Source organism: Sphaerisporangium melleum (genome assembly GCF_014646695.1).
Taxonomy (GTDB): Bacteria; Actinomycetota; Actinomycetes; order Streptosporangiales; family Streptosporangiaceae; genus Sphaerisporangium; species Sphaerisporangium melleum.
In genome coordinates this window covers 71,658-113,960 of sequence record NZ_BMNT01000027.1, presented here as the reverse complement: position 1 = coordinate 113,960, position 42,303 = coordinate 71,658, and the positions used below count along the sequence as shown (strand labels likewise).

39 protein-coding genes and 3 tRNA genes are annotated in these 42,303 nt (G+C 72.3%); 30 read left to right on the top strand and 12 right to left on the bottom strand.

Annotated features, from left to right (window positions below):
• The 8 genes from IEY93_RS23635 to IEY93_RS23600 all read left to right on the top strand — a co-directional run.
• Nucleotides 1-2,088 (top strand): Rne/Rng family ribonuclease (locus IEY93_RS23635; RefSeq protein ID WP_189165293.1); only part of this gene is annotated, 2,088 nt, incomplete at its 5' end.
• A 188-nt stretch (nucleotides 2,089-2,276) separates the two neighbouring features.
• A complete protein-coding gene (gene rplU, locus IEY93_RS23630; protein WP_189165292.1) occupies nucleotides 2,277-2,591 on the top strand; it encodes a 50S ribosomal protein L21 in 315 nt (104 codons plus the stop codon).
• Between the two features lie 12 nt (nucleotides 2,592-2,603).
• Nucleotides 2,604-2,861 (top strand): 50S ribosomal protein L27, encoded by a 258-nt coding sequence (gene rpmA, locus IEY93_RS23625; protein ID WP_184979518.1) that lies wholly within the window; start codon nucleotides 2,604-2,606, stop codon nucleotides 2,859-2,861.
• Between the two features lie 182 nt (nucleotides 2,862-3,043).
• Entirely contained in the window at nucleotides 3,044-4,438 is a 1,395-nt protein-coding gene (gene obgE / locus IEY93_RS23620; RefSeq protein WP_189165291.1) for a GTPase ObgE, read from the top strand.
• A gap of 116 nt (nucleotides 4,439-4,554) precedes the next feature.
• Entirely contained in the window at nucleotides 4,555-5,709 is a 1,155-nt protein-coding gene (gene proB, locus IEY93_RS23615) for a glutamate 5-kinase (RefSeq protein ID WP_372444489.1), read from the top strand.
• Nucleotides 5,702-6,985 carry a glutamate-5-semialdehyde dehydrogenase gene (locus tag IEY93_RS23610; RefSeq protein ID WP_189165290.1) on the top strand — a complete coding sequence of 428 codons (1,284 nt, stop codon included), beginning with the start codon at nucleotides 5,702-5,704 and terminating at the stop codon, nucleotides 6,983-6,985. Before proB ends, IEY93_RS23610 begins: the two co-directional genes overlap by 8 nt.
• A gap of 176 nt (nucleotides 6,986-7,161) precedes the next feature.
• Nucleotides 7,162-7,341, top strand: a complete 180-nt coding sequence (locus IEY93_RS23605) for a hypothetical protein (RefSeq protein ID WP_189165289.1) — start codon at nucleotides 7,162-7,164, stop codon at nucleotides 7,339-7,341.
• A gap of 62 nt (nucleotides 7,342-7,403) precedes the next feature.
• Entirely contained in the window at nucleotides 7,404-9,323 is a 1,920-nt protein-coding gene (locus IEY93_RS23600) for a protein kinase domain-containing protein (protein ID WP_308425761.1), read from the top strand.
• Between the two features lie 89 nt (nucleotides 9,324-9,412).
• Here the strand turns inward: IEY93_RS23600 and IEY93_RS23595 are convergent, their stop codons facing one another.
• A complete protein-coding gene (locus IEY93_RS23595) occupies nucleotides 9,413-10,429 on the bottom strand; it encodes a M48 family metallopeptidase (RefSeq protein ID WP_189165288.1) in 1,017 nt (338 codons plus the stop codon).
• Nucleotides 10,430-10,579: 150 nt separating this feature from the next.
• Here IEY93_RS23595 and nadD point away from each other — a divergent pair, with 150 nt between their 5' ends.
• From nadD to IEY93_RS23575, 4 genes are all read left to right on the top strand, one after another.
• Complete coding sequence (nadD, locus tag IEY93_RS23590; protein WP_189165287.1) at nucleotides 10,580-11,185, top strand: nicotinate-nucleotide adenylyltransferase; 606 nt, start codon at nucleotides 10,580-10,582, stop codon at nucleotides 11,183-11,185.
• A gap of 50 nt (nucleotides 11,186-11,235) precedes the next feature.
• Nucleotides 11,236-11,643 (top strand): ribosome silencing factor, encoded by a 408-nt coding sequence (gene rsfS, locus IEY93_RS23585; RefSeq protein WP_189165286.1) that lies wholly within the window; start codon nucleotides 11,236-11,238, stop codon nucleotides 11,641-11,643.
• A complete protein-coding gene (locus IEY93_RS23580; RefSeq protein WP_189165285.1) occupies nucleotides 11,636-12,292 on the top strand; it encodes a histidine phosphatase family protein in 657 nt (218 codons plus the stop codon). The genes rsfS and IEY93_RS23580 overlap by 8 nt, the downstream gene beginning before the upstream one ends.
• Nucleotides 12,293-12,671: 379 nt before the next feature.
• Nucleotides 12,672-12,744, top strand: a tRNA-Ala gene (locus tag IEY93_RS23575).
• 367 nt (nucleotides 12,745-13,111) lie between these two features.
• Here the strand turns inward: IEY93_RS23575 and aspS are convergent.
• From aspS to IEY93_RS23555, 4 genes are all read right to left on the bottom strand, one after another.
• Nucleotides 13,112-14,446, bottom strand: coding sequence for an aspartate--tRNA(Asn) ligase (aspS, locus tag IEY93_RS23570; RefSeq protein ID WP_189165284.1), 1,335 nt, complete (start codon nucleotides 14,444-14,446; stop codon nucleotides 13,112-13,114).
• 514 nt (nucleotides 14,447-14,960) lie between these two features.
• Complete coding sequence (locus tag IEY93_RS23565; protein ID WP_189165283.1) at nucleotides 14,961-15,932, bottom strand: NAD(P)-dependent alcohol dehydrogenase; 972 nt, start codon at nucleotides 15,930-15,932, stop codon at nucleotides 14,961-14,963.
• Nucleotides 15,929-16,162 carry a helix-turn-helix transcriptional regulator gene (locus tag IEY93_RS23560; RefSeq protein ID WP_189165282.1) on the bottom strand — a complete coding sequence of 78 codons (234 nt, stop codon included), beginning with the start codon at nucleotides 16,160-16,162 and terminating at the stop codon, nucleotides 15,929-15,931. The genes IEY93_RS23565 and IEY93_RS23560 overlap by 4 nt, the downstream gene beginning before the upstream one ends.
• On the bottom strand, nucleotides 16,156-16,584 hold the full coding sequence (locus tag IEY93_RS23555) for a hypothetical protein (protein ID WP_189165281.1): 429 nt from the start codon (nucleotides 16,582-16,584) through the stop codon (nucleotides 16,156-16,158). Before IEY93_RS23555 ends, IEY93_RS23560 begins: the two co-directional genes overlap by 7 nt.
• Nucleotides 16,585-16,777: 193 nt before the next feature.
• Here IEY93_RS23555 and IEY93_RS23550 point away from each other — a divergent pair, with 193 nt between their 5' ends.
• The 9 genes from IEY93_RS23550 to IEY93_RS23510 all read left to right on the top strand — a co-directional run bounded on the left by IEY93_RS23550 (nucleotide 16,778) and on the right by IEY93_RS23510 (nucleotide 26,251).
• Nucleotides 16,778-18,040, top strand: coding sequence for an FAD-binding protein (locus tag IEY93_RS23550; RefSeq protein WP_229691397.1), 1,263 nt, complete (start codon nucleotides 16,778-16,780; stop codon nucleotides 18,038-18,040).
• Nucleotides 18,041-18,222: 182 nt separating this feature from the next.
• A complete protein-coding gene (locus tag IEY93_RS23545) occupies nucleotides 18,223-19,089 on the top strand; it encodes a COG1361 family protein (protein WP_189165279.1) in 867 nt (288 codons plus the stop codon).
• 204 nt (nucleotides 19,090-19,293) lie between these two features.
• On the top strand, nucleotides 19,294-20,049 hold the full coding sequence (locus IEY93_RS23540) for an SRPBCC family protein (RefSeq protein WP_189165278.1): 756 nt from the start codon (nucleotides 19,294-19,296) through the stop codon (nucleotides 20,047-20,049).
• 168 nt (nucleotides 20,050-20,217) lie between these two features.
• A complete protein-coding gene (locus IEY93_RS23535) occupies nucleotides 20,218-21,450 on the top strand; it encodes a CynX/NimT family MFS transporter (RefSeq protein ID WP_189165277.1) in 1,233 nt (410 codons plus the stop codon).
• A 75-nt stretch (nucleotides 21,451-21,525) separates the two neighbouring features.
• Nucleotides 21,526-21,598: transfer RNA gene (locus tag IEY93_RS23530), tRNA-Ala, on the top strand.
• A gap of 115 nt (nucleotides 21,599-21,713) precedes the next feature.
• Nucleotides 21,714-22,307 carry a GntR family transcriptional regulator gene (locus IEY93_RS23525; protein WP_229691396.1) on the top strand — a complete coding sequence of 198 codons (594 nt, stop codon included), beginning with the start codon at nucleotides 21,714-21,716 and terminating at the stop codon, nucleotides 22,305-22,307.
• A 133-nt stretch (nucleotides 22,308-22,440) separates the two neighbouring features.
• Nucleotides 22,441-23,262: a GNAT family N-acetyltransferase gene (locus IEY93_RS23520; RefSeq protein ID WP_189165276.1), complete on the top strand. Its 822-nt coding sequence runs from the start codon at nucleotides 22,441-22,443 to the stop codon at nucleotides 23,260-23,262.
• A 677-nt stretch (nucleotides 23,263-23,939) separates the two neighbouring features.
• Nucleotides 23,940-24,593, top strand: coding sequence for a class I SAM-dependent DNA methyltransferase (locus tag IEY93_RS23515; protein WP_189165275.1), 654 nt, complete (start codon nucleotides 23,940-23,942; stop codon nucleotides 24,591-24,593).
• A 128-nt stretch (nucleotides 24,594-24,721) separates the two neighbouring features.
• Nucleotides 24,722-26,251, top strand: a complete 1,530-nt coding sequence (locus IEY93_RS23510) for a vWA domain-containing protein (RefSeq protein ID WP_189165274.1) — start codon at nucleotides 24,722-24,724, stop codon at nucleotides 26,249-26,251.
• 47 nt (nucleotides 26,252-26,298) lie between these two features.
• Here the strand turns inward: IEY93_RS23510 and IEY93_RS23505 are convergent, their stop codons facing one another.
• Nucleotides 26,299-26,847: an EF-hand domain-containing protein gene (locus tag IEY93_RS23505; RefSeq protein WP_189165273.1), complete on the bottom strand. Its 549-nt coding sequence runs from the start codon at nucleotides 26,845-26,847 to the stop codon at nucleotides 26,299-26,301.
• A 227-nt stretch (nucleotides 26,848-27,074) separates the two neighbouring features.
• Here IEY93_RS23505 and IEY93_RS23500 point away from each other — a divergent pair.
• Nucleotides 27,075-27,147 (top strand) — tRNA-Ala (locus tag IEY93_RS23500).
• A 287-nt stretch (nucleotides 27,148-27,434) separates the two neighbouring features.
• Here IEY93_RS23500 and IEY93_RS23495 read toward each other — a convergent pair.
• Complete coding sequence (locus tag IEY93_RS23495) at nucleotides 27,435-28,418, bottom strand: GlxA family transcriptional regulator (RefSeq protein WP_189165272.1); 984 nt, start codon at nucleotides 28,416-28,418, stop codon at nucleotides 27,435-27,437.
• Nucleotides 28,419-28,489: 71 nt separating this feature from the next.
• On the opposite strand from IEY93_RS23495, the gene IEY93_RS23490 reads away from it, so the two are divergent.
• The 6 genes from IEY93_RS23490 (at nucleotide 28,490) to IEY93_RS23465 (ending at nucleotide 34,825) form a co-directional block, all read left to right on the top strand.
• Entirely contained in the window at nucleotides 28,490-29,821 is a 1,332-nt protein-coding gene (locus IEY93_RS23490; protein ID WP_203968483.1) for an MFS transporter, read from the top strand.
• A gap of 45 nt (nucleotides 29,822-29,866) precedes the next feature.
• Nucleotides 29,867-30,598 carry a peptidyl-tRNA hydrolase gene (locus IEY93_RS23485; RefSeq protein WP_203968484.1) on the top strand — a complete coding sequence of 244 codons (732 nt, stop codon included), beginning with the start codon at nucleotides 29,867-29,869 and terminating at the stop codon, nucleotides 30,596-30,598.
• A gap of 227 nt (nucleotides 30,599-30,825) precedes the next feature.
• Entirely contained in the window at nucleotides 30,826-31,821 is a 996-nt protein-coding gene (locus IEY93_RS23480) for a hypothetical protein (RefSeq protein WP_229691395.1), read from the top strand.
• A 114-nt stretch (nucleotides 31,822-31,935) separates the two neighbouring features.
• The gene (locus IEY93_RS23475; RefSeq protein ID WP_189165270.1) at nucleotides 31,936-32,532 is read left to right on the top strand and encodes a Maf family protein; all 597 of its coding nucleotides are present in this window, start codon (nucleotides 31,936-31,938) and stop codon (nucleotides 32,530-32,532) included.
• A gap of 40 nt (nucleotides 32,533-32,572) precedes the next feature.
• Nucleotides 32,573-33,370 (top strand): EI24 domain-containing protein, encoded by a 798-nt coding sequence (locus IEY93_RS23470; RefSeq protein WP_189165269.1) that lies wholly within the window; start codon nucleotides 32,573-32,575, stop codon nucleotides 33,368-33,370.
• A 372-nt stretch (nucleotides 33,371-33,742) separates the two neighbouring features.
• The gene (locus IEY93_RS23465; RefSeq protein WP_189165268.1) at nucleotides 33,743-34,825 is read left to right on the top strand and encodes a DUF4192 domain-containing protein; all 1,083 of its coding nucleotides are present in this window, start codon (nucleotides 33,743-33,745) and stop codon (nucleotides 34,823-34,825) included.
• 417 nt (nucleotides 34,826-35,242) lie between these two features.
• On the opposite strand, the gene IEY93_RS23460 is transcribed toward IEY93_RS23465, so the two are convergent.
• A complete protein-coding gene (locus IEY93_RS23460; RefSeq protein WP_189165267.1) occupies nucleotides 35,243-35,587 on the bottom strand; it encodes a hypothetical protein in 345 nt (114 codons plus the stop codon).
• Between the two features lie 145 nt (nucleotides 35,588-35,732).
• Between IEY93_RS23460 and IEY93_RS23455 the strand changes: the two genes are divergently transcribed.
• Complete coding sequence (locus tag IEY93_RS23455; RefSeq protein WP_189165266.1) at nucleotides 35,733-36,344, top strand: DUF1707 and DUF4870 domain-containing protein; 612 nt, start codon at nucleotides 35,733-35,735, stop codon at nucleotides 36,342-36,344.
• Between the two features lie 158 nt (nucleotides 36,345-36,502).
• On the opposite strand, the gene IEY93_RS39595 is transcribed toward IEY93_RS23455, so the two are convergent.
• The 3 genes from IEY93_RS39595 to IEY93_RS23440 form a co-directional block, all read right to left on the bottom strand.
• On the bottom strand, nucleotides 36,503-37,360 hold the full coding sequence (locus tag IEY93_RS39595) for a septal ring lytic transglycosylase RlpA family protein (protein ID WP_275411985.1): 858 nt from the start codon (nucleotides 37,358-37,360) through the stop codon (nucleotides 36,503-36,505).
• Between the two features lie 545 nt (nucleotides 37,361-37,905).
• Complete coding sequence (locus tag IEY93_RS23445) at nucleotides 37,906-39,441, bottom strand: ATP-dependent DNA ligase (RefSeq protein ID WP_229691394.1); 1,536 nt, start codon at nucleotides 39,439-39,441, stop codon at nucleotides 37,906-37,908.
• Nucleotides 39,442-39,766: 325 nt separating this feature from the next.
• Nucleotides 39,767-40,141, bottom strand: a complete 375-nt coding sequence (locus tag IEY93_RS23440) for an FKBP-type peptidyl-prolyl cis-trans isomerase (RefSeq protein ID WP_189165264.1) — start codon at nucleotides 40,139-40,141, stop codon at nucleotides 39,767-39,769.
• Nucleotides 40,142-40,202: 61 nt separating this feature from the next.
• Between IEY93_RS23440 and IEY93_RS23435 the strand changes: the two genes are divergently transcribed.
• The gene (locus IEY93_RS23435) at nucleotides 40,203-40,388 is read left to right on the top strand and encodes a hypothetical protein (RefSeq protein ID WP_189165263.1); all 186 of its coding nucleotides are present in this window, start codon (nucleotides 40,203-40,205) and stop codon (nucleotides 40,386-40,388) included.
• Nucleotides 40,389-40,834: 446 nt separating this feature from the next.
• Here IEY93_RS23435 and IEY93_RS23430 read toward each other — a convergent pair whose 3' ends face one another.
• Nucleotides 40,835-42,145, bottom strand: a complete 1,311-nt coding sequence (locus IEY93_RS23430) for a general stress protein (RefSeq protein ID WP_189165262.1) — start codon at nucleotides 42,143-42,145, stop codon at nucleotides 40,835-40,837.
• Nucleotides 42,146-42,303 lie beyond the last annotated feature (158 nt).

Sequence of the window (42,303 nt, the reverse complement as noted above, 5' to 3'; positions counted from 1 at the left end):
GAGCCGCGCGTCGTCGTCGTGCCTCCGGTCGCGCCCGAGCCCCGTGCGTACTCCGAGCCCGAGCCCGAGGAGGATCTCGGCGAGGCCGAGGAGGTCGCCGAGAGCGACGCCGGTGAGGATGACGAGCACGACGAGGCGGGCGGCCGTCGCCGCCGCCGTCGCCGTGGCGGCCGGGGCAGGGGCAAGGTCCGCGAGCACGACGAGGCCGACGAGGCGGAGGACGGCGACGACGAGGCACGGGCCGCGTCCGCCGACGATGCCGAGTCCGCCGAGGCCGCCGAGTCCAGCGCCGACGATGCCGAGGCCGGCCGCGAGGAGGACGAGGAGGAGACCGGCGGCTCCCGCCGTCGCCGCCGTCGCCGCCGCAGGAGCGGGGAGGAAGGCGAGGGCTCCACCGACGAGCCGCCGAACACCGTCGTGCGCATCCGCGCCCCTCGGGCCGGCCGTCCGGTCTCGGTGGACGAGGTGCAGGGCTTCCGCGGCTCCACCCGCCTTGAGGCCAAGAAGCAGCGCCGCCGCGAGGGCCGCGAACAGGGCCGCCGACGCCCGCCGGTGATCACCGAGTCGGAGTTCCTGGCCCGCCGCGAGAGCGTCGAGCGGGTCATGGTGGTCCGCCGTCAGCACGGCCGCACCCAGATCGCGGTGCTGGAGGACGGCGTGCTCGTCGAGCACTACGTGGACCGCGAGTCCAGCCAGTCCTACGTGGGCAACGTGTACCTGGGCAAGGTGCAGAACGTCCTGCCGTCGATGGAGGCCGCCTTCATCGACGTCGGCAAGGGCCGCAACGCCGTCCTGTACGCGGGCGAGGTCAACTTCGACACCGCCGGCCTGGAGGGCCAGCCCAAGCGCATCGAGTCGGCGCTGAAGTCCGGCCAGTCGGTGCTCGTGCAGGTCACCAAGGACCCGATCGGGCACAAGGGCGCCCGCCTGACCAGCCAGATCAGCCTTCCCGGCCGCTACCTGGTGTACGTGCCGGACGGCTCGATGACCGGCATCAGCCGCAAGCTCCCCGACAAGGAGCGCAGCAGGCTGAAGGCCATCCTGAAGAAGGTCATGCCGGAGAACGCCGGGGTGATCGTGCGCACGGCGGCCGAGGGAGCCTCCGAGGAGGAGCTCGCCCGCGACGTGGCGCGCCTTTCGGCCCAGTGGGAGAACATCCAGCGCAAGGCCAAGTCGGCCAGCCCGCCCGAGCTGCTGTCCTCCGAGCCCGACCTGACCGTCCGCGTGGTGCGCGACGTCTTCAACGAGGACTTCTCCTCGCTGGTCGTGGCCGGTGACGAGGCGTGGGGCACGGTGGACGAGTACGTCCGGTACGTCGCGCCGCACCTGAGCGACCGCCTGACCAAGTGGGAGGACGGCGACGTCTTCGCCGCCTACCGCATCGACGAGCAGATCGCCAAGGCGATGGAGCGCAAGGTGTGGCTGCCGAGCGGCGGCTCCCTGGTGATCGACCGCACCGAGGCGATGACCGTCGTCGACGTCAACACCGGCAAGTTCACCGGCCAGGGCGGCAACCTGGAGGAGACCGTCACCAGGAACAACCTGGAGGCGGCCGAAGAGATCGTCCGGCAGCTCCGGCTGCGCGACATCGGCGGCATCATCGTCATCGACTTCATCGACATGGTGCTCGAGAGCAACCGTGACCTGGTGCTGCGGCGCATGCTGGAGTGCCTGGCCCGCGACCGTACCAAGCACCAGGTCGCCGAGGTCACCTCGCTCGGCCTGGTGCAGATGACCCGTAAGCGGGTGGGTCAGGGCCTGCTGGAAGCGTTCTCGACGCCCTGTGACTGCTGCAACGGCCGTGGCCTGATCGTCTCGACCGAGCCGGTCGAGGGCAGGCCGGAGCCTCGCGGCACGCAGGGCAAGATGGCCATCGAGAAGGCCGTGGCCGAGAAGCTCGACAAGGCCACGGGCGAGAAGCCGGTCAAGGAGGGATCCGGAGTCGCGGTGGCGGCGACCGGCGACGGCGGTCGTGATAGTGTGACCGACGCGCTGGACACGTCCGCGAGCGAGGACGGCCAAGTCCAGTCCACGCGAGGGCGGCGACGCTCCCGGAAGGCGACCAGACCCGCAGGGCCGGCCGAATAGACCGGCAACCGGCGTACCGTCCGGTTCGACCAGGGCACCAGCCATCCGGTATCCTTGTCAATCGGTGCGTCCGGTGGCGCGCCTGGCTTCGCGCGCCTACCCGGTTCGCCGGTCGTTATCAATCGACCAGAGCTGGATGCGAGAGGCGCAGCGTTCAGCGAGCAATAGGCCAGAAGAAGGGTTCCGCGGTGTACGCGATCGTTCGTTGCGGCGGCAGGCAGCAGAAGGTCTCCGTCGGTGACGTCCTCGAGGTAGACAAGGTCGCCGGTGAGGTCGGCTCCACGGTGTCGCTGGCGCCGGTGCTCGTCGTCAACGACGGCGATGTGACCACCGACGCTGCCACGCTTGGCAAGTTCGAGGTGACCGCCGAGATTCTCGGCGAGACCAAGGGCCCCAAGATCCACATCCTCAAGTACAAGAACAAGACCGGTTACAAGAAGCGCCAGGGTCACCGCCAGCGGTACACCCAGGTGAAGGTGACCGCCATCAACCCCGGGAAGTAGTGGTAGCGAACCATGGCACACAAGAAGGGCGCATCGTCCACCCGGAACGGCCGTGACTCCAACGCCCAGCGGCTTGGTGTCAAGCGTTTCGGTGGTCAGCTCGTCAACGCCGGCGAGATCATCGTGCGCCAGCGCGGCACCCACTTCCACCCGGGCGACAACGTCGGCCGTGGCGGCGACGACACGCTGTTCGCGCTCGTCGCGGGGCACGTGCAGTTCGGCAACAAGCGCGGCCGTCGCGCCGTGAGCATCGTCCCGGCCGCGGAGTAGATCCGCCGGTCTGAGACGGGCCGCCCCACCGCCCGAGTGCGGGGGCGGGCGGCCGAGATGAAGCGTTGATGAGGCGGATCGACTACTCGATCCGCCTCATCGTCGTGAACGGGCATCGTCGCCGGAGGTGCGGCGATGACGACGGCGTGACCCATCCGGGTACGCCGGTGAGAGGGGTTACGGTGGCTGAGTTCGTGGACCGGGTGGTCCTGCATGTCAAGGCGGGCGACGGGGGAAACGGCTGCGCCTCGATCCACCGTGAGAAGTTCAAGCCGCTCGGCGGCCCGGACGGGGGCAATGGCGGGCGCGGCGGCGATGTGATCCTGGAGGTCGACCCCAACACCTCGACCCTCCTCGACTACCACCACCGCCCGCACCGTAAGGCCGCGAACGGCAAGCAGGGCATGGGCGCCAACCGCGACGGCGCCAACGGCGACGACGTCGTGCTCACGGTGCCCAACGGCACGGTCGTCAAAGACGCCAAGACCGGCGAGGTCTTGATCGACCTGGTGGGCACGGGCACCCGGTACGTCGTGGCGCAGGGCGGCCCCGGCGGGCTGGGCAACGCCGCGCTGGCCTCGACCCGGCGCAAGGCCCCGGGGTTCGCGCTGCTCGGCGAGGACGGCGACGCTCTCGATGTCGTCCTGGAGCTGAAGACCGTCGCCGACGTGGCGCTGGTCGGTTTCCCGAACGCCGGCAAATCGTCGCTGATCGCCGCGCTCAGCGCGGCCCGGCCCAAGATCGCCGACTATCCGTTCACCACCCTGGTGCCCAACCTCGGGGTGGTCACCGCGGGCGAGACGGTGTTCACCGTCGCCGACGTCCCCGGGCTCATCCCGGGCGCCTCGCAGGGCAAGGGCCTCGGCCACGAGTTCCTGCGCCACGTGGAGCGCTGCTCGACGATCGTCCAGGTGCTCGACTGCGCCACCCTGGAGCCTGGGCGCGACCCGCTGAGCGACTACGACATCATCGAGGCCGAGCTCGCGGCCTACGGTGAGCTGGGCGACCGTCCGCGCCTGGTCGTGCTGAACAAGGTGGACGTGCCCGAGGCGCGCGAGCTGGCCGACATGGTGCGGCCGATGCTGGAGGAGAAGGGCCTGCGGGTCTTCGAGATCTCCGCCGCCAGCCACGAAGGGCTGCGCCCGCTGTCGTTCGCCATGGCCGAGATGGTGGCCGCCGCCCGCGCGGCCAAGCCGGTCGAGGAGCCGACCCGTCTGGTCATCCGGCCCAAGCAGTACGGCGACGTGGGCTTCACCGTCCGGCGCGTGGACGACAACACCTTCCAGGTCACCGGCGAGCGGCCCGAGCGGTGGATCCGCCAGACCGACTTCAGCAACGACGAGGCCGTCGGCTACCTGGCCGATCGGCTGGAGCGGCTCGGCATCGAGAAGGCCCTCAGCGAGGCGGGCGCCAAGGCGGGTGCGGAGGTCGTCATCGGGCCGATGGAGGGCGGTTACCTGTTCGACTGGCGGCCGAGCCTGGACGCCGTCGCCGTCCAGGGCCCGCGCGGCAGCGACGACCGGTTGTGGCTGACCGAGACGGTGGGGGACGAGCGGTCCGCGCAGGATCAGGAGTAGGACCAGGACAACGGCACGCGGCCGGGGCGAGGGTCCCGCCGCGTGCCGGACGGCCGGTGGCGCGATCATCCGGCCCGGCCGTCCGTGCCGGGCCACCCGAGGAAAGGGATGCGACCGTGGTGGACATCATCGGCCGTCGACAGGTGGCGGACGCCTCCCGGCTGGTCGTGAAGGTGGGCTCGTCGTCGCTGACGACCTCGCAGGGCACGATCGACGTCGACCGGGTGGACGCGCTGGTCGACGTGCTCGCCGCGCGCAGCGCCGCAGGCACGCACATCGTGCTGGTGTCCTCCGGAGCCATCGCGGCCGGTCTCGGCCCGCTCGGCCTGTCCGCCCGGCCGCGCGACCTTGCGACGCAGCAGGCGGCCGCCTCGGTCGGCCAGGGCGTCCTGGTGGCCCGTTACACCTCCTCCTTCGCCCGCTACGGCCTGCGTGTCGGCCAGGTGCTGCTCACCGCGGACGACATGATGCGCCGCTCGCACCACCGCAACGCCCAGCGCACCCTGCTGCGCCTGCTGGAGCTCGGCATCGTCCCGGTGGTCAACGAGAACGACACCGTCGCCACCGACGAGATCCGCTTCGGCGACAACGACCGCCTGGCCGCCCTGGTGGCCCACCTGCTGCGCGCCGACGCGCTGGTGCTGCTGTCGGACGTGGACGCCCTGTACGACGGCGACCCGCGCCAGCCCGGCTCCCGGCGCATCCCGCACGTGCGCGGCCCCGAGGACCTGGAGGGCGTCGAGCTCGGCCGGTCGGGCCGGGTCGGCACCGGCGGCATGATCACCAAGGTGGAGGCCGCGCGCATCGCCACCGGAGCCGGGGTGCCGGTCGTGCTCACCGCCGCCGCGCACGCCGCCCATGCTTTGGCCGGGGCGGACGTCGGCACGTTCTTCCAGCCGGGCGGGCGCTACCCGGGAGCCCGGCTGCTCTGGCTGGCCCACGCCACGACCGGACGCGGACGGCTGCACCTGGACGAAGGCGCGGTGGAGGCCGTGGTGGGCCGGCGGATGTCGCTGCTGCCTGCCGGGGTGACCCTCGTCGAGGGCGACTTCACCGCGGGCGACCCGGTCGACCTGTACAGCCCGCACGGCACGCCGGTGGCACGCGGGCTGGTGAACTTCGACGCGGCGGAGATCCCCGAACTGCTCGGCCGATCCACCCGTGAACTGGCCGCGACTCTCGGGCCCGAATACGAACGCGAGCTCATCCACCGCGATGACATCGTCATACTGGATCCCACCACCGAGAGCAGGAGCGCCAGGCATGTCTGAGGCCGAGGACTTTCTGAAGGTCGCCCAAGCCGCCCGCGAGGCCGCCGCCGAGCTGGCTCCGGTTCCGCGCGCCGCCAAGGACGCCGCTCTGCGCGCCATCGCCGACGCCCTGGTGGCCCGCACCGCCGAGATCGTCGAGGCGAACGCCCTGGACGTCGCCGCCGCCCGCGAGAACGGCACGGCCGAGACCATGATCGACCGGCTGCGGCTGGACGCCGCCCGGGTGGCGTCCGTCGCCGGCGCGGTACGCGAGGTGGCCGACCTGCCCGACCCGGTCGGCGAGGTCGTCCGGGGGAGCACCCTGCCGAACGGCCTGGAGCTGCGGCAGATCCGCGTCCCGCTCGGGGTGGTCGGCATCATCTACGAGGGCCGCCCCAACGTCACGGTCGACGCCGCCGCGCTGTGCCTCAAGAGCGGCAACGCCGTGCTGCTGCGCGGGTCCTCCAGCGCCTACCACTCCAATACGGTCCTGGTGCGTGTCATGCAGGACGCGCTGGCCGGCACCGACGTCCCGGCCGGCGCGGTGCAGCTCGTCCCGGGCACCAGCAGAGAGTCGGTCAAGCACCTGATGCGGGCGCGCGGCCTGGTCGACGTGCTGATCCCGCGCGGAGGTGCCTCCCTGATCAACTCGGTGGTCGAGGAGTCCACGGTGCCGGTGATCGAGACCGGCGTCGGCAACTGCCACGTGTACGTCGACGCCGACGCCGACCTCGATCTGGCCATGGAGATCCTGGTCAACGCCAAGGTCCAGCGTCCCTCGGTGTGCAACTCGGCCGAGACGCTCCTGGTGCACAAGGAGGTGGCCGACGCGTTCGTGCCCGCCGCGCTGGCCCGGCTGGCCGCCGAGGGCGTGACCGTGCACGGCGACGAGCGGACGGCGGCCTACGACGGGGCCGTCGTGCCCGCCACCGGGGAGGACTTCCGGAAGGAGTACCTCTCGCTCGACATCGCCGCCGCGGTCGTGGACTCGCTGGAGGACGCCGTCGCGCACATCCGGCGGTACGGCTCGGCGCACACCGAGGCGATCGTCACCCGGTCCCAGAAGGCCGCGCGGCGGTTCGTCGCACTGGTCGACTCGGCAGCGGTGGCGGTGAACGCCTCGACGCGGTTCACCGATGGCGGGGAGTTCGGCTTCGGCGCCGAGATCGGCATCTCCACCCAGAAGCTGCACGCCCGCGGCCCCATGGGCCTGCCCGAGCTGACCTCCACCAAGTGGGTCTACACCGGCGAGGGACACCTGCGCACCTCCTCGGGCACCGTCATCGCCGGTTCCTGATCCGGTCTCCGGGCGGCGGCCGCCGCCCGGAGCACGTCCTCAAGGTCGTCATCTCCGCCGGTCGTGGTGCTCACGGCCGGCGGTGCTCGCCGTGGCGTGGCCTGATGAGGCCATGACTTCCTGGGCCCGGCGTGTCGCGCACCGTGTCCGCCGGGATGGCGCGGTTGACTTGGGTGATGGGTCTGGTCTTCGCGTTCGGGTACGCCGCGCTGGTCGTGGTCGCGGCCGACCGGTTGATGCTCTGGCTGGAGGGCCGGGGGCACGTCAACTGGCGGCGCACCGGCAGGAAACCGCTCGCCGGGGTGCCCCGGGTGCGCCTGGAGGTTCTGCTGGACGATATGCCGCCCTCCGGGTGAATTCCGGGCGAACCTATCCCGTTTCCCGGCGCGTCGCCCGCCCGCAAGCGGCATTGGGCGCTATGGTGGCGTTCCCTATGGGTGGACGGCGAGTGGGCGGGCTCGGGAGAGTCGGCCCGTACACCATGGTGGAGCGCCTCGGACGTGGTGGCATGGGAGAGGTCTATCTCGCCATCGGCCGGCGCGGGGTGAAGGTCGCCGTCAAGATACTCCGCGACCCGATCGGAGACGATCCCGAGTCGCGATTACGGCTGGACCGCGAGGTGCGCGCGCTGCGCCGGGTCGAGAACCCGTACGTCGCCCGCGTGCTCGACGCGGATCTGTCCGGTGACCGGCCCTACCTGGTGATGGAGCACATCGAGGGGGAGACCCTCCTCGACGCGGTCCGGCGCGGCGGGCCCCTGTCGGGGGCTCAGCTCGTCGACCTCGCCCGGGGACTGGCCACCGCGATCGCCATCATCCACGCGGCCGGGGTCGTCCACCGCGACGTCAAGCCGGCCAACGTGGTGCTGGGCCCGGACGGTCCGGTGCTGATCGATTTCGGCATCGCCCAGGTGTCCGACGCCACCCGGGTCACGATGACCGGCACCTTCCTCGGCACGCCGGGATACTCCGCGCCCGAGGTCTTCGCCGAGGAGGCCGTCGGCGAGCCGGCCGACGTCCACTCGTGGGCGGCGACGGTCGCCTTCGCGGCCACCGGGCGTCCCACGTTCGGCAGGGGCTCGGTCGAGGCGCAGATGTACGCCGTCCTGAACGGGCGGGCGGATCTGGCGGGCGTGCCGGGCAACCTGCTGCCCCTGGTGCGTGCCGCGCTGCACCGCGAGCCGGAGAAGCGGCCGACCGCCGCGCTGCTGTCGGACCGGCTCGCCCGGCTGGCCAGGGCGACGGCACCCGGCGGCGGTCCGGGCGCCCGGCGTGAGGAGCCCGCGCCCACGGGCGGGGCGGTCGCGGACGGCACCGGGGACGGCCGGGCCGGACGGCCCGCCGGCGGCCGGTCCCGTACGGACGCGGGCGCCGCCGGCCGGGTGAGGGCCGACGGCGCCGCGGCGCGCGGCAAGGCCGACGGGACCGCCGGAGCCAGGGCCAAGCCGGAGGAGACCGTTGCGGCGGTGCGTGAGGCTCCCGGCGAGCGCGTGCGCGTGCGCGCCGCCGAGCCGGACGCCGCGGCCGAGCGACGGGGCAAGACCGAGGCCGCCGACCGCCGGGCCAAGGCGGACGGGCCGGAACGGCGCACCAAGACGGGTGAGGCCGTCGAGCGTCGCACCAAGGCGGGTGAGGCCGTGGAGCGTCGCGCGAAGGCGGGTGAGGCGGTCGAGCGTCGCGCCCGGCCGGACGCCGCCGAGCGCCGCGGCCCGGCCGCCGGAGCCACCGGCGTGGCCAGGGTGCGGCGCGCGGCGACCGGGGTGAAGGACTCGCTGCTCGCCGCCGAGGCCGCCCGCCCGGCGCCGGCCTCCGCGCCGCCGGGCAGCGCCGTGCTGGTCGCGCTCGCGATGCTGGCAGTGCCCTGCGTGGTGGCGTCGGTGATCTGGCCGCCGGCCACGTTCGCCGTCACGGCGGCCTTCATCGTGCTGACCCGCGCCTGGTGGATCGGGCACTGGCTGGTCCGTAACCGCAGATCGGCACGGGTGCGCGGGACCCTGCGCGCGGTGTCCTTCCCGGTGACCCTCGCCGGGTCGGCGATCAGCGCGGCGGTGTGGCCGGGAGTGCCGGCCGCCGCGATCGCCGCATCGGCCTTCTGGGTGGCCGCCGGCGGTGCCATCGAGGGCGAGTGGTGGCTGCAGCCGGGCCCGATGACGGTGGCCGGGGTGGTCTTCGGCATCGTGTGCGGCGGCATCGTCGGCCGTGAGGTCGAGCGCCTCGGCATCCGGGTGCCCGACCTGCGAAGGGAAGGGCTGCGGGCCCTGTCGGTGCTCGGCGGCTTCGTGGCCGTCTGCGCCGCCGCGGTCCGCGTCCTGGCGTGGGTGCTGCCCCACGCCTTCTGACCGGGTGGGCGCGGGGTGCGCCGCGCCGAGCCCACCCCGTGTGGCGGCCGATCGCGGCGCCGCCGGGCCCGGCGAGAAGGGCGCGGCGGTCAGTTGTCCCTGCGGGCGAACCGGTTGAAGATGCGCTCGCCGGCGTTGACCGCACCCTCGGCGACGTCGCGCAGCACGCCGATGAACGGGTCCTGCGACTGCGCCCACGACTCGCGGTAGGCGCGGGCCGCGGCCTTGACCTCGTCGGTGACCTTGGCGTTGGCGTCGTCCTCGCGGCGCGGGTAGTTCCCGGCGAGGATGCTCTCGTAGTCGCCGCCGCGCCGCCACCGGTCGAGCTCGGCCACGCGCATCACCGCGAACGGATGGGTCGAGCCCAGGAGGTTGAGGACCTTCAGCAGGCCGTCGCGCACGTCACCGGCGGTGTCGTACTCGCGGGCCTGGTCGAGGAACGCCTCGATGTTCATCTCGTGCAGGCGCGAGCCGCCCGCGAGCTTCATCAGCGCGCGCATGCCGGCCTCGGGGTCCTGGCCGCAGAGCAGGCCGCCCCGGTCGGCCGACAGCTCGGCCTTGCGGTGCCACTCCTCCAGGGCGGTCACGATGATGCGCAGCCCGATGTAGCCGAGCGGGATCCACGCGACGCGGGTGGCGAGCCGGGTCAAGATCGCCAGCATCGTGCCGTACACCGCGTGGCCGGACAGGATGTGCGAGGTCTCGTGCCCGACGACGAAGCGCAGCTCCTCCTCGTCCATCAGGTCGAGCAGCCCGGTGTTGATCACGATGAACGGGTCGTCGAAACCGATGGCCATGGCGTTCGGCCGGGGGTCCTGCTGGACGTAGATCTCCGGAATGCGGTGCAGGTCGAGGATGTAGGCGCTGTCGCGGCCCATGTCGTACAGGGCGCGGAACTGCGTGTCACTGGCCCGCACCGAGGAGGCGAGGAACATCAGCCGCAGGCGCCGCTCGCTGAACAGGCCCGACATGCGCTTGAGCACCGAGTCGAAGCCGGACAGGGAGCGCATGGCGACCAGAGCCGACCGGTCAGCTGGATGCTCGTAGGCCCGGGAGCTGATGCCGGGCAGCTGGACACGGTTGCGATCCGGGGTGGTGGTGGTCATGGTCGGCATGCTACGTCCGGGGGGATGCCCGCGCGCGGCCTTGCACGATGCTTCCTTCCGGCTTCCTCGCGCGTCGGCCCGGCGCGCCCGGCCGCCGCTGGGCGGGGGTGGCCCGGAGCGGCGTCGCGGCGGCACGTTAGGGTCCCACGCATGAGGAATGGCGCTCCGACCAGGCGGCTCGGGATCATGGGCGGGACGTTCGACCCGATCCACCACGGCCACCTCGTCGCGGCCAGTGAGGTCGCCCACCACTTCGACCTGGACGAGGTCGTGTTCGTGCCCACCGGCCGGCCGTGGCAGAAGGCCGACCAGGCGGTCTCGGCGGCCGAGGACCGCTACCTGATGACGGTCATCGCCACCGCGTCCAACCCCCGCTTCTCGGTGAGCCGCATCGACATCGACCGTCCCGGGCCGACGTTCACGATCGACACCCTGCGCGACATCGCGGCCCTTTACGCGCCCGGAGTGGAGCTGTTCTTCATCACCGGCGCCGACGCCCTCGCACAGATTCTGAGCTGGCGGGACGTCGATGAGCTGTTCACCATGGCGCATTTCGTAGGCTGTACTCGCCCCGGTCACGTGCTCCAGGACCCGGGACTGCCGGAGGGCAAGGTCAGCCTCGTCGAGATCCCTGCGCTCGCGATCTCCTCCTCCGAGTGCCGGCATCGGGTGGCGGCCGGAGAACCCATCTGGTATCTCGTGCCGGACGGAATAGTTCAGTACATCAACAAGCGGGGTCTTTACCGGGCATCCTGATAATGGGAATGCTGGACCTCGTAAGCATCGACGGAGGAAAATCCCACATCGTGACAGCATCCGAGAGATCCCGCCGCCTCATCGAGATCGCCGCGGAGGCCGCGGCCGACAAGCTGGCGGACGACATCATCGCCTATGACGTCAGCGACCAGCTCGTCATCACCGACGCCTTCCTGCTCTGCTCCGCTTCCAACGACCGCCAGGTGCGCGCCATCGTCGACGAGATCGAGGAGCGGCTGCGCGTCGAAGCGCACGCCAAGCCGGTCCGCCGCGAGGGCGAGCGGGAGGGCCGCTGGGTGCTGCTGGACTTCCTGGACATCGTGGTCCACGTGCAGCACGAGGAGGACCGCACCTTCTACGCCCTGGAGCGCCTCTGGAAGGACTGCCCCGCCATCCCGCTCCCCGAGAGCGTGCGGCACGTCCAGGCCCAGCGGGCCCGTGGGGCCGCAGGTGAGTGACGGCAAGCGCCCAGCCCGGCGCGTCGTCTTCTGGCGTCACGGCCAGACCCTGTGGAACCTCGAGCACCGCTTCCAGGGGCACACCGACATCCCGCTCGACGAGACCGGCATGGCGCAGGCCGAGCGGGCCGCCTCGCTCTTGGCCGCACTGCGGCCGTCCATGATCGTCTCCTCGCACCTGCGCCGCGCCCACGACACCGCGACCGCGCTCGGCGCGATCACCGGGCTCGACGTCATGGTGGACAAGGACCTGCGCGAACGCGGCGGCGGCGAGTGGGAGGGGCTGACCCGCACCGAGATCGCCGCCGGATGGCCGGTGCAGTACGCCGAATGGGAGGCGCCCGGCGGTGAGATCGTCACCGACGTCGCCGCCCGGGTCGCCGCCGCGACCACACGCTGGCTGAGCCGGCTGGACGACGGCGGCCTGCTCGTCATCGCCTCTCACGGCGCCGCCATCCGGCTGGGGCTGGCGCGCCTGCTCGGCCTGCCCGAGGAGCTGTGGTCGGCCCTCGGCGGCCTCGGCAACTGCTCGTGGTCGGTGATCGAGGAGGGCCGCAAGGGCTGGCGCCTGCTGGAGCACAACGCCGGGACCCTGCCCGAGCCGATCAGCAGCGACGACCGGCCGGACTCCGCCTCCGCCGCCGTCTGAGGCGCGGCGGCCGCGCCCCCGGCGGCCCCGCCGGGTGGCGCCCCACCGGTTCCGGCCCGCCCGTGGCGCGGCCCTTCCGGACCTGAGCCTGCGGGAGCGAGCGACGCTCGATCCCGCGGGCTTTCGCGTTCCCGGGACCGGTGTCCCGGCGCCGCAACCGGGGTCACCGCCGTCCCATCTCCGGGCCGAAGCCGCAGTCCACCACGGTAGGCCGCATCTCGCCGTCCCCGTCGCCCGTCCGCGGCGATCACAGGCCGGGGCGGCGCGCGGCCATCGGCGCGGACCCCGGAGGCGGCGGGAAGGTGTCGATTAGGTCAACGAGGGGTTGTCGCTATATGCTCTGCGAGCGCCGCGATGGGAACACCCTGAGCGGTGACCAGGGGCTATAGCGCAGTTGGTAGCGCGCCTCCATGGCATGGAGGAGGTCTGGGGTTCGAATCCCCATAGCTCCACCCAGGTTGTCCTCAGCATCACGGGCCCGTGTCGGCCCTCTCCAGCAGGAGAGCGACACAGGAGATCCTCAAGCGGCGTCATCGGCCGCGACTCGCGTGCATCTCTGATCCGGTCGTGATCGTCCGGTCGGGCCGTCATCACCATGAGAGCCTTCGCCGAGACCGGCGCCTGCCAGGCGAGGGCATGGCGCGTGGCGGCACATCCGGCGGCTCGGACATCGATTCCACGGCCGAGGTGGCACCGGCACCGCGTCGGCTCCGGCGAAGTGAACGGCGCTCGCCACTCTCGTGCCGGGCCGCCGTTTCGGGGCCCGGCACGAGAGTGGACGGGGCACGGGCGTGGTGCTCCCGCCCGTGCCGCCGCTGCTCAGGGGGTGAGGCGATGCAGGTCGCGGGGGAACAGGGTCGCCGTGCGGACGTTGTCGGCCCCGGTCACCCGGGCGGTCCACCGTTCCAGGCCGAGGGCGAACCCTCCATGCGGTGGCATACCGTGCCGGAAGGCGGCCAGGTACCCCGCATACGGCTCGGGTGACTCGCCCCGCGCGGCCAGGGCGCTGAGGTAGTCCTCGTAACGGTGCAGCCGCTGCCCGCCGGTCACCAGTTCCAGGCCGCGGAACAGCAGGTCGAAGCTGTTGGAGAACTCCGGCCTGCCCGGCTCAGGGTGGGTGTAGAAGGGGCGCTTGACCATCGGGTAGCCGGTGACGAACAGGAACTCGCTGCCGTGCTCGCGCAGCGCCCACTCCGACAGCCACCGCTCGTGGGCGGGTGCGAGGTCGGGCTCGCCCCGCGGGTCCTCGCCGGTGCGGGCGGCCAGCAATTCCTGGGCCTCGGCGAAGTGGATCTCCGGGATGCGCTCAGGGACCTCGGGCGGTTCGACACCCAGCAGCGCGCACGCCTCGCCGGCCCGGGCGCGGACCGCACCGGCCATCCCGGCCACGGCGTCCCGTACGACGGCCATCACGTCGCGGTGGTCGGCGACGAAGCCGAGTTCGGCGTCCAGCGAGGTGTACTGGGCCAGGTGGCGTGCCGTGTCGTGCGGTTCCGCGCGGAAGACCGGCCCGGTCTCGTAGACCCGCTCGAAGACGCCGACCATGGCCTGCTTGAAGAACTGCGGCGACTGCGCGAGGTAGGCGCGGGCGCCGAACCAGTCGATCTCGAAGACGTTCGCCCCCGACTCGGTGGCCGTGGCCACCACCTTGGGCGTGTGGATCTCGGTGAACCCCAGGGCGTCCAGCGCCGCCCGGAAACCGGCGACCGAGGCCGCGGAGATGGCGTGCGGAGCGCGCAGCATCGGGTGCCGCAGGGCGACCGGGGCGTGGTCGAGGATCGTCGGCAGCGTGGCCGGCACCGTGGGCCGGAACAGGTCGAACGGCGGGGCCGCCGCAGGTCCCGACAGGGCGGTGACCTCGGGAGAGGTCAGTTCGGCACCGCCGGGCGCCTGGGGGTTGGCGGTGACGGTGCCGGTGACCTGCAGAACGGTCTCCTCTGGGTGGCCCGCCGCGGCGGCCATGGCCGCCGGGCCGCTCACCACCGCCTGGGCCAGGCCCGAGCGGTCGCGAAGCACGAGGAACTCGACCGACTTCAGGGTCCTCCTGCGGTGCAGCCAGCCCTGGACGGTCACCCGCCGGCCGATCAGCCGCGGTAGCGTCGCGGCCAGTGTGCGCCCGGCGGGCGGGATGGTGGTCGTGGACGTGGAGATCATCACAAACCTCGACAAGTGAGTGGTGATCCCTTGGGAGTGCGGGCGAGAAGGGAACTCGCGGTGCCACCGCACTTTCACCGCCGTGACGACGGCGGCCTCGATGGGCCCGGTGACGGGGGCCGGCCGGCGGGGCATTGGGCGCGGGTGGCGCCGTTCCTCCCCGCGCTCGGGAGGGTCTTCGCCGCCGGGGACAGGTCCGCCTTCGCAGCTGCCGGCGGCTCTCTCCTACCTGCCCGGGTCCGGTGACTACTCGTCTCCGTCAACGCGTTGTCCGCAGGGTACGCACGCTCCGTCGCCGGCCGCAACCGGGAATCGCCGTCTCGGCCGATCTTCGGGGCTCGCCCCGCCGCCGCGAGGGGAGGTCGCGGACCGGGCGTGTGGCGGTCGCCTGAAGAGATCGCGAGGCCGGGACGCGGCGATCGCAGGGGAGAGCGGGATATGCGGCGACCGTTGAGAGGTCGCGGTGCGGCGCTGTGATCGACGAGGTGACGCGAGGGATGAGGCCCGGCGGTGCTCAGATCGTGATGGCGATCTTGCCGGCGACCTGCCCCTGGATGAGGCGGCGGATCGCCTCCGGTGCCTCGGCGAGCGGGTAGACGCGGTCGACGACCGGCCGGACGGTCCCCGACTCGATGAGCTCCGTCAGCTCCCGATAACGTTCGGCGCGCTCCAGGACGATCAGGCCGCGCATCCGATGGCCCGTGAACGGTCCGATCAGTTGCGCGCGGAGCGGCCGGTCCATGCCGCCCAGCACCCGCCTGCTCACGTGCCCCCCGCCGACCAGCACCAGCGCCCCGCGCCGGGTCAGCGCGCGCCGCAGCAGCCTCAGCGGCCGGCACCCCGCGAGGTCGATGATCGCGTCGTGGTGCGGACCGTCCCGGTCGACCTCCTCGCGTGTGTAGTCGATGACGTCCACGGCACCCAGGGAACGCACCAGGTCGGCACTACCGGGGCCGCACACGGCGGTCACCCGCGCGCCGGCGGCCGTGGCGATCTGCACGGCGAACGACCCCACGCCGCCGCCCGCGCCGACCACCATGACCCGCTGCCCCGGCCGCACGTCCGCGGTGCGGATGGCCTGCAGGGCGGTGCCCCCGGAGATGGGCACCACCGCGGCCTGCTCGAACGACAGGCCGGCCGGCTTGGGCGCCAGCCGGGTGTGCCGGGCGGTGGCGTACTCGGCGTACGATCCGCTCTCGCAGGTTCCGTACACCTCGTCGCCGGGAGCGAAGCCGGTCACGCGGGAGCCGACGGCCGCCACCACCCCTGCCATGTCGCGTCCGCGCACCGCCACCTTGGGCCGGCGTAAGCCGAACATCGGCCGTGCCAGGTACGGGGTGCCGGTCATGAGGACCCATACGCCCGGGTCCACGCCGGCGGCGCGCACCTCGACGAGCACCTCCTCCTCGCCGATGGCGGGCCGGTCGACGTCCCGCAGTTCCAGCACGTCGGCCGGGCCGTACACGTCCTGAACGATCGCCTTCATGTCGTCTCCTCCGGGGAGTCGGGATACTGGAACACCTCGTCGAGCGGGACGCCGAACACCTTGGCGATCAGGAAGGCCATCTCCAGGGACGGGGAGTACCGGCCCTGCTCGATCGCGATGATGGTCTGCCGGGTCACCCCGATGCGTTCGGCCAGCTCGGCCTGGGTCATCTCGCCGTGGGTGAAGCGCAACGTGCGGATGCGGTTGGTGACACGCGTCGGCTTCACCACTGGGGGAAGCTCCCGTGGTACAGGCCGATCTTGGCGATGTTGCCGAGCACCGCCGACAGCACGAAGCCCAGGTAGATCACATTGGCGATCCAGAACCGGTCCCACCCGGCGACCGCCATGATCATCGCCGCCACCGCGCCGATGATCACGAACGACTGGCCGATGTGGTCGCCGAGCCGCCCGATCTCCCTGTCGCGCACGTCCGTCGCCCGCGACGCCCGCGGATTGACCATGCTCATCACGATCTCGGCCACGATGGCCGCGACCATGGCCCCGCCGATCGTCCATAACAGGGGAGCGGCGTAGGAGACACCGGGCAGTGGATCCCCGCCGGCGCGGCGCAGGACGATGACGACGTACGTGGCGTAGCCGGCCACCGTGACCACCAGCCTGATCCACGCCCGCTTCTCTTCGTGCGTCATGACCACGACCCTTCGATGTACAGAATCTTTGACATCGCCAAAGTAACAAATCTTCGACCTGATGTACAGGATTCTTTACATCGGGCGGCGGAGCCATGGGGACCCGTGGGGGGCGAGGGCGCGGAGGGAGGGGGTCTAGAGTGCAGTCAGCCGTTCAATGGACACCTGCCGTGAAAGTGGAGGGACGCCGCAAGTGGTACAGAGGCTGACGAACTGGGCGGGCAACATCACCTTCCTGGCGGACCGTGTCGAGCGGCCCGCGTCCCTCGACGAGCTGCGGGACCTCGTCGCCGGCAGTGCCAAGGTGCGGGTGCTGGGCAGCGGGCACTCCTTCAACCGCATCGCGGACACACCGGGCGTCCTCGTCTCGCTGGACGGGCTGCCGGCGTCCGTCGAGATCGACACCGCCGCGTCCGTCGTGCGGCTCACCGGTGGCGTGCGGTACGCCGAGCTGGGACGCCTGCTGCACGGCAAGGGGTACGCGGTGCGCAACCTGGCGTCCCTGCCGCACATCTCGGTGGCCGGCTCGTGCGCCACCGCCACCCACGGGTCCGGCGTGACCAACGGCAGCCTGGCCACGGCGGTGTCCGCGGTGGAGATCGTCACAGCCGCCGGTGACCTGGTGACCTTCGAGCGGGGCGGCGACGGCTTCGACGGGGCCGTGGTGGCGCTGGGCGCGCTCGGCGCCGTCGTGAGCGTGACCCTCGACATCGTGCCGGCCTTCGACGTGCGCCAGTACGTGTACGAAGGGCTGCCCGCCGGTGCGCTGGACGACCACTTCGACGAGATCGTCTCCCGTGCCTACAGCGTCAGCATGTTCACCGACTGGCGGACCTCCCTGATCAACCAGGTGTGGGTCAAGGAGCGGCTCGACGAGGCCGCCGGGCCCGTCCCGCTGCCGGACCTGTTCGGCGCCACCCCCGCCGGCGGGCCGCGCCACCCGGTGCCCGGGATGTCCGCGGTCCACTGCACCGAGCAGATGGGCGTCCCCGGCCCGTGGTTCGAGCGCCTGCCGCACTTCCGTCCCGACTTCACCCCGAGCAGCGGCGAGGAGTTGCAGTCGGAGTACATGGTGGCCCGTGCGGACGCGGTGGCGGCATTCCACGCGTTGCGGGAGATCAGCGATCGCATCGCCCCGGTGCTGCAGATCTGCGAGATCCGGACGATCGCCGCCGACCGGCACTGGCTCAGCCCCTTCTACGAGCGCGACACGGTGGCCTACCACTTCACCTGGAAGAAGGACCCCGAGGCGGTGCTGCCCGTCCTCGGTCTCATCGAGGACCGCCTGGCCTCCTTCACCCCCCGCCCGCACTGGGGCAAGCTCTTCACCCTCTCGCCGGAGACCCTGCGCGCCCGCTACGAGCGGCTCCCCGAGTTCCAGGCTCTGGCCCGCCGGCACGACCCCGCCGCCACGTTCGCCAACGCCTTCGTCACCGACCACGTGCTCGGCTCCTGACCGCGCCTCCTGGCCGAGGTCGTCCGCCGGGCCGACGCGGGAAGGGGCGGGTGCGTTGGCCGCGGGGCATGTCCACATCTGGTCACCTTCTGTGGTCGGCCAATAACGGCGAATCGCTGTCTGGCGGGATATCAGCGGCCATAGTCGGAAGGTCTATGTCCTCCGTATCTCGAAAGGCTGCGATGAGACCTCTCCGGCATGCTCTCGCCCTGGTCATCACCGCCGTCGCGACGGTCCTGTCCCCGTTGCTCGCCGCCCCCGCCTCCGCCGAGGAGCCGGAGGTGGCGATCGGACTGTCGGCGACGCAGGTCAACCCCGGTGACAGCCTCACCGTCAGCGTCACGGTCACCAACGTCCACGCCTTCACCGTCCTCAGCGCCACCGCCCGGCTGTTCGGCTCTCCCGGACCGCTGACGTCCTACGCGCAGCTCACCGGGTGCGGCGGGGCGATCGGGTCGTGCGGCACCATCCCCGGGCCGGACGGGCCGATCGGCGTGCAGGCGTCGCTCGGGTCACTGGCGGGCGGCGCGTCCGCCACGGCGACCTTCACCCTGCAGATCGCGCCCGACGCTCCGGGTGGCGAGCAGACGTTCCAGGCGCAGCTCGGCGGCGCGAACTACGCCTCGGAGATCGTCGACGGTCCTGTGCTGACCATCGTGGACCGGGCCGACGCCGCCGTGGCCCTGACCGCCAAGCCCCGGCTCTCCCTGCTCGTCCCGAAGATCGAGTTCACCGTCGCGGTCACCGGCAACGGGCCGGGCGCCGTCCGGTCCGCGACGGTCACCACGCCGCTGCCGGCCGGGTTGAGCGCCGCCTCCGGCGACTGCGCCGTGGCCGCGGGGACGGTGGCCTGCACGGTGGGGCCGCTCGCGCCGGGCGCCACGGCGACCAGGAAGTTCACGGTGCCGATCGGGCTGCTGACCATCGGCGTGCCCTACACCTTCACCGCCACCCGCACTGCCTCGTCGCCCAGTGACCCGGTCGCCGCCAACGACAGCGCCCGCGTGCGCTGCACGGTGGTGTCGATCGTGCTGGTCACCTGCTCCTGATTCCCCGCGCCGGTAGCGGCGTCCGGTGCGCCTCCTCCCGCGAGGCCGGCAGAGGCGCACCGGACGGATACCGAAATTCTTGCGGCCTGCGCCTGGTGTAGCGGCTGATCCTCGTTTGCAGCGGTTTTCCGGGAAGAAAGTCCGAATATTGCCGAGCCGGATGGGCAGGGCGGATTCCCGTACGCACGAATAGGGAGGAAGCCGATGAGCACCATCGAGCACTCGGTCGACGTGGCCGTCCCCGTCCGGACGGCATACAACCAGTGGACGCAGTTCGAGAGCTTCCCCGAGTTCATGGAAGGAGTGGAGTCGGTCAAGCAGATCGACGACACGCGCCTGGCCTGGAGCGTCCAGGTGGCAGGCGTCCACCGTGACTTCGAGGCGGAGATCACCGAGCAGCGCCCCGACGAGCGGGTGGCCTGGCGGTCACTGGAGGAGCCGCGCCAGGGCGGCGTGGTGACCTTCCAGCCGCTCGACGCCGACAGCACCCGGGTCATGCTCCAGATGGAGTACGACCCCGAGGGCTTCATCGAGACGGTCGGCGACAAGCTCCAGCTCGTCCGCATGCGCGTCCACGGCGACCTGGAGCGCTTCAAGCAGTTCGTCGAGTCCCGCGGGCACGAGACCGGGGGCTGGCGCGGCGAGGTGCCCTCGCCGGACGCCGACTCCACCGGAGCGGTGCGCACCGCCCCGGACGGCGACGTCCTGCACGGCACCGGGACCACCACCGGCACCGGCGTGACCCCGCCGCCGGCCATGCCGGCCGGGCCGGGTACGGCGACCGGCACCGGGACCGCCTATGCCGCCGGCGACCCGATGCCGCCGCAGCCGGTGCAGCGCGACTACCCGCCGCAGACTCCGCTCCCGGCGCCGGGAAGCGGCCCCGTCTCGCCCGAGGGCACGCCGCGCTGGGACGACGAGCCGCCGCTGAGCCCCGACCGCCCCGAGCGCCTGGCCTGACCCCTCCGACGGCCCGGGCTGCACGGCCCGGGCCGCGGGGCGGCCGGTCCCGTTCCGGGGGCGCGCGTATCACCGCGGGAATGCCGACTCCGTAGGTCTGTTAACATAATGGACATCCAGTCATCCCATGATTCGATGTCCACTTGACCTACGGAGATGCAAGTCGCCATGAGCCTGCTCGTCACCGCCCCGCCGTCGTCACGCGTCCGCGCGCGGCATCGTCGGCCGGTGGCCAGGCTCACCTGGCTCGCAGGGCTCGGCATCCTCCTCGCGGCGCTCAATCTGCGCACCGCGGTCACCAGTCTCGGTCCGCTGCTGGACCAGGTCAGCGGCTCCCTCGGCATGTCCGGGATCGTCGCCGGCCTGCTGACGACCCTGCCGGTGCTCTGCTTCGCCGTCTTCGGCGCGGCGACGCCCTGGCTCGCCCGCCACGCGGGTGAGCACCGCCTGCTGCTCGGGGCGCTGCTGGCGCTCGGCGCCGGTCTGCTCCTTCGGGTGCTGGTGGACTCCACGGTCGTGTTCCTGGCCGCGAGCGTGCTCGCGCTCTCCGGGGGCGCGATCGGCAACGTACTGATCCCGGGCCTGATCAAGCGGCACTTCCCGCATCGCACCGGGACCATGACCACCCTCTATGCGACGGCACTGGCCGTCGGCACCATGCTCGCCGCCGCCGCCACGGTCCCCATTGAGCGGGCCGCGGACGGTGACTGGCACGTCGCCCTCGGTGTGTGGGCGGCACTCGCCGCTGTGGCCGCCATTCCGTGGCTTGCGCTCGCGCGCAGTGAGCCGGAGCGGTTCAGCGGGCGGGAGAACGCCGGAACGCGAGCACTGGTGCGCAGCCGCCTGGCCTGGGCGGTCGCCGGGTACTTCGGCACCCAGTCGCTGCTGGCCTACGTCATGTTCGGCTGGCTGCCACAGATGCTGCAGGACCGGGGGTACACCGCCGGGCAGGCCGGGGTCGCCATGGGGGTGTTCACCGCGCTCGGCATCCCGGTGTCGCTCGCCGTGCCCGCCCTCGCGACGCGACTGCACCCGCGCAGGATGGTCCTCGGCCTCACCGTGCTGTACGTCCTCGGTTTCGCCGGGCTGCTGGCGGGGCCGGTGGCGGCGATCTGGCCGTCCCTGCTCGCGATCGGGGTGGCGATGGGCTCGTTCCCGCTGGCCCTGACGCTCTTCGCGCTGCGCACCCGCACCGCGGAGGGCACCGCGGCCCTGTCGGCCTTCGCGCAGAGCGCCGGATATCTCATGGCCGGCGCGGGGCCGCTCGCCGTCGGCGTGCTGTACTCCGCGACCGGTGGCTGGGCACTGCCGTTCACCCTGCTCTTCGCGGTGCTCGCGGCGCACGCCCTCACCGGCTGGTACGCCGCCGGAGACCGGCAGCTGGAAGACGAGCGGTCCTGACCGCCGCGCCGGCGGGCGGGACGCTCGAGTTCCCCGTGACTCACGGGTTCCGCTAGACTGTCCGCGCATCACAAAGGGGCTATAGCGCAGTTGGTAGCGCGCCTCCATGGCATGGAGGAGGTCTGGGGTTCGAATCCCCATAGCTCCACCCCGACATCACTCGACGACCGCCTCCGGCCTCCGCTCCGAACGGCGATGGACGAACGCGACCGGGACCACCGCGACCACACGAGCAGTCCCGCAGCGTGGAAGGACGGGCTTTCGTGCGATCCGACCCGGCCGGGGGCGACGCCGTCCCGGTGCCCGAGCGGCCGCGCGTGGTCGTACGGCGGACACTGCCCACCGAGCCCGCCATCCGCGCCTCGGCCTCGCTCTTCGCCGCCGAGGCCGAGCGGCAGGGCGTTCGCCCCGGCCGCCGCATGCTGTACGTCGGTCCCGAGCCCGCCGGTGACCGGGTCGCCGCGGCGCTCGGCGTCGAGCCCGGCACCGAGGTGCTGGCCCGGCGCAAGCTGCTCCTGGCCGAGGATGTGCCCGTGCGCGTCGCCACCAGCTTCTTCCGTCTCGACCTGTTCGCCGGCACCGCGCTCACCGCCCCGGGCTTCATCCTGCCGAGTCTCCAGGCGGCCATCGAGGCGCTCGGCCACCGTTTCGGCCACGCCGAGGAAGAGCTGACCGCCCGCGTCCCGACCGCCTTCGAACGCGCGACGCTGCTGCTGGCCCCCGGGGAGTGGGTCGTGCAGATCGTCCGCGCCGGTCTCGACACCGAGGGCACGCCCGTCCACGTCCTGGAGACCGTCTGCGCGGCCTCCCGCCATGTCTTTCCCATCCGCCAGGTGGCCGGCGCCGACGAGTTCTAGCCGCCGCGGTCTTCAGTCAGGTCTCCGCGGGCCGTGGAGCGGAGTGGGAGTGCCGGTGGCGGCGCGCGGGGAGCTTCCCGGCCGCGTGGAAATCCATTCGCCGTGGGACGGGCCGGTTGACACACTGTGCCGCATGGTGTGGAGGTTCACGAACGTTCTTGACGAGTTCCCGGAAGCGGCCGACGCCTGGCTGCGCCGTGACCCGGTGCGCAACACCGTCGCGCTGACCGTGCTCGGCCGGATGCGCCACGGCCTGTGGTCCGACGATCGCCTGCTCGGCTGGTTCACCGCCTCAGGGGAGGTGCGCGGGGCGGTCCTCCACACGCCTCCCTACGCGCTGTTGCTCGGCGACATCCCGGACGACACCGTGGCCCCGCTCGCGGAGGCACTGCGCGGCCGCGAGATCTCCGGAGTGAACGGCCCGAAGCGCCAGGCCGAGGCGTTCGCCGCCGCCTGGGGGCGCGTGGAGACCTCGCGCATCTCACTGCGACTCTACCGTCTGGAGGCTCTGCGGCCGCCCTCGCGGGCGGGCGCCGCGCGCGTCGCCGGTGAGGGGGACGTCGAGCTGGTCGTCGAGTGGATGCGGGCCTTTCTCGCCGAGGCGGAGCCGGAGATCGCGAACGACGACCCGGCGCCGCAGATGAAGCACCGCGTCGGCCAGGGGGAGATCATGCTCCTGGAGGACGGCGGCCGGCCGGTCGCGATGGCCGGCTTCTCGCTGCCGATCGTGGGGATGTCGCGCATCGGCCCGGTCTACACCCCGCCGGAGCTGCGCGCCCGCGGATACGGCTCGGCGGTGACCCATGGGGCGACGCGTGCGGCCGCGCAGGCGGGGGCCGAGCTCCTGCTGCTGTTCACCGACCTTGCCAACCCCACGTCCAACTCCATCTACCAGGCGCTCGGCTACCAGCCGGTCACCGACTACGCCGCCATCGCCCTGGCCGCCACCAAGTAGGCGCGGCCAACGCCGGGCGTGAGCACCCGCGCGGAGAGCCGGGACCCGCCGTGACGCGATGACGAGAGGCGGGGGCCGCACGCGTCCGCGCCGCCGGGTGCCGCACCCGCCGGTCGGGCGTGATACGGATGGTCCCGATCACCGTCCCCTCACGCGCCGTCGCCTGGCCCGCAGCGAACCGGCCCGGCTTCCCACGCGGGGCGCGCTCACCCTAGATCCGCCGGTGAAGGCGGGACAACGGCCGTGGGCGGGGATGGGCGGCCACGCAGGTCGCCGCTCCGCGCCGGGCGGCGGGCCGTGAAACTTCCACCCTTTGCGGACACACTCCGGTCCGGTCCGGTCCGGAAACCGCCCGGACAGGCGTACCGGGCGGCCCTGATTTCCGGCCGTATCCCGCAGTGCGGCCTCGCGTTCGCCGAGCCCGCCCGCACCTTGCGCTTTCGCGTCCAGAGACACCAAGGGCTCGGCGTAGCCCGTCGCCGGTGAGCGGCCGCACTCAAACGCGCCCTCCGGGGGACCGTAACGCGCCTCTAACCCCTACCGACCATTGCCATTACCGATCCATCGGTATTTGTCGTGCTAATGCGTCAACTCACCTCCTGACTGGGGTTGACTTACCTTGTATTATCCCTCTATCTAATGAGAACAAGACGACGGCTCAGTATTGGGGGGAACGCATGACGGTGAGACGTTCGCGCCCGGCGCACCGGGCCGCGCAGGCGGACGCGTTCGACCGCATCGGGGCTCGATACGACGAGGCCTTCCCCTACAAGGGTGGCCAGATCGCCTCGACCGAATGGATCCTGCGCAAGCTCCGCCCGGGCGCGCGCGTGCTCGACGTCGGATGTGGCACCGGCCTGCCGACGGCCCGGCAACTGGTCGACGCCGGATGCGAGGTGACCGGCATCGACATCTCCCCGGTCATGCTGGACCTCGCGCGCCGAAACGTCCCCGAGGCCGACCTGCGCAGGGCGGACGTCGTCGAGATCGATGACGGCCTCGGCCGCTTCGACGCGGTCGTCGCCTACTTCTCCCTGTCGATGCTCCGCAGGGACGAGATCATGGCGACGCTGCTCCGCCTGCACCAGCTGCTCGTCCCCGGCGGCTGGCTGGCGATCGGCATGGTGGAGATGGACGTCGAAGACGCCCCGGTCCGCGTGCTGGACACCTGGCTGCGGATGACCGGCTATGCCCGGTACGCGCTGCGGGCCGTGGTGGAGGAGGCCGGGTTCAGCGTGCGCGAGCAGATGGACCTCGCGTATGTCCCGGCCAGGGAGGACGACCCGCTGGAGATGCAACTGTTCCTCAACTGCCGCAGGAACACCTTCTGACTCCCCCTCACCGGCTCCGCCGCAGGGATGTCACGCGGCGGGCACGGTTCGTCCTCGCTTGGATGACGGCTCCGGCGATCGGCGAGGAACCGCCGTCGTAGGAGGTGACACCGAGAGGGGGCCTCCCAGTGAAGACACGTATCCTCGCCTGCGTCCTCGTGGCGCTCGCCCTGCTCGTCTCCGCCTGCGGCGGCGGTACTTCCAACGAGACCTCAGGGGCGCGCGAACCATCCCATCCGGGGCCCGCCGCGTCCCGGCAGGACCCGCCACGGCGCGACCCGGGGCAGGGGAACACCTCCGGGGACGACGGAGCCGTGGTGGAGGAGCCCCGGCCGCTGCCGAGCGGGGGAGCCGAGCCCGCCGACCGCATCTCGACCTTCGCCCTCGACGTCGACACCGCCTCCTACGGCTACGCGCGCGCCGCCCTGCGGGACGGCCGGCTGCCCGACCCGGCGCAGGTCCGGCCGGAGGAGTTCGTCAACGCCTTCCGGCAGGCGTACGCCGAACCGCCGGGCGACGGCCTCGCGCTCCACATCGACGGCGCGAGAGGGCGGGGGGCGGACACCGCGCTGCTGCGGGTCGGCCTGCAGAGCCGCACGGCCGACGCCGCCGCCCGCAGGCCCGCCAACCTGACCTTCGTGGTCGACGTCTCGGGCTCGATGGGCGAGGCCGGCCGGCTCGACCTGGTGCGTGACGCGCTGCACACGCTGGTGGACCAGCTCGGGCCGGGGGACCGGGTCGCGCTCGTGTCCTTCAGCGACCGGGCACGGCTGCGCATCTCGATGACCCCGGCCGGCCGCCGCCACGAGCTGCACGCCGCCATCGACACCCTGGGCACCGAGGGCTCGACCGATCTGGAGACCGGCCTGGTCACCGGGTACACCGAGGCCGCGCGCGCCTTCCGCCCGGTGGCCACCAACCGGGTGATCCTGCTGTCCGACGGCCTGGCCAACACCGGTGACACGACCTGGCAAGGCATCCTCGACCGGGTCGAGGAGTACGCCGGCCGCCGGATCACCCTGCTGTGCGTCGGCGTCGGCCGCGAGTACGGCGACACGTTGATGGAGCAGCTCGCCGACCACGGCGACGGTGCCGCGGTCTACGCGGGCTCTGCCGCCGAGGCGCGGGAGGTGTTCGTCGAGCGGCTGCCGGCGAGCATCGACCTGCGGGCTCGCGATGCCAAGGCGCAGGTGGCGTTCAACCCGGCCACCGTCGCGTCCTACCGCCTGCTGGGGTACGAGAACCGGGCGCTCGATGAGCAGGACTTCCGGGACGACGCCAAGGACGGCGGCGAGGTCGGGCCGGGCCATGCGGTGACCGCGCTGTACGCCGTGCGGCTGCGGCCGGGGACCAGCGGGCAGATCGCCGTGGCCACCGCGCGCTGGCAGGACCCCGACAGCCGCGAACCCGCCGAGACCAGCCGCGCGATGGACGTGGCCGAGCTGGCGGGCGGCCTGTGGGACGACGCCTCTCCCCGCTTGCAGGTGGACGCGGTGGTCGCGGCCTTCGCACAGCGGCTCAGGCATGCCGAGGACGATCTGCTCACCGAAGATCTGACGGTGCTGGCCGGTCACGCGACACGACTGGCCGCCGCGACCGAGGATCCGATGGTGGCCGAGCTGGCCGACCTGATCCGTACCGCCGGCTCGCTGGACTGAGTCGCGGGGCGCGCCCCGGGGACGCCCCGCGCGGGGGGCCGCCCGGTCTAGGAGCGGCCGAGGATCGGGATGGCGGTCTTTCGCGGATCTTCGCTGAAGTAGAAGTCGTACATGGCCTGGGCGAACTCGTCCTTGCCGAGGTGCCCGTCGCCGTCGGTGTCCAGCAGGATGAACGCCTCCCGAGCCTCGGCCGTCTCGACGTCGTACGCCGACCAGAGGTGGAGGTACTCCCGCATGCCGAGCTTATGGTCGCCGTCGGTGTCGAGCGCGTCCCACAGGGCGTCGGTGATGGGCCAGACGATCGCCACGATGAAGTGCGTGCGGTCCAGTGTGGGGGAGGTGGCGTACTCGATGTACCGCTGACGGCTGATCCGGCCGTTGTCGTCGGTGCCGACGGCCGCGACGATGTTCGCCCACACGTGGGCGTAGGCGGCCAGCAGGCCCGCGCGGGCGGGGGAGTCGGCGTGCAGGCCGAGGCGGTCGGCCAGATGCAGGCCGACCAGACGCATGTCCTCTTTGTCGATGTAGCCGTCCTGGTCGACGTCGCTGGTGTCGAACGCGGATCCGGCGTTGAGCGCGTGGGGGCTCAGGTCCATCTCGGCTCCTAGCGAGCGATTACTCGGGGTGACTAATCGTTACCCTGGGTGAGTCGCGCTGTCAACGCGTCCCCGGATGGTGACCGGGAATCCCTCTTCGGAGGCAGGGCCGCTCTCTCGGGTCGCGGCGATCTTGAGCTGGTTCGGAGTAGAGGGCGAAGTCCGATACACTAGCGGAGCACGAAGCGGCCGGGACCTGACCGGTGAGTCCGCCCGCAACGTGACGAGGGGCTATAGCGCAGTTGGTAGCGCGCCTCCATGGCATGGAGGAGGTCTGGGGTTCGAATCCCCATAGCTCCACAAGATCATAGAACCGCCTTCCGGCTGCGGATGCACCGCGGCCAGGAGGCGGTTTTTCGTATGCGCGTCCCTGGTGACCGAGACCAAGATGGCGATGTGGTGCTTGTCGTCCTGCCCGAGCGTGGGCGGCGCGCCGCCGGAGGCGACGGCCACCCGCGGATGGCATCGTCCACGCCCGGCCCTCGCCGTCCGGCACGAACAACGTCCTGCCCCGGCACCGGGATCCCGGTTCGACCGGCATCGGCCGCGGGCCGATCAAGAGCGCCGGTGCGAGTGACACGCCCGGGTCAGGGGGAACCGGAGGCCGCCGGGGCCGCCGCGCGGAAGGTGTGCCGGTAGGCCAGCGGGGCCACGCCCACCGTGGCGTGCAGGTGCTGGCGCAGTGAGACGGACGTGCCGAAGCCCGCCCGGACCGCCACCTGGTCGACGGGCAGGTCGGTCGTCTCGAGCAGGTGGCGGGCACGCTCGACCCGCTGCCGGATGAGCCACCGTGCGGGGCTGAAGCCGGTCTCCTCGCGGAAGCGCCGGGTGAAGGTGCGCACGCTCATGCGCGCGTGCCTGGCCAAGGTGGTCAGGTCCAGCGGCTCCTGGAGCCGTTCCAGCATCCACGCGCGGGTGGGCGCGGTGGTGGCGTCCCCGGCGGGGGGCAGCGGACGTTCGATGAACTGTGCCTGGCCGCCCTCCCGCCACGGCGGGGTCACGCAGCGCCGTGCCACCCGGTTGGCGACCTCGCTGCCGTGGTCGCGGCGGATCACGTGCAGGCACAGGTCGATGCCCGCGGCGACGCCGGCGGAGGTCAGCAGGTCGCCGTCGTCGATGAACAGCACGTCGGGATCGAGCAGCACCCGCGGGTACAGCGAGCGGAACAGCTCGGCGTTCCTCCAGTGCGTCGTGGCGGGCCGGCCGTCGAGCAGCCCGGCGGCGGCCAGCACGAACGCCCCCGTGCAGATCGACATCAGCCGCGAGCGGGCGGCGGCCAGGCGCAGGGCGTCGCGCAGCTCGTCGTCGATCGTCCCGTCGGTGAGCGCCGAGCCGCCGTGGACGCCTCCGACGATCACGGTGTCCGCCGTGGCCAGAGCCGACAGGTCGTGGTCGGGGACCACGCTGAACCCGGCCGGCCCGCGCACGGCGCGCCCACCAGGGGTGCAGGTGATGATCTCGTACAGCCGCCGGCCATCGGCGTCCTCGGCGACGTGGAAGACCTGGCCGGGAACGCCGAGGTCGAGGGTGGCGAAATCGTCCAGGACGACGACGGCGATCCGGTGAACCATGGCCGGATCCTTTCACATGTTGGCTGTCAAGCCACTCACGCCAGCAAATCGGACAAGCCACTATTGGCGACATGATGTTGACCCAAGACGCGCGGCGCGGACGGTGGCCGCACCGGGCCTGGGCGGTGGCGGCGGTGGCCTTCGTCGCGATCATCGGGGCCGCCGGCTTCCGCGCCACACCCGGAGTGCTGATCACTCCGCTCGAGACCGAGTTCGGCTGGTCCCGGGGGACCATCTCCTCGGCCGTGTCGGTGAACCTGACGCTGTACGGCCTGACCGCGCCGTTCGCCGCCGCTCTGATGGACCGGCTCGGCATGCGCCGCGTGGTCGCCTCCGCGCTGCTGCTGGTCGCCCTCGGCAGCGGGCTCACGGTCTTCATGACCTCCAGCTGGCAGCTCATCCTGTGCTGGGGCGTGCTGGTCGGGCTCGGCACCGGTTCGATGGCGCTGGTCTTCGTCGCCACCGTCACCGACCGGTGGTTCGTGCGGCACCGCGGCATCGTCACCGGCGTGCTGACCGCCGGAGGCGCCACGGGACAGCTCGTCTTCCTGCCCGTGCTCGCCTGGCTGGCCGGCGGCCCGGGCTGGCGGACGGCCGCCGTGGTGGTGGCCGTGGCGGCGCTCGCCGTCGTCCCGTTGGTCTGGCTGCTGCTCCGCGACCGCCCCGAAGACGTCGGCCTGACCGCCCTGGGCGCCGAACCCGTCTCCGATCCCCCCGTGCCCATGGCTCCCGTCGCCGCTCCCAGAGGCGGCGCGGCGGTGCGGGCGATCAGCGTGCTGCGGTCGGCGGCGCGTACCCGTTCGTTCTGGTACCTCGCCGGCGGCTTCGCCATCTGCGGCGCGAGCACCAACGGGCTGGTGGGAACGCACTTCATCCCCGCCGCGCACGACCACGGCATGGCCGAGACCACCGCCGCCGGCCTGCTCGCCCTCATCGGCATCTTCGACATCGCCGGAACGATCTTCTCCGGCTGGCTCAGCGACCGGGTCGACTCGCGGGTGCTGCTCGGGGCGTACTACGCGCTGCGCGGTGCGTCACTGCTGGTGCTGCCGCCGCTGTTCGCGGCGACGGCGCAGCCGAGCATGCTCGTGTTCATCATCTTCTACGGCCTGGACTGGGTGGCCACCGTCCCGCCGACCGTGGCGCTGTGCCGCAAGCTGTTCGGCAAGGACGGCGGCGTGGTGTTCGGCTGGGTGTTCGCCTCCCACCAGATCGGTGCGGCCGTCGCCGCCGTGGCGGCCGGCCTGACGCGCGACCACCTCGGCCACTACGACGCGGCCTGGTACGGCGCCGGAGCGCTGTGCGCGCTGGCCGCGGTCATGTCGCTACGCATCGCCCGCAAAGCCGACCCCGCCCCGCCGTCGGCCGCGGTGCCCGAAGGCATCGCCGCGGCCGGCCGCTGACGCCCCGCCGACCCCACTCGCGCCGGTGGTGGGATCCTTGGTGGCGTGAACGCGCCGGATCAAAGAGTGCTCCCCCTGGTCGTCCGCATCGAGCGTGCCACGCCTCCCGAGCGGACCGACGCCCTCGAAGCGGCGGCCCGGGCCGTCCTCACGCTGCTCGACGACGAGCGCGCGGTGAGCGGCGAGTGGGCCGAGGCGGTCGCCGCGTGGGAGACCATCGGCATCAGGAAGGTCGTGCGCCGGGCCAGGGGCGTCGAGTGGCGGCGGGTGCAGGAGCTCGACGGCATCACCGTCACCCTGCGCTCGGCCGAGGTGCGGGTGCACCCGCCGATCCCGCTCGACGCCTGGCCCAAGGAGCTGTCCCGCCTTCAGGTCTCCGGCACCGACCTCGCCGACTCGCGGCCGCCGGGCCCGCCGCCACCGGACGAGGCGGTGCTGTGGTTCAACCCGTCACTGGAGATGTCGGCGGGCAAGGCGATGGCGCAGGCCGGGCACGCGGCCCAGCTCGCCTGGTGGGGCAGCGACGGGGAGGCCCGCGCCGCCTGGCGTGAGCAGGGGCTCGCGGTCGCCGTCCGCACCGCGGAGCCGTGGCGGTGGGCCGCCCTGGTGGACAGCGGCCTGCCGGTCGTCAGGGACGCGGGGTTCACCGAGATCGAACCGGGCTCGCGCACCGTCGTCGCCGACGCGCCGTGGCTGCGGCTCGGCGGGTTGCGCCCGGCGGGCTGGGGCCCGCTGCGGGACCCCTCGCCCCGGACGGGCGCCGACGATCGTCCATGATCATACTTGCTGGTAAGGGGGCTGCCCGATCCCGTCCGGGCGGCCTCGCCCCCGGCGTTGACGGAGGGCGAAAGCGAAGGTCAGGGCGCATGGCAAGCCTCGCCGAGCGGGCACTCGTTCCCGAAGTGTGATCGGGAATTCGGACATGATCCGGTGAATTGCCGTACGCTCCGAACGTGCCAAATGGGGTGGGTGGGAACTACGGGACCAAAGCCGTCCCAACGTACGTGACGGCGGAAGCGGAGACCGCTCCGCTGCCGAAGATCACCGTCGAGGAGCCTCCGCCGCCGCCTCCCGCACGGCGCCGCCGCTCCGTGTTCTCCCGGCTGGGCGACCTGCCGATGCGCGTCATCTACCGCGGAGTCGCGGGCGCGGTCGTCGCACTGGCCCTCGTGGTGGCCGCCGTGGTCTATTCGGTGACGGGCTGGAGCAAGGGGACGCCCACGGCGGCCGGCCGTGGCGAGCCGCCGCGGCCCGCACAGCCTGTTCAGGGCACCCAGACCACCCAGAGCACCACGGCGGGCGAGCCGTCCGCGCCGGCTGGCGTCCCGGCCACCTCGGGCGCGGCCCCCGTCACAACGCCCGTCTCCGTACCGTCCGCATCGACGCCATCCTCGTCCACGTCCGCGTCGCCGGTGCCGACCCCCGCGCCGGAGGTCAAGAGCGCGCTCGCCACCGCGAAGGCCGACCCGCGCATCCCCGCGCCGCCGGCCGTGCGCAAGCTCGCCAACTATCCCGGGCATGGCGCGCCGACGAAGGGCCGGGTGAAGGACAGGCGGTCCGGCATCTCGTTCCCGCGGTTCGCCAAGGCGTGGAAGCTCACCAAGTCGGCTCCGTTCGCGACCCGTCGCGTGCTGCCGATGGTCAAGCGGGCCGGGCACCGTGGCCTGCTCGTGTCCTGCCCGGTGCCGATCGCCGTGCAAGACGAGCTCAGGGACACCGCCTACGTGGCGGCGCGCTGGACCCTGAACTACCACCCGCGCGGCGCCACGATCACCTGGACCGCTTCCCAGGCCTTCAAGGCGGGCAAGCGCAAGGGCTGGCTGCTCGGCTACCGCGTGAAGTACAAGGCCGGCGGCGACAAGCATGTCGCCACGGCGGCCGTGGCCCTCGTCGAGGTCCCCTCGGCCAAGCCCGCCATGGTCTTCATCACCATCCCGGACGCGCAGAAGAAGCGCTGGGCCGACATCAACACCCTGATGTCCGGCCTGCGCCCGCTCTGACCCGTCGGCGGCACTGCACCGCTCGGTCCCCGATGAGGGGGCCCCGGAGGCTGGGCGGCCGGCTCCGGGAGCCCCTTAGGCTTAAGGGACCACGGGCCTGAAAGATCGGAAAAGATGACAGAGATCGTTCTCGCGTCCTCGTCGCCCGCCCGGCTCGCGTTGCTGCGCAGCGCCGGGCTCGACCCCAAGGTGATCGTCAGCGGCGTGGACGAGGAGGCCGTCACCGCGGCGTCCCCCGCCGAGCTCAGCCTCACGCTGGCCCGGGCCAAGGCGTCGGTGGTGGCCGGGAGCCTGGCCGCCGGGCTGGTGATCGGCTGCGACTCGGTGCTGGAGCTGGACGGGCGCGCGTACGGTAAGCCGGCGTCGGCCGAGGAGGCCGCCGCCCGGTGGCGCTCGATGCGCGGGCGCACCGGCCGGCTGCTCACCGGGCACTGCGTGATCGACGCCGCGACGGGGGTCACCGCCGCGGAGGTGGGCTCGACGGTCGTGCGGTTCGGCACTCCCAGCGACGACGAGATCGCCGCGTACGCCCACAGTGGCGAGCCGGTGCGCGTGGCCGGCGCCTTCACGCTGGACGGGCTCGGCGGCTGGTTCATGGACGGCATCGACGGTGACCACGGCAACGTGCTGGGCATCTCGCTGCCGCTGCTCCGCCGGCTCTTCGCGGAACTGGGTGTCCCCGTGACGTCGGTCTGGCGATCTTTCACCTGATCTCGCCACGATCCGGGCGCGAGGCATTAGCCTGCCGGGCATGAACAGCATCGGGCAGCCGATCCGCCGCGGCGTCGGAGGCTTCGCCGACGGGATCAAGTACTTCCTGCAGGGCGTCGCCTGGGTCGCCCGCCATCCTCGCCAGTGGCTCTTCGGGCTCGTCCCCGCGTTGATCGCCCTGGTCCTCTACGTGGTGGCGCTCGTGCTGCTGGGCGGCTACGCGGGCGACATCGCCGCCTGGGCCACCCCGTTCGCCGACGACTGGGGGCCCGCACTGCGTGACACGCTGCGCTTCCTGCTCGGCATCGCGGTGTTCGCGCTCGGGCTGGTGCTGTCCGTCGTCACCTTCACCGCCGCCACCCTGGCCATCGGCGAGCCCTTCTACGAGAAGCTCTCCGAACGCGTCGAGGACGACATGGGCGGGGTCGAGAAGGCGGCCGACGTCCCGCTCTGGCGGTCGATCATCCGGTCCGTGCGCGACAGCCTCATCACGCTCGGATACGTGCTGATGTTCACCGTCCCGCTGTTCATCCTGGGCTTCGTGCCGGTGATCGGCCAGACGGTCGTTCCGGTACTGGGCGCCGCGGTGTCCGGATTCTTCCTCACGGTCGAGCTGACCGCGCTGGCCATGGAGCGCAGAGGGCTCGGACGCAGGCAGCGCTTCGCCGCGTTGCGCGCCGACCGGTCGCCCGCCCTCGGCTTCGGCGTGCTGGTGTTCCTGGTGTTCCTCATCCCCTTCGGCGCGGTCGTCGCCATGCCGGCCGCGGTGGCCGGTGCCACGATCATGGTCCGCACCCGCCTGCCGGCCGGCCCCGCATCCTCCCCGCCCGGCCGTTGATCCGTTCGTCATCCTCCCTGGACCCCGGCGGTCGGCCCGATCGGCCCCTGTGGTGCGCGCTCCCGCATGCGAGCGCAGCGGAACCGCGGGCGTAGGCGCATCGGAACCTCCGGCTTTGCGCGGGCGGCGTGCGACGGTGACCGCCTGTGGATGCACTGCCGGCCGGAAATGCGGCGTTGCGTGTCATCGGCCCCATTGCGGGCGGCTCGCTGGGGCAGTGGTCCGGTCCGCCATAGGTCCATATGAGGGGCGATGGGTCCGCAAAGCGACCCGGGTGCGGGATGCGCTCATATCCGAGCCGGTCATGAACCGCTGTCCACAGAACTTCGTTCGGCCTGATGGTGTCCGGGCCGGGCGGCGATGCTCCGGTCCATGACGACGACACCGATCCTCCTGACCTCTCCCGACGACGTCCTCGGAGCCGTGCCCTACCTTCTGGGCTTCCACCCGGCCGACAGCCTGGTGGTGATCGCCTTCGCCGGCCGGGGGGCACGCGGCCGGCTGAGGGTGACCACCCGATGGGACCTCCCGATCCCGCCCGGAGAGCTCGACCGCCTTGTCCCCCTCCTCAAGCAGGAGGAGGTCACCCACACCGTCCTGGCCGGCTTCGGGGGCGGCGCCCTGGTGACGCCCGCCATCGACCAGGCCATGCGGTTGCTCGCCGACGCCGGCGTCACGGTCATCGAGGCCCTGCGCGCCGAGGGCGGGCGTTACTGGTCCTACGTCTGCACCCGCGTCGAGTGCTGTCCGCCCGAGGGGCGCGCGTACGATCCGGTGGCCGGAGAGGTGGCCGTCCAGGCCGCCTACGACGGCCTGGTGGCCCTGCCCGATCGCGAAGCGCTGCGCGGCCTGGTCACGCCCACGACGGGAGCCGTGCGAGAGAAGATGCGCGAGGCCACCCGCTCGGTGGCCGCCCGCCTGCGGGCGGAGTTCGCCGCCATGGCGGACCCGCTCGAGATCCCGGGCGCGTTCGTCGCCGAGGGGCTGGCGCGGGTGCGCGCCTCCCCTCACACCTTCCGCGACAGCGGGGCGCTCTCCGATGCCGAGGCCGCCCGGCTCGGCATCGACCTGTGCGTGATTCGCATCCGTGACGAGGTGTGGGCCCTCATGCAGGACGACGAGCTGGACGCTCATGTCGGCCTGTGGAGCGACCTCACGCGCCGGCTGGAGCCGGCCTTCGTGCCTCCGGTCGCATCCCTGCTGGCCGCCGCGGCCTGGCGTCGTGGCGACTCGGCGCTCGCCGGCATCGCGGTCGAGCGGGCCCTCGAGGCCGACGCGTCCTACTCGATGGCCAACCTGCTGGCTCAGGGCCTGCGGCAACTGGTCAACCCGGAGATTCTCCGCCGCCGCATGCCCACCTCGGCCGAGCTCGACGCCGGCATGGGCCCACCCCGCATCGAATGGCTCCAGCCCATGCTGGCCCTCATCGACGATCATGCGCTCCCGCCGGCATGACCCCACCCCCGGGGCGGGTGGTGAGTATGCGACAGGGCCGGCCCGTGGCGGTGAGCGCCGCCCCGCAGGTGAGATCGTGCGCGGTGAGCGGCGTGGGAGGCGGCCAGAGGTGTCGCCCGGCGGTGAGCGTGTGGCGGACCGGCCGGAAAGTGACGCATGGCAGTGAGCGTGCGGCGCCGGTCGGCAGGTGGGTCCACGCGGTGAGGGGGTGGCGGAGCGCCGGGTCGGGATGATGAGCGTGTGGCGGACCGGCCGGCAGGTGCGGCCCCGTGAGCGGCGTAGCGGCGGGCAGGGCTGGGCGTGATGAGAGGCAGGGCTGGGGGGATGAGAGGCATGGCGAGGTGGGGACCGGTAGTAAGGAGCGGACGCCGGGGACGTCCGATCAGGGACGACGACCGGGAGCGCCTGGCGGGCGTCTCACTCCTGGGAGGCCTCGTTCCTGCGCCGCTCGTTGTAGGCCCGCATCCTGTTCGGATAGCCGGTGAGCTGGACGTCGTAGACGGGCAGCGCCAGGTTTCTGGCCACCTTGATGATGACGGCGGGGGAGCCGACTCGACGGCGCGTCCACTCGCCGTCGTGGGCGACGGCGACCGCGGTGGTGTCGGTGGCGAACGTCTCCGGCTCCACATAGAACTCCACACCGCGCCGGGACTTCGCGAAGGCGATCAACGCCTCGATGTCGCCGTCGTTCGCCTCACGGTCGAACTTGGCGATTCGGGTACCACGCAGCCGACGAATGCCATAGCGATCTCGCCATCCCATAACACTCTTATACCTGGACCGGGCGACGAATGGGCAACTCCGGGCCACATCGGGGTCGCGTCGGGGTTGTTCCGGATGGACCGGTTTTGCTGGGAGACGAAGAATGGAGGAGACACCGCGTTCTACGGGAAAGGTGCGACCGCTGATGGCAGGGGTAGTCAGACCTCCGGCGACACCGTCGGCAGGAGGATGGGGGCCGGCTCCCCATCCCCGGCTCCGGGTCACCAACCAAGATCGCGACCATGTGGTCGAGCACGTCACCTCCGCGTACGCCGAGGGTAGGCTCGACAAGGACGAGTTCGACGAGCGGCTCCATCGGGCGATGACCGCCCGTACGCATGCCGACCTCATCCCGATCATGCGGGACCTGTACCCCTCCTGGGGCGCAACGTCCGCTCCGGCACCGCGGCCGCGCGTGGCCGCGGGTCACCGGCCGACGGGGCTGACCGGCAACGACCGGCTCGGTGCTGCGGCGGCCCACGTTCTGCCGATCCTCGGACTGTCGGTCATCGGCCCGCTGATCATGCTGCTCGCCGGCGGCCGGACCTCTCCCTACATCCGCAGCCACGCGGTGGAGTCGCTGAACTTCCACCTCACGGTGCTCGCCGCGACCATCGTGCTGCCTTTCACCGTGGTCGGGGTGATCCTGATCCCGGTGATATGGATCGCCGCTTTCGTCCTAGGGGTCGTCGGCATGGTCACCGCCCTCAACGACAGCGACTTCCGCTACCCGCTCACCCTGCGCCTGATCAAGTGACCAGACGCGTCGCGCCCGTGGCCGACGAAGTGGACGGGGGGTGACCATCGCGGGGCGATGGTGGCCGGCCCGAGGCTCGGCGTCGTCTGGAGTCGAAGGGGCGACGTCGCTGGGGCGCGGGCCGCAGCCAGCGCGGCGGTGAGCGGGACGCGGCGTGGTCAGCGGGCCAGGACGGCGTATTTCACGGGCATGGCTCCGGTGGACAGGCTGCCGATGGCGTCGAAGGCGGCGCGTGACAGGTCCAGGCACCGGCCGCTCACGTACGGGCCGCGGTCGTTGATGCGCACCGTCACCGTCTTGCCGTTGCGTGGATTGGTGACCCGCACCCTGCTGCCCATGGGAAGCGTCTTGTGCGCTGCGGTCATCGCGTTCGGATTGAAGCGCTCGCCGTTGGCCGTGACCTGGCCCTCGTCGTAGTACGAGGCCCCGCAGCGGCCGGAGGCGATCACCTTGGCCCGCTTCACCGCGCGCTTCTTGCCACTCCCGCCCGAAGCGGAGGCCTGCTTCCCGGTGGTTCCGGAGCCACTGGGCGCCGAAGCCTTGGCGGTACGCCCGGAATCGGTGGCGGAGGCGCTTGCCGGCGTGCCGGCCGATTCGCTGCCGGCCGACTCGGTGCCGCTCGCGGTGCGGGCGAACGGCGACAGTGTTGTGGACACGCCGGCGGTCGCCAGAGACAGGGAGCCGATCCACGCGTTGTACGGGGCGGGTGTCGATGCCGGCACGGGTGATCCGTGGCGGGCCGCCGCGAGGGACGTCATGTCGGAGGGAGAAGCGGGGGGAGCGGAGGGAGAGTGGCCCACGGGGATCAGATCGGCACTCGTGAGCAGGGAGGACGGTCCGGGGGCGCCGATGGCGATCCAGGCGCCGGTGACGGCGGCGGTCACCACGACGGTGACGGCGACGGTGGAGGTGACGGCGTGGGCGAGGGAGGCGGGGCGTCGCCGTTCGCGCGCACCTTGCCTCGCTCGGCTGAGGCTCTTCTCGTACCAGCGGGTGGGGGAGGCGTGCAGGCCCAAGGGGAACCACGGTCCTAAGTGGGGGACAAGGACGCGGGACGCCGGCGCTCAAGGGCGCGAGAGCACGGCCGGCGGCCGTGCGCGGGTCCCGATGCGCGGGACCGGAGGGGGGTCACCGCGCGAGTTCCAGCACCATATGGGACAAACGGGCATCCAAGGGAGATAAAGCACTGGTAAAGTGACGTAAGTCACTCTCTCTGTGATCAGTCGGATCCGCTGAGTGATCAAGGTGCTGTCCGGGCTCCGATGGAGGCGGAAGGTGCGATGGTGCCGCAGCCGGGCCGTCATGGGCGTCCTCGGTGACGGTGACGACTTCCCGAGGGAGAGCGCGGAGAAGTCCGCCTGCGGCCGGGTGCCGAACGGCGATCAGCGGTGCCGGCCGATCCGGTCACGCTCACTCGAAAGCCTGAGCAGGTCGGCCGCGGTCTGGCGGCGCTGCTTTCCTGTCCCGAAGGTGACCGCGGCGCGGCGATGGAGGATGTGCGGTCAGGGCACGGACGGGTGGGCGGCGATACCGGAGGGGGCGGTCGCGATGAGTGGAACGGTCAGAGGAGGAGTTCGCGGACGGAGTCGACGGTGTCGGCGTCCTCGGCCCGCTTGTCCGGGCGGTAGCGCAGTACACGCGCGAACCTCAGCGCCATGCCTCCCGGGTAGCGCGGAGATCGTTGCACCCCGTCGAAGGCGACCTCGACCACCATCTCGGGCCGCACCCTGACCACCCATTCGTCGCTCGGACCGTCCGCCATGGCGAGGAAGCGCTCGGTCTGCCAGGCCAGCAGCTCGTCGGTCAGGCCCTTGAACGTCTTGCCCAGCATCACGAAGTCACCCGACCGCGGGTCCCGCGCGCCGAGGTGCAGGTTGGAGAGTTTGCCCTCGCGCCGCCCGTGCCCCCACTCGGCGGCGAGCACGACCAGGTCGAGCGTGTGGCGGGGCTTCACCTTCACCCAGCCCGCTCCGCGACGGCCGGCGGCGTACGGAGTGGTGGGGGACTTGGCCACGACCCCCTCGTGCCCGCGGCGCAGGACCTGAGCGAAGAACGTCATGCCCTCTTCGGGGTCGGCGGTGACCAGGCGCGGCGCGATCAGCTCGGCGGGCACCGTGCTCACGAGCGCCTCGTGCCGCTCGGAGTCGGGCAGGTCCAGCAGGTCGGCTCCGCCGACGCGCAGGGCGTCGAAGAAGAACACGCTCAGTGGCGTCGTCTCGCGCAGGCGCGCGGTGTCGGTCTTGCTGCTCACCCGGGACGCGGTGACCTGGAACGGCTCCGGCCGGCCGTCCGGGCGCAGGGCGATCACCTCGCCGTCCAGCACGATGTCGTCGACCGGCAGGGCGAGCACGGCCTCCACCAGCTCGGGCACCTGCGCGGTGATGTCGTCCAGCGTGCGGGTGAACACCCTGATCTCGGTACCGGAACGGTGCGCCTGCACCCGGATGCCGTCGATCTTCCACTCCAGTGCCGCGAGGCCGCCGAGCTTCTCCATCGCGGCCGGGACGTTCGGCGCGCTCTGCGCGAGCATGGGCGCGACCGGACGGCCCACCTCCAGATGGAAGTCACGCAGCGCCGCGACACCGCCGGTCAGGGCGGCAGCGCCGACGGCGGGCAGCCATCCGCGCAGAGTGAGGGCACGCCTGACCTCCGCCGCGGGGACGTCCGCCGCCCTGGCCACGGCCTCCACCATGACCCCGTGCAGCGCGCCCTGCCGGAGCTCACCACCGAGCAGGCGCAACAGGAAGGACTGCTCCTGCCGCGTGACCGACCGGAACAGCTCACCGACCAGCTCTTTGCGTGCGGCCTGCGACCCTGGCCCCGTGCGTGCCTTGATCCGGCTGAGCAGCCCGTCGATCTGGCAGAGAGTGGCCGTCGCCACCTGGCGCGGCTCGGGGATGTCCTGAAGGGTGCGCCAGCCCACGCCGATCTGCCTTTGCGGTAGTTCGCCGGAGAGGTAGGCGATGGCGATCTCGGCCTCGTCCGGCTCGACCCGGCTCAGCAGCTCGGCCAGGTGCCCGATCTTGGCGAGGCGGGCCGGGCTCGCCGCCACGGCAGCGGAAGTGCGTGCGAGATCGATGAGCAACACGCCTCTCATCGTGCCAGTTCACCGCGGACCGCGCAGAGCGAGGTCGCCCGTCGTGCCGGCCGGGGGTGCGCCACGCCGAAAGGCCCCTGAGCCACGTCATCGGCCGACGGTTGTCAGCGTCGGCCGTGCCAAGGGACACCGAGCGAAGCCGATGGTCGGATGCTTACCGTGCGGTCGGTGGTGTGCTGCGCTGAGCGATGCCGTCGCCCGGTGATCGGGGATGGAAGAGCGTCAGGCCGGCCACTCCCCGGGGACCGGAGCGTGCGGGAGGGGCGCGCTCCGGCGGCCGGCCCGTGGTGGTGGGCCGGCCGTCCGGCTGTGCGTGGCGCCTTGCTCAGCTCACGCCGAGCAGGTCGACGACGAAGATCAGCGTCTCGCCCGGCTTGATGGCGTTGCCCGCGCCACGGTTGCCGTACCCCAGGTGCGGGGGGATGACGAGCCTGCGGCGCCCGCCCACGCGCATGCCGGCCACGCCCTGGTCCCACCCGGCGATGACCCGGCCGGCGCCCAGCGGGAACTGGAAGGCGTCGCCGCGGTTCCAGGACGCGTCGAACTCCTCGCCGGTGGAGAACGAGACGCCGACGTAGTGCACCTTCACGGTGTGCCCCGGCTTGGCCTCCTCACCGTCTCCCACGGTGATGTCGACGATCTCGAGGTCCGCCGGCGGCTCGCCCTCGGGGAAGTCGATCTCGGGCTTCGTGAGTGCCACGTGTTCTCCTTGGTCGATCGCGCCCGCCCGAGCGGACGGGCGCCTGGATGGATCGCCGGCCGTGATCGGCCGACCGGACGACTCTACGGGGTCGCGGGGGTCACTGGACGCCGAGGGCACGCACCTGTGGACGACCGCCGATCGACTGCCGCGTGTCATCGCCACCACCACCCGGGTCACGCGGCGCCATCGCTGGTCACCGCACCGCCCGTACGCCGCCGGGCGGGCCGTCGGCCTCGACCGGTAGCGATGTCACGGCTTCGCCTCCGGCATGGAGCGTGACAGACCGATCTCCGCACGCGATGTGCTTCGCCGACCGGGGTGACGCGGCGAGCAAGCCCGGAACAGGGGCCCATCGTGGCCGCCGGGAATCGCGGTTCGTCCAGACGCGTGGTGAACAACTCTCGCTGGGGCCGGGTCGGCTCCGACGCGCCGAGCAACTCCTTGACGGCCACCTCCCGCCGGAGCATGAAGAAGTGCTCGGTGATGCGCCTGACGTCGGCAGCAGCCCGGCGGACTCCGCGCGCAGGGTGTCGGTCCGCGCCCGCAGGTCGGCCACCCTGGCGTGACGCAGCAGTGCCCTTCGTGAGACGGCGAGGAGCGGGGGCCCGGCGGCGGAGTGTGCGGCCGGTCGCCAGGCGTCCCGCGCGACCGCGCTGGCGGCCCGCCTGGCGACCGGTTCCCCGGCGCCGGCTATGCCAGCCGGTCCTGGCCGGACGGGGTGGTGGCGCGCCGGTCGTCGCCGTACCGCGCGTCCTCGGAAGGCGCGTCCTCAGGCGACGTGCCGGTGGATGGCGTGCTCGTGGCCGAGGTGTCGGCGGAGCTCCCAGACGGCGTGGCCGTGAGCGGTGTGCCCGCCGAGCGGGGAGCGGCCGCGGGTGACTCGGCTTCACCGCGCCGCTGCGTCGGCACCGCGGACAGTGGGATGGCGACGGTGGCCTCCTCCATGGCCTCCTCGCGGCTGGTGGCCGGGCGGACGATGCTCGACTCCGCCGTGCCCATGCGTCCGGCGTCCGCCGCCATGTCCGGAGACTCCGGGTCGGCCTGGTCGCGGTCCGCGTGCGCCGGGTCCGGCGAGGCCGCCGCCGCACCGGCTCCCGTCACCGCGGTGGCCGCACGGCGCGCGTCGGTGGACTCTTCGCGGGAGGCCTGCTCGCCGGCCATCTGCGGCGAGACACCCGGCATCTGGGCCTGGGGCCAGGAGGTGACGCCGCCGGTCCCCGGCACGGAGCCGTCGGCGTCCGTCCGAGACGTAGGAGCGGCGTCGCCGGTCTCCCAAGCGGGGCCGGCGGGATCCGCGTGCGGCGCGGGGCCCCTCTGGGCTGCGGACGCGGCACGGTCCGCCTGCGGTGCGTGCGAGGCAGAGTCGGCGTGCGGTGTGCGGGCGGCAGGGCCGGCAGGAGAGGTGCCGGGGACGCTACCCGAAGCGGTGGTCGCCGCGGGCGCAGCGGGCCTGGCGGGCGCGGCCGCGGTGGACAGCGGGCCGCTGGACGGCGGGCGGGCGACCACGACGGTGTCGGCGGGCTTGGTCCCGCCCTCCAGCACGGCCAGCGCCTCCTCCAGCGCGGCGGAGGGCACCAGGACGTCGTACCGGCCCGCCACGATCGCGCTGCGCGAGGTGAAGTCCCGGGTGCCGCCCTTGAACGCGTGACTGGTGAATCCGAAGGCGCCGCCCAGAACGGCGCCCCACAGGATGGCCCACACCACCAGGGCGAAGAACGACGCGGTCGTCGTGGTGAACAGCCCGAGGAACAGGCCGATGACCAGGCCGAAGACGGCGCCGCTGACCGCGCCCTGGGCGGCGGCGCGGCCGTTGGTCAGCCGCCCGGTGACCAGCTCCTCCATCCGCAGGTCACTACCGACGATGGCGACATTCTGCACGGGATACCCCGCGTCGGAGAGGGTGTCCACGGCGCGCTGCGCCGCGGGATAGTTGTCGTAGCTGACCAGGAGCCGCCGGTCGACGGCGGGCGATCCGGCCGGCCCGGCTGACGAACCCAACATGAGAGATCTCGCCTCCGCGGCTAGGGGGTTACCTGCCGCTCCGCACTACCCGGCGAAGGCGAGATATCACTCCGGGCACCGTCCGCCGTCATCCTTCCGTGCCCCTGGCGGCGGGGGGACGCCGGCCAGGGGCGTGCCGGAGGCGGCGGGGCGGCCGG

Coding starts and splice junctions, on each gene's coding strand:
- rpmA (WP_184979518.1), top strand. CDS start 2,604: ATGGCACACAAGAAGGGCGCATCGTCCACCCGGAACGGCCGTGACTCC.
- IEY93_RS23610 (WP_189165290.1), top strand. CDS start 5,702: ATGTCTGAGGCCGAGGACTTTCTGAAGGTCGCCCAAGCCGCCCGCGAG.
- IEY93_RS23605 (WP_189165289.1), top strand. CDS start 7,162: ATGGGTCTGGTCTTCGCGTTCGGGTACGCCGCGCTGGTCGTGGTCGCG.
- IEY93_RS23600 (WP_308425761.1), top strand. CDS start 7,404: ATGGTGGCGTTCCCTATGGGTGGACGGCGAGTGGGCGGGCTCGGGAGA.
- IEY93_RS23595 (WP_189165288.1), bottom strand. CDS start 10,429: ATGACCACCACCACCCCGGATCGCAACCGTGTCCAGCTGCCCGGCATC.
- nadD (WP_189165287.1), top strand. CDS start 10,580: ATGAGGAATGGCGCTCCGACCAGGCGGCTCGGGATCATGGGCGGGACG.
- aspS (WP_189165284.1), bottom strand. CDS start 14,446: ATGATCTCCACGTCCACGACCACCATCCCGCCCGCCGGGCGCACACTG.
- IEY93_RS23565 (WP_189165283.1), bottom strand. CDS start 15,932: ATGAAGGCGATCGTTCAGGACGTGTACGGCCCGGCCGACGTGCTGGAA.
- IEY93_RS23555 (WP_189165281.1), bottom strand. CDS start 16,584: ATGACGCACGAAGAGAAGCGGGCGTGGATCAGGCTGGTGGTCACGGTG.
- IEY93_RS23545 (WP_189165279.1), top strand. CDS start 18,223: ATGAGACCTCTCCGGCATGCTCTCGCCCTGGTCATCACCGCCGTCGCG.
- IEY93_RS23540 (WP_189165278.1), top strand. CDS start 19,294: ATGAGCACCATCGAGCACTCGGTCGACGTGGCCGTCCCCGTCCGGACG.
- IEY93_RS23535 (WP_189165277.1), top strand. CDS start 20,218: ATGAGCCTGCTCGTCACCGCCCCGCCGTCGTCACGCGTCCGCGCGCGG.
- IEY93_RS23520 (WP_189165276.1), top strand. CDS start 22,441: ATGGTGTGGAGGTTCACGAACGTTCTTGACGAGTTCCCGGAAGCGGCC.
- IEY93_RS23515 (WP_189165275.1), top strand. CDS start 23,940: ATGACGGTGAGACGTTCGCGCCCGGCGCACCGGGCCGCGCAGGCGGAC.
- IEY93_RS23505 (WP_189165273.1), bottom strand. CDS start 26,847: ATGGACCTGAGCCCCCACGCGCTCAACGCCGGATCCGCGTTCGACACC.
- IEY93_RS23495 (WP_189165272.1), bottom strand. CDS start 28,418: ATGGTTCACCGGATCGCCGTCGTCGTCCTGGACGATTTCGCCACCCTC.
- IEY93_RS23490 (WP_203968483.1), top strand. CDS start 28,490: ATGATGTTGACCCAAGACGCGCGGCGCGGACGGTGGCCGCACCGGGCC.
- IEY93_RS23475 (WP_189165270.1), top strand. CDS start 31,936: ATGACAGAGATCGTTCTCGCGTCCTCGTCGCCCGCCCGGCTCGCGTTG.
- IEY93_RS23470 (WP_189165269.1), top strand. CDS start 32,573: ATGAACAGCATCGGGCAGCCGATCCGCCGCGGCGTCGGAGGCTTCGCC.
- IEY93_RS23465 (WP_189165268.1), top strand. CDS start 33,743: ATGACGACGACACCGATCCTCCTGACCTCTCCCGACGACGTCCTCGGA.
- IEY93_RS23460 (WP_189165267.1), bottom strand. CDS start 35,587: ATGGGATGGCGAGATCGCTATGGCATTCGTCGGCTGCGTGGTACCCGA.
- IEY93_RS23455 (WP_189165266.1), top strand. CDS start 35,733: ATGGCAGGGGTAGTCAGACCTCCGGCGACACCGTCGGCAGGAGGATGG.
- IEY93_RS23445 (WP_229691394.1), bottom strand. CDS start 39,441: ATGAGAGGCGTGTTGCTCATCGATCTCGCACGCACTTCCGCTGCCGTG.
- IEY93_RS23430 (WP_189165262.1), bottom strand. CDS start 42,145: ATGTTGGGTTCGTCAGCCGGGCCGGCCGGATCGCCCGCCGTCGACCGG.